This is a genomic window from Enteractinococcus helveticum (genome assembly GCF_001657475.1).
Lineage (GTDB): Bacteria > Actinomycetota > Actinomycetes > Actinomycetales > Micrococcaceae > Yaniella > Yaniella helvetica.
Map to the genome: position 1 here is coordinate 1 of NZ_LXEY01000116.1, position 56,997 is coordinate 56,997.

The following is a 56,997-nucleotide window of genomic DNA, read 5'->3' on the forward strand; positions in this document are numbered from 1 at the left end:
CGGCGAGTCCTACCGCGTCAAAAACGCCCTAATGAAATAACCCCTTATCGCCACTTTGGCAGGAAACCCTGCCAAAGTGGCCGGATTCTTATCGCTTTAATGGCCGACTTCTAATTGACAAAACACACCAGCGGTAATACGGTTGACGAGCAAGCTTGAGCACCCGACACGAGACCACCACGGGGGTTCCTTCGGTGGCCAGCTGTCTTACGAGCGGTAGAGCCTTTTCCCGGCAGATTGGCCTGCGATAAATACGCTGCGGCACGTCGCAGGACTTCGTTTTCTTGTTCCAGTAAGCGGTTGCGTTTCCGCAATTCCTTCAGCTCGTCGTGCTCTGACTTGGCCACGTCTGGTTGTTCCCCAGATGCGGTGCGGGCTTGGCGCATCCATTTGTCCAGGGTGCCGACATGGATGCCAAAGTCTTGAGCGATTTGAGCCAGTGTGACACCGGCATCACGATTCAGCGCAACTTCGACAACGTCGTCGCGGAACTCTTTGGGAAACGGGGTGGGCATAGGTTCATCCTTCCAGACCAGCAGTCAGCTCGCCAGATCGAATGTCACCTATTCGTGCAGCAGGCCTTTGTCTTCACCGCGCCCACATAGGATTTCGAGGCCGAGGCAAGGCAGGAATCCACTCGGATAGTCGGAATAATGCGCTTGTTACCGAATCTCGCTCAGTATTCAGCGACGATTAGGGTCCGAAAAACCAAGTTACCGTCACACTTCCGGAGTTTAGGCCCGATGGCCTGGTGTCTAATGCATCTCAAGCCGCCTAAGGTCAGCAGGATCGTACCTGCGGTCCCGCTACCACCTGCTATGAATAAATATAACGGAACAAATAAAACCTCGATCTCATCTAAGCACTTTTAAAAATCCATTGTGCATGTTTTCTCAGGTAATTCTCTTTGAAAAGTAATAACTCACGTTTTTTATCATCAGTGGCGGTCTGTGTCTTGGAATTCGTCTTAGTGTCATCTAAAGCATGTACCAGAACCTTACAGATCCTTTTTAGACCCGTTGAACCGTAATAATGTTCCATGCGGCTTTCAAATTCTTTGTCGCCTCGGGTACGCACCTCGGCGAATGCACCGATCTCTTCTACGGCGCTACTTCTGACCAGTAACGATACTGGTCCGTGCCCTAGAATAGAGCCGTCATTTTCAAGTTGAATAGCTCCATCGTGAGAAACCCGGATGTGCTGTCCAATCACAGCTTGCGTACGAGTATCCAAACTATCCACCTGAACCCTAAGACGATCCGGCAATGAGACATCATCAGCGTCCTGAATGGCGATAAAAGCACCACTAGCGCTCTGAAGCGCGATGTTACGCGACCTGTAGGGACCCATGTTCTCCGAATTACGAATGACTTTTAGTCTTGTGTGTTTTCGGGCCCAGGTTTCTGCAATGAGAGCGGTGCCGTCAGTGCTGTAATCATCCACAACGATAAGTTCAAAGTTTCGATAAGACTGATTAAGAATGGACTGCATTGCCATACTGATCGTATCTTCGGAATTGTAAGCCGTTAGAATGACGCTAACCAAGGGATCATCATTTCGCGGTTCATGTTCGCCGACAGTCGACAAAACACGGTGATGCCCTTCATAATCCCGAGGCTCAGACTTGGCTCTAAGCCAATTTGTCTTGAAATAACTCACTATCTCGGGATGATCAGCTAGATAACTCTTGTGCGAGTTATTGATGGCGTCCCAAATTAATTGAGCTCCACTCTCGTCGTTCACGACGGTCACGATTTTGAGAAGAGAAACGAGAAGTTCAACCTGGATAAGGCTCAATTGAAGGTCAGCAGTCTCTACAAGAGGCGTCACACGCGAAGTATAAAGTGGTGCAGTCTCTGCCAAGGCTCTCACTAGTCTATTGACAGCCGCGCTACGGTTTACGGTGTCTTCATTGCTGAACAACGCTGTAAGCCACTTGCCGGCCCCTAGATTTTCTTTCTGGTCTGTGTCGTTTAAGCAAATGAGTACCATGCAAGCTTGAAAAAATGCATCTTCCGAATGACTTATTTTCAAAGAAGATCCAATGACGGCTGCCCGTTCGTATTTATGATTCCGTGTGAGAAAAAGAAAATATTCGAACAAGATATCAGTCGTTTTCCCGTCACCCAGCGCTCCACTAACTCGTATCGCATGTAAGTAGTATTTATCAGCTTCGACAGAATAATAAAGACCTGCACAGAAATTGGCGTGCAGACGGATTGCTTCCGAAGTATCTACTTTCTCTTGAATAAAAACACGCGAAAAGCTGATTGCAGCCGCTTTGTTCAACTTCCATAATCTGGTCAATAGCTGTCGACCCAACATGGGAGTCACATTGCTACGAAGTAATTCAAGAATGATGCCCTCGCGGGTGGCGGGATCAGCGTAGATATCCAACCAACGGAGGATACTTGCGAGGCGTTTTTCATCGTATTGATGCAGGGCTTCAGCTCTAGAACCTTCAGCCTGTCGAAGGACGCCTAAGGCTTGAACTAGAGATGCGTCCAATATCTCATGGTTTGGAAATGATTCCAGTCGCCGTAGTGCATCTTCTTCTCCCCAGGGGGCTGCTTCTCGGATTTCGCGTGTTTCAGGGCCAAGGTCTGAATAATGCTTGGAGTGTTCCTCATCAGCCAGCAAAGATGTGAGCCAATGACTTCCATGAGGTACCACAAAACAAACAATATTATTGCTCTTAAGAAATGAAGCAAAAGTAGCGTCGGAGACAATTGCATGTGATTGCGAAAAGCTTTTCGGCAGAATGGAAACATCGAATGCCATCGTGGCTGAATGTAGCATTGAAGCGAAAGTAAGGAACTTTACCTTACTTGTGAGAGAGAATGAATGCCCATCTATGGCGTCTTTGGGATACCTCGGTAAGAATAAACCTTCAGCACCAACTACACTTTTGAACTCGGTACTTTTTAGCTGGGTTAGCATCTTCGATACATAATCCGGCGGATAACAAATCCACCCGTTGATTGGAAAGACGATCCCTTCATCTACCCGAGGCAATAGGAAAGAACAGCCCTCAGATAAGAGAGCGGAATCTACTTCTGATCTGATGATCTGTATGTGGGGTCGCTTGAGGATGTTTGGGACTGAAGTAAAGCCAATTAGATAAACATATATAGTTTCAACTTGCCAGTAGATCGAATCTAACGCATCTTTCAAATGAGGCATATGAGCAGGCGTTACCACGAGCGTCGCTAGCACGGGCACTTCGATGTCCTGGATCGTAGTCGGAACAGGAAATACAGGATGTGTCGTAGTCTCTGCAGATCCCACCCCGGCTTTTAGTGCCGCCTGTTTGTTCCGATACCCTTTTAGATTTCCCTTACGCAAATGCCAGAGTTTGATCCTTTGACGGCGCAACCAACCATATTCTTGACTCATTTATTACCTCAATTGACAGAGTTATCGAAAGCCTCGGGACACCGAAGCTCTGCTCACCGCTGGAACACCCAATATCGCTATCCTGCAAGTCAAAACCGCTCTTTATCAAAAAAACAACGATACTTTGATGCATCGAGGAGTGCAAGTGAATGTACTTAGAATAGAACTGATGCCTGTACCAGTAGGAAAGGCAAGAGCATAGAAGATTACATTAATTCATGTATTCTATTCAGAAAAACGCCACGCGTGAAACATTGCTTCACGAAGGTCTGCCCTGCTTGAGCTTGCTTCCTATACATTTCTGTGTTGTTCGACATGCGACTGATTGTTCCACTAAGGTCCTCCACGTCCGCGTAAACCGCGGCTCCGCCATAAAGCCGCTCTAACCTCTTAGGAAGAATTACAACCTTACCTGCCTGCATAGCAGTAAGGACCGGCTCCCATACTTGATCTTCTAAGCGATAGTGCGGAAAGTAGACCCAAAAATCAATGCTTTTAAGGAACTCAGCTTCACTAAGGTCGTCCGGGGTTACAACCTCGATTTCTGCAAAACTTTCATTCCCGAATTTCTTGAATGCTGGTTCTAGCTGCCCGAAGAGTTTAGTCGAGAAACTTTCAGATGAATAAATGCTCCTAAAAGACTTGGCATTGTTCGGCCAACGATACTGATTCCCATATGAGTGAAAGCCTACTATTGGCTTTCTTTCAGGTAATATTATTTCTTCTGGCTCACCAGCTATGTGAGTATGCCAGATTAGGTTATCTGAGAGTAGTCGGAAGTGTTGTACACGATTCTGAAGTTCAAGATACTTTTCTTTGCTCCCACCCGTTAGTTCGAAGCGCGTATTGAAAAACCTGTCAAGGTTCTTGAGAGCCATTGCGTAAATTACAGGAGTCCTTAGCTCGCTTCCGGATAAAATAGGCTGCATGTGATCGACAACCACACTGCGCTTGGGTTCGACTTTAGAATTAAGTTGATCAAGAAACATCCCAATTGCAAGATCGTGTAGTACTAGTAATTCAGTGTTTGCCTGATCTTCGTTACCAACCTGTGTCACCTTACCTTCGACCTGTAATTCAAAAAGTCTCGGGGGGATCCCAGCTGGTGTGCTCGTTTCAGGAGAATATAGGTGCATATATCCGACGCGCAGACCGACTTCACTAAGTGTCGCGATTTCTTCGAGCGCTCGGTCAACATACTTCGCTTGTCTAAAGAAATCAGTCACATAGATAACGTCGAATTGACCCAACGACCGATTGCGTTGACCAGCCTCGAAAGTTGTCGGCACAGCATAAGGACGTTCATCTCCGGCCGTCCTGATGGCCTTCTGGCCGGACTTCCCAGCGCTCCAATGCCACTGACGAAATGACCATCGGTACAGCAGGCGAGAATAGGAAAAATAACCACGAGACATTTCGCCTGATGTGAGCGACCCCTCCCATATGCGGCTAAATGAAAGAGGCTGATCATTCAGATTAGTGACACGATCATTTCCGTAGTACTCAATAAGCCGCGTGTAGAATTCTGAATCTCCCCCGCGATTGACCGTATCCCACGGGCCGATCTCCTCCACAACCGATCTGCGAAACATCAGTGATGAATAGTTCATCTGCATGAACTGAGCCCGCATATTTATCCGACGAAAGTCAGCTTCTGCAGTTGTACGTATATGCGCAGAGGTAGTGGCAACAACCTCATTATCCTCGAGCATCACTTGGATTTGCATAGCGAGTTTGTCTGGGTGAGACCAATCATCATCGTCGTGCGTCGTGATGAAATCTCCGGTAGCCATCGCCAAGCCAGCGTTACGAGCCACATACGCGCCAGTATTCTCATTCTGGTGCACTATACGAATACGAGTATCGATTCTCTCTAGTTCATCAAAAATTGATCGATATTCTGCTGGCGATGAATCGTTAACGACGATGACTTCAAAATTCATCCATGATTGATCTAAAAGACTACGTATTGCTGTCCGTATGCCCGGTCCTGGGGAGAACGTTGGCATGATCACGGAGATCTTGGGCCCTGTGATTTGTCTGGAGCCCGCAGCCGTCAAGCGGTCCAATAGAGAGAGGGATTCATTATCAAGAAGGCTGACTTGCGACATACCCAGTTGAGAATAAAACTCATTGAGTTTTTCAAGCCATGTGAGTGGACTCTTTGCTGTACGTCGAATTCGGTGGAGCTCTAATAGATCTTGTTGAAATGGAGCCAGATCATTTAAGTCGAAACCTTTTGCTAGCTCCCTCGCTTGATCATAGAACTCCAGTTCATTGAGCGCTTCGACATACTGAAGCTTATTTTGATCACTAAATTCGTCGCCATCATGAAGCGCAAAAACAAAGTCATAAATCTTGACAGCCGAAAAAGTGTCCAGCTCGTCCCGTGCTGTGTTAGCAATCAGATCCGCGAGTGTAAGTAGTATAGCGCTATCGAATGTTTTTGCGAGAAACTCACGCCGAGCGTCAAACCCCTGATCAACAACCTCGTTCTCAATTACTGCGAGTAAATCTGACAGATCCAACGCGTGGTCCGATGCGCTCTTCGCGAAGAAATCTCTGATCTCAATTGAACGTGTCTGCAGAGCGAAACGATAAAACACAGAGAGATTGGTCTGGCACAGGTACCTATAGTAATTCTCTGCAGGATTCTCTAGCTCTATGAACGGCGCTGGGAGTCTTTCTGTCGCGGTTGCCCCCTGCGCTATCTCACGCCTGCGCCATCTATTAATCCACGACTTTAAGCGTTGGCTACGACTCGAGGTCACTCCCGGCACTCCATTACTATAATCAGTTTTCTGGTTCGACTGTCAGCCGTCTGGCATAAAAAATAGGCCATCTAACCAATATACTTCAGGTTAGATGGCCTATCTCAGTGATTTACTAGCGGCGTCGGTCTGTATCTACGACATCGACGCGTACAGAGTATCCAGCTAATCCCTCTATGACAGCACGAAGCGCGTTTGCAGTGCGCCCTTTACGACCAATCACTCGGCCGAGGTCATCAGGGTGGACATGAACACTCAGCATTTCTCCGCGTCTGTTGTTGCGAAGATCGACCTGTACGTCCTCGGGATAGTCAACGATCCCGCGTACTAGGTGTTCCAACGCTTCTTGCAACATGGACACTATTCAGCTGCCTCTTCAGTCTTATCTTCTTCTGCAGCTGGTTCTTCTGCCGCTGCCTCCTCAGCCTTAGGCTTGGTGACTTCTGGAAGAACTACGGAACCTTTATCTGGGGCAACGAAAGCTTCTTTTTCAGCTTGTTGCTTCAGAGTCGAGTCGTCGTATTCTTCGCCTTTAAATTTCTGCCAGTCGCCAGTCAGTTTGAGCAGAGCGGTTACCTGCTTGGATGGCTGAGCGCCTACGCCAAGCCAGTATTGTGCGCGATCAGTATCGATCTCAATGACCGATGGATCTTTCGTAGGGTGGTAGATACCGATCTCTTCGATGACAGCACCATCGCGCTTGGCGCGCTGGTCTGCAACGACAACACGGTAGTGTGGGGAACGGATTTTACCAAAACGCTTTAAACGGATTCTTACGGCCACTTTTGTGGTTGCTCCTGTTTCATAATATTTTGTGATCTTTTCGAAAGACCTGGGGGCAGGTTCTACGAATACATCACGAACGGACACACCGAGCAGAGAATAGAGGGTAATCTGACCGGCGGATCAGTACCGGACTATTATTGCAGATTACGGCTACTATTATCCAATTGACACGTCGGTTATTTACAGAACGTGTGCTTCTTCGCTGTCAGCCACACCACGAGTATCGAAAAGCAGCTTCGCTTTTGAAGCGATATCGGTCAGGTCGTATTCTTTGTGCGCTTGGAGCAGGATGACAATATCTGCTTCCTGTACTGCTTGGTCAAGGTTCTCAGCTGATTCGAATGTCGAACCGTTGAGCGACCAGCTTGGGACGTTTGCATCGTGATATGAAAGCACTGCGCCCTTGTCAGCAAGGCCGTGTCCAACTGGGATAGCGGGTGAGTGTCGTTGATCTGCAATATTCGCTTTGTAGCTCACTCCCAGCAGCAGGACTTTCGACCCATTAAGAGATTTCTGATGTTGGTTCAGTAAGTCTTGAACACGTTGAACTACATAGTTCGGCATTGAGTTGTTAATGTCTTCAGCCAAATCGACGAAGCGGAACGGGTGTCCGAGAGCTTTTCGCACCGAGTAATTCAAGTAGCTGGGGTCGATTGGAATACAGTGTCCGCCAACACCCGGCCCAGGGTAGAAAGCCTGGAAGCCAAATGGCTTAGTTTTGGCAGCCTTAATGACTTCCCAGATATCAATACCGAGCTCATGACTAAACTTGGCCATCTCATTTACGAGACCGATGTTGATGTGACGGTAGGTATTTTCAAGCAGCTTGGCGGTTTCTGCTTCTTTCGCGCCCTTAACTTTGACAACTTCTTCGATGAATTTGCTATAAAACTCGACAGCTAGATCACCGGATTCCGATGATACGCCACCGACGACTTTAGGAGTGTTTTCTAACCGGTAAGTCTGGTTGCCCGGGTCAATACGTTCTGGAGAAAATGCAAGATAGAAGTCTTGATCCAATTTCCTGTTGTTGGCTTCCAGAGCTGGAAGCAACAGTTCTTCGGTAGTGCCCGGATAGGTGGTGGATTCGAGAACCACTAAGGTTTGGCGGCGAAGATTTTCAGCAGTAGCTTTGGTTGCAGATTCTACGGCTTGCAGATCAGGCCGGCCAGCATCACCGAGTGGCGTGGGTACACAGATAACGACGACGTCTGCATTTTGGATCACAGTGTTATCCGTTGTGGCTTGATAACCGTTATCGAGCATCTGGCGAAGATCGGCGGCTGGAATATCTTCTACGTGTGATTTTCCTGCATTGAGATCATCTACGATTCGCTGGCTGACGTCCAAACCTGTGACATTGAACCCTGCGTTACTCGCTGCACGAGATAAGGGCAGTCCAACATATCCTTGACCAATGACTACGAGATCTTTCACGTGGTTTACTCCAAACCAATACTTTTCACACGCAACAAATTTTGCAACGTGATTGCATAACTAACGTTGTGCTCACTTAGTCGATTCAGACGCTATTGGCGGACAGGCTATGTGAGCTTAGCAGAGCTAATTCTAAACGCTCTACTTGAGATATTTTTCGAAACCCTTCGGCAGATTAAGATCTGATGGATCGAAATTCTGGGCATCAGCACCAGCACCGAAGGCAGATCCAATTTCTTGACTGGCCTTCTGAGCTAACCGTTCCTGCTCTTTACGAGCTTCTTGTTCTGCGCGAGCTGGGTTTCCGAAGCGCTGTTGCTTACGGTTCTTGCCCTTGCCCTTACCTTTGCGAGCGGGTCGGCGTCCTCCGGCTCCTCCAGGCATTCCTGGCATGCCGGGCATTCCCCCACCAGCTGCCATACGCTTCATCATCTTTTGAGCTTCGCGGAAGCGTTCAAGGAGCGTGTTGACTTCTGAAACGTGAACACCGGAACCAGCAGCAATGCGGGCACGGCGGGACCCGTTGATAATTTTAGGTACATTGCGCTCATATGGCGTCATGGAGCGAATGATGGCCTCAATGCGATTCACCTGTGAATCGTCAAACTGGTCTAGCTGCTGGCGCATCCCCTGTGCACCGGGCATCATCATGAGCATCTTCTTCATAGAGCCCATTTTCTTGAGCTGCTGCATCTGCTCCAGGAAGTCTTCAAGTGTGAAGTCTTCCTGATCGGCAAATTTCTGAGCCATTTTCTCGGCCTGAGATTTGTCGATTGTCCGCTCGGCCTGTTCGATGAGCGATAGCACATCGCCCATGTCGAGGATGCGAGAGGCCATCCGGTCGGGGTGGAAGACCTCAAAGTCGTCGAGGCCTTCACCTGTCGAGGCAAACATGATGGGTTTGCCCGTGATGTATTTGACCGACAGCGCGGCACCACCGCGAGCGTCACCGTCCATCTTGGATAGGACTACACCGGTAAAGCCGACACCTTCGTTGAATGCCTGCGCCGTAGCTACAGCGTCTTGCCCAATCATCGCATCGATAACGAACAAGACTTCATCAGGATTGGTTGCAGCTCTGATGTCAGAGGCCTGCTGCATGAGTTCTTGATCGACACCCAACCGGCCCGCGGTGTCGATAAGGACGATGTCGTGCTGGCGAACTTTGGCTTCCTCAACACCAGCTTTTGCTACCTCTACTGGGTTGCCGGTGGGATCTTCATGTTCGGAAGAAACACCTGGGTGTGGTGCAAATACGGGTACTCCGGCACGCTCACCGTTGACCTCCAACTGTTTGACAGCATTTGGTCGCTGTAAGTCAGCTGCAACTAGCAGAGGCGTATGGCCTTGTTGTTTGAGGTGTTTGGAAAGTTTTCCAGCCAGGGTGGTCTTACCTGCCCCCTGGAGACCGACAAGCATAATGACAGTTGGTGGAGTTTTTGCAAGGTGAATGTTGCGAGTCTCGCCACCAAGAATCTCTTCAAGCTCACTCTGGACGATCTTAACGACCTGCTGTCCCGGATTAAGAGCTTCAGAGACTTCTTCACCGAGTGCACGCTCTTTTACGTGTGCAATGAATTCACGTACCGCTGGTACCGCGACGTCAGCATCCAGCAAAGCGCGACGAATCTCGCGTGCAGTTGCATCAATATCTGCTTGTGTCAGTCGCCCTTTACCACGAAGATTCTTAAAGGTAGAGGACAGACGTTCCGTCAAAGTATTGAACACGTGCGATTATCCTTGTTGTCGACTCAGCTCGAATCAGATGTGTCGAGCATTAAAAATGGTACCTGGCGACTCACTTTATCAAGTCAAAGCGCCAGGTACACACCTGCTGCAACTGTTTTATCTTGCAGCAAAGCATCTTTAGCTAGCAATTAGGGCATCGACAAAGGTCTCCGCTTCAAACGGGGCCAGATCATCGGCACCTTCTCCAAGACCAATCAGCTTGACCGGTACGCCGAGCTGTCGTTGGATTGCTACGACAATACCGCCCTTGGCTGTACCGTCCATTTTCGTCAAGACGATACCCGTGACATTCACTGCTTCAGTAAAGACTTTGGCCTGCGCCAGACCATTCTGCCCTGTAGTGGCATCGATAACCAGCAGGACTTCATCAACCGGCGCCTGTTTCTCAGCCACACGTTTGACCTTGCCGAGTTCCTCCATGAGGTTCGCCTTGGAGTGCAAACGACCTGCGGTATCGACGAGTACAACGTCTACTTCTTGTGCAACGCCTGTTTCGACTGCAGAAAAAGCTACGGATGCCGGATCAGCACCTTCTTGTTCAGAACGCACAGTTTCAACACCTACGCGTTCGCCCCAGGTGGTCAACTGTTCTGCGGCTGCGGCACGGAAAGTATCTGCTGCACCGAGAATAACCTCGCGGTCTTCAGCCACCAGTACGCGGGCAAGCTTACCCACAGTGGTTGTCTTGCCGACACCATTGACTCCGACAACCATGATGACAGCTGGTTTATCGTCCTTGCGAGTTGCGGTGAGTCGGCGATCCATCGAGGGGTCAACCATGGCAACAAGCTCTTCGCGAAGCATGGCCCGAACAGTTTCAGAGTCACGAGTACCTTCGACAGTGACGCGTTCCTTGAGGCGGTCCACCAGCTCCATAGCTGGGTCCGCACCCAAGTCCGACATCAGCAGAGTTTCTTCAATCTCGTCCCAAACATCTTCGTCAATGTCATCCTGGGCAAGTAATGCGAGCAACCCTTTGGAAAAGACGTTATTCGACTTTGCCAGACGAGCGCGTAGCCGGGCTAAGCGTCCTGCTGCAGGTGCGGGCTTTTCAAGCTCGACCTCAGGTTCGGCAATGACCTCAGGCTCTGGTTCTGGTTCCGGTTCGGCTTCAACCTCCGGTTCAACAACAGCTTCTTCTTCAACTGTTGGTTCTTCAACCGGTGCTGGAGCCGTTACTGGGGTAGGTGTTGGCGGTTCGAGTACTTTGACTTGGGGTTCATCGACGGGCCGGTCGAGTGCGACAACTGCGCCGGCGCCGACCAGGACAGGTACAAGAAAGGCAATAAGAAGAAGTTCCACAAGTTATAGTTTGGCACACTTTTCACACAGTGCCACGTTCGTGTTATGCCACGGGCACACCAAACCGCCGCAAATCGCCAATTGTTGCGTGTCATAATGAACTATATGTCTGCGTCGATGGAAAAGATTAAAGTCCCCGGTGAGATCCGCATTCTTATTGCTGCGGCTTTCATCATCGCTATCGGCTTCGGCATTATCACTCCAGTCCTCCCCCAGTACGCCGAGTCATTCGGCGTCGGCGCCTTTGGAGTATCAGCCGTGGTGTCAATCTTCGGTCTCGCGCGGTTGATTCTCGCACCAGTCTCAGGCCGAGCAACCATCAAGTTTGGCGAATCAAGTGTCTACATCACCGGTGTAACCATTGTCGGCATTTCCATGTTTCTTGTTGCCTTCGCTCAGACATATACGCAGCTTTTGATCTTCCGAGGCCTGGGTGGTTTTGGCTCTACTCTATTTACTGTGTCCGCAATGTCGTTCCTGGCAGCAAAGTCACCGCCGACAATCCGCGGTCGAGTATCCGGTGCCTACGCTTCTGCATTTCTCATCGGAAACATTACTGGACCTCTCGTCGGCGGGCTTCTTGTAGCTTTGGGGCCTCGTGCGCCATTCCTTATTTACGGTGGTTCGCTGCTCATCGCGTCACTCGTTGTGTATCTAGGACTACATCGTCGCAAAAATGGTGAGCGCCATAAGATAGTCGATGAACGCGTGGCATGGTCTTTCACGGACGCTGTCAAAGAACACCCGTATCGCGCCGCGCTCGGATCATTCTTTGCTAACGGTTGGGCCACCTTTGGTGTTAGAAACGCCATTATGCCGCTCTTTGCGGCATCAGCATTTACTGGGACAGGCTTTGTTCTGGATGGTGCTCAGACCGCTGCCGTAGCCCTATCCATCTTTGCTGTGGGCAATGTTGTGGCAGTAACATTTTCATCCAGATTGTCGGATACGTATGGACGCAAACCACTTATTGTCTTAGGACTGGCTGTGGCGGCGCTGGGCACCGGGGTACTTGGGTTCATGACGAGTCCATTCCTGTTCTTCTTCGCCTCGCTGATTGCAGGGGCTGGGACAGGTATGCTCAACGCACCGCAGCAGGCAGCCATTGCTGATCTTGTTGGGCAAGAACGAAAAGCCGGTTCTGTGATGTCAGCAGCCCAGATGGCCTCTGATGTTGGTGCAATCATCGGACCGTTGTTCATCGGAGGGGTCGTAGACGTCTATGGCTTTGAACTAGGGTTCGGCATAACAGGCGTCATTCTTGCTCTTGCTTGCATCCTGTGGGTGTTCGCGCCAGAAACCAACACTCGAGCAATCGGGCGCGATCTAGAATCCGGAGCAAGGCAGAAAGTCTCCCAGGCGGAGAGACGATCTGATTCTGGTGCCGATTAAACCTGATCTAACTTTTGACTGATCACCTGGGAGACGCCGTCCCCGCGCATAGAAACGCCATACAGCGCATCAGAAATCTCCATGGTGCGTTTCTGGTGAGTAATAATGATCAGTTGCGAATCGACTTGCAATTCTTTAAAGATCGTTAGTAACCGCGTCAGGTTGGTGTCATCTAGGGCCGCTTCGACCTCATCCATGACGTAGAACGGGGATGGTCGCGCCTTAAAAATTGAGACAAGCATCGCGATAGCCGCCAGTGATCGTTCTCCACCCGAGAGCAGGGAGAGTCGTTTCACTTTCTTGCCGGCGGGCCTGGCTTCGACTTCAATTCCTGTTTCCAGCATATTGTCCGGCTCAGTCAAGGAAAGCCGACCTTCACCACCCGGAAAGAGTGTGGCGAAGACATGTTCAAATTGAGCAGCTGTATCCTCATAGGCCGAGGTGAAGACCTTCAGGACTGTGTCATTCACGTCTTCGATAATTTTCAATAGATCTCTACGCGATGCTTCCAGATCTTCCAGCTGTTGTGTGAGGTACTCATGGCGCTCTTTAACCGCAGTATATTCTTCTAACGCAAGTGGATTGATTTTTCCTAATGCGCTGAGATTTCGTTTGGCGGTGCGTAAGCGCTTCTGCTGCTCATGCCGATCATAAAGAACAATCTCTGTGGACTCGTCGTCTCCAGTATCGACTGGCTGGTCAGGGCCGAAGTTCTTTATCAAATACTCATGGGAATAGCCGAGCTCGGTGAGTGCACGTTCACGAAGCTGCTCCAACTTGATCTCATGTTCCTGACGAACTAATCGTCGCTCATGCAGCTTCTCTTGTAACTGAGTGAGCTCTTTTCGCAAGCTTGCAATGGCTTTTTCACTCTCTTCAAGCTGAGCAGCCATCTCAACCCGTTGAGCTTCGAGTGTTTCGTGATCAGATTCGGCGCGGAGAACACTTTGTTCAATATGTTCAATAGCACGGTCAATGCCAGTCAATAGAACGCCGAGCCGATGTTGCATACGACGTTGCCGTACTAACGCACGTTGATACTCTTGGTGTGCGATTTTCGCAGACGACAATCGTCGACGAGACTGCTCCACCCGTTGTTCAGCTTGCTGAGTCAGGTTCTCAGCCGTTCGCAAAGCTAAGCGGGCTTCAGTCTCATCTGCGCGAGTCTTGGTAGCGTGCCGTTCCGCTTGTTGCTGGGCTTCGGCCGCGTCTTCTGTTCCACCAGATGTTGTTTCGGCCAGAGTCGCTGCCGCCTGAAGTGCATCGAACTGTTCGGCTGCTTGCTCGTAGGATTTTCGAGCTCCTTCAAGCTCCTTCTCCAATTTTTCTTGCTGTTGAGCACTACGCTTCTGAGCCATGCGTTGTTGATCGATGGCACGTGATTGTAATTTGATACGCTCCCGCAGCGTTGTCACTTGTGTTTGCAGCTGTTGGATGGCGGGGGCATGCTGTTGGCGAGCCTGTTTTAGCTCTTCATGATTCTGTGTTGCCCCTTGTACCTCGAGTTGTGCCAGTTCGAGGTTCTTCACGATCTGATCAGCGTCTTTAATTGCACGATCATATGCAGCTCGCTGTTCGAGCGAAGTGGTATTTCCATCACCGCGAACCTCTAGCCAGTGCCTCGTGATGAGGTGTCCTTGTTTGGTGGCAATACGGAAATTGGGATGAGTCTCAAACAGCTCATGTTCTTGCAAGAGGTGTTGGACATCCTCAAGGCTCTCAACAGCAACTGACGAGGTGAAATAAGACATGAGATATTGAAAGCTCGTCTGCTTTCCCTCACGCGGTTTCACAATGTCTGAAATTGGTAGAACGCTCTCGACCTCAAGATCGATGACGGGTTGTTGTGAGATATCAGCAAAGAAAATTCGGACATCGGAAATTTCTTCGTTTTGAAGCCTTTCAGCAGCCTCGTATCCGGCGGCCCATGTATCGAGCCAGACAGACTCAGTGGAACCTGCTAGGAGCGCTGCGATAGCTTTTTCCCATCCTGGTTCGATGTCAAGAATTTCGGAGAAATCCAGCCCACCGATGTTCGCGATAGAAGCTTTAGCGGAACCTGGAGCAGGCTGCAAAGATTGAGCTAGCACTTCAACACGAGCACGGGCAGCACTTTCCGTATTTCGGAGTTCGTTGACCACACCTTCAACCGTTTTGACCTGCTGGCGTGCTTCTTGTTCCCGTTCGCGAGCTGCTGTCTCTTGCTCGCGTTGCTGATTTAACTCGGCCTCGACCTCAGCCAAGTTCTCCTTATGTGATGCAATTTCCTGTTCAGCGTCAGCAAATGACTCAGCGTTTAGACTTTCGTCTTGGTTGATCCGTGCAAGTTGTGCTTCAAGCGACTGCAGTTTTGTTTCAGCTGAGGTTTTTCGGCTTTCGGCCAAGGTGAATGATTTCTGCTGGTCTGCTTCTTCACGAACCAATTGCGTGTAGGTTTCGCGAGCCACGCGAACCTGTTTCTCCGCTTGTTCTCGTGCTATCACAGCTTCATTCAGCGAATAGTTGAGTGCTTGTTGCTTCTGGCGACTCGCCTCAAGCGCGTCTTGGTTTTCATTGAGCTGCGTTTCGGCTTCTTCAGGAGACAGCCCTGACGAAGCAACAGCTGGCCGAGAACTTGTTTTTAAGCGTTCGTTTGCCAATGCTTGCAGAGAACGAAACCGTTCGGCTAGCGCGGTGAGTTGATACCGATGATCACGAGCACTAGCAGCTGCCTGAGTCGTCTGTTGCGTTCGTTCCGCGAGTTCCTGGCTATGCTTCTCGCGCTCTACAAGCTGCTGAGCGAGTTCCTTATGCCGATGTTCCAGTGAATTATCGGAGTCGATAAGGTCTTGAAGCCGAGCCGATGCGGTGACAACGTCATCAGCTAAGAGTCTGGCTGAAGCATCGCGGACATCATGTTGAATACGCTGAGCTTTGCGGGCGGTGTTTGCCTGCCGAGATAGGGGCCCCAGTTGGCGGTGGACTTCCTCCGTGAGATCTCGAATCCGGTCCAAGTTGGCACGCATTGATTCGAGCTTGCGCTCCGAACGCTCTTTTCTTCGCCGATGTTTGAGGATGCCGGCGGCTTCCTCAATGAAACCACGGCGTTCTTCAGGTGTCGCTTGCAAAATGCGATCGAGCTGTCCCTGCCCGACGATGACATGCATTTCGCGGCCAAGGCCAGAATCCGATAGCAGTTCCTGGATATCGAGAAGGCGAGCGGGTTCTCCACTGATGTGGTACTCGGATCCACCGGATCGAAAGAGCGTTCGGCTAATGGTGACTTCGGAGAAATCGATCGGCAGAGTTCCGTCGGAATTGTCAATGGTCAGTTCAACCTGGGCGCGGCCTAACGGTGCCCTTCCGGTGGTTCCTGCGAAGATGACATCTTCCATCTTTCCACCACGCAGGTTTTTTGCCCCCTGCTCCCCCATGACCCATGCCAATGCATCGACCACGTTTGATTTTCCCGAACCGTTTGGTCCGATGACGGATGTAACGCCAGGTTCAAATTCAAACGTGGTCTTTGATGCAAAGGATTTGAAGCCACGAATTGTCAGAGTTTTAAGGTACATGGGAGGATCGCGAGTGCAGAGGGGTCTAGTTGTTTAGACCATCATCAAATTCAGGCATACGCTCGCCTACACCTAGCAATTGCTCAATGGCAGAAACGGTACGGGCACCTGCTTTACCGTCACCATATGGGTTAACTGCTTCAGCCATCGCATCATAGGCTGCTGGATCAGTCAACAGGGTATGGACTTCATCAAAAACGCGGTCTTCGTCGGTACCGATAAGCCGAACAGTTCCGGCAGTAACAGCCTCAGGGCGTTCAGTATTTTCGCGCATGACCAACACAGGTTTACCTAGACCCGGAGCTTCTTCTTGAACGCCTCCGGAGTCTGTGAGTACTACATTCGACAAGCTAATGAGATGCGTGAACTGACCGTAAGCCAATGGCTCAGTGACGACTACGTTAGATTTGCCGTCAATATATGGGAGCACTGCTTCACGAACCACGGGGTTCTTATGGGCAGGCAAGACAAATACAACGTCAGAGTGCGTATCTGCCAAGCGGGCCAAGGCACGGCCTACACCGCGCATGGCGTCTCCTTGGTTTTCACGACGGTGAGTCGTGACCAGCACGAGTTTTTTGCCCGCTTCAACTTCTGCGGCGACCTCACGTAGTCGCTCATCGTCGAAGGGGACTTTCTTATCAACAACGTCGTAGAGCGCATCGATGACTGTATTGCCTGTGACATAAACATCATCAGCAGAAACAGTCTCGCGCAGCAGGTTGTCTCGAGAAACCGACGTAGGCGCAAGATGCAGGGAAGCCAGCTGTGTTGTGAGCTTCCGGTTAGCTTCCTCAGGGAATGGAGAGAAAATATTGAACGATCGAAGACCAGCTTCGGCGTGCACGACCGGAATGCCACGGTTGAAAGCAGCGATCGCACCAGCCGTGGAGGTTGTTGTGTCGCCCTGCACAATAACTGCGTCTGGGGCGACTTCGTCCAGGATAGTATCCAGTCCCATCAGGGTCTTGGCCATGACAGCATTCAGTGTTTGTCGTGGTTGGAGAATATTCAAGTCATGAGCAGGTGTGATGCCGAAGAGTTCATTGACCTGATCCAACATCTCGCGATGCTGACCTGTCACTGTAACTACTGGGTCTAAAACATCAGATGCTTCCAGTGCTTTAATAATGGGCGCCATCTTGATGGCCTCAGGACGCGTGCCGTATACGGGCATTATCTTTTTCAACGTGCTCCTCTATTCAGGTATGGGCACTCACGTATGTGCTTCTGGGCTGGTGTTCTGAAACCGGACGCTCTCTACCTTATCCTTGCATTAGTGTAGTCTCTCAAACAGTGACGGCACTGGGTAGATAAGAGATAATGAACACTCTTCGAGCTGCCGCGATTCCAGTCGCATGTTCTTAAGCGATGGACACAGCGATTACCGCCGTACCTAAAATTGTGAAAGTATTATAGGTCGATAGCGTAGCGTGAGCTTTTGGTTACGAACTTATTGTTCGTAGTCACTGAAAGGAAACTACATGGCGACTGAGGATGCACCAAACCCGTCTAGTGAGGGTGGTACCGGACTAGTGCGCGTCGACGGTACTGGATTCACTCGGGTAGGACGTCGCGAGGGCCTGTGGACATATCTCAAACGAGTTTGGGAATTCCGGCATTTCATTGTTTTTGATTCGAAGTCGCGAATTGCTGGCGAGTCTTCTGACGATAGCCTTGGCCGCGTGTGGATGGTACTCAACCCCATCCTCAATGGCGCCGCCTATTTCTTAGTCTTCGGCGTGTTGCTCGGCACCAGTCGAGGTATTGAAAACTTCGTTGCCTACTTGATCATCGGTGTCTTCATGTACCGGTTCACCTCTTCGACGATCGTCGCCGGATCGAAAGCCATCTCTGGGAATCGTTCGCTGGTCACGGCCTTTAATTTCCCGCGAATGACGCTTCCTCTTGCCATTAACGTACGCGAAATGATGCGAAACGTAACAACGTACGTCACAATGTTCGCACTCATTCTGGTCATTCCGCCGCTTGAGCCCATTACTTGGAAATGGCTCGTATTCATCCCCATTGTCGCGCTGCAGTTCTTTTTCAATTTGGGCTTGAGTTTGGTACTCGCGCGGATTGTTGCAGACTGGAACGATTTCACACATATCATCACATTCGGTGTGCGAATTTGGATGTACCTCTCAGCAGTGTTTTACAGCGTAGAGCGTTTCGCCGATATGCCGCTTATTCTTGGTCTCATGAATGCTAATCCATTATTCAATGTTCTCGACATGTCTCGCGATGTTCTCCTCTATGACACTTGGCCTGAGCCCATGCGCTGGCTCATTCTCGGAGGTTGGACAGTCGGCCTGTTGATCATTGGTACTTTGATGTTCTGGCAAGGCGAAGAAAAATACGGAAGGGAGCGCTAATGAGTACAACACAGACCATTAAAACTGCCATTACTGATGCAACCGTTGTAGCGGATCAGGCTTCCCTCACTTACACGATTCGTAGCATTAGCCAAGGTAGCGGTCCACGAGGTCTGTTACAACGGGTCAAGGGAATAGCAGGAGTTTCCGAACAGCATGTGGAAGCACTAAAACCTCTCTCGCTTGTAGTGCGAACGGGTGAGTCAGTTGGGGTCATTGGAACAAATGGTTCCGGCAAATCCACCCTCATGAAGCTACTCACAGGCCATTTACCCCCGACTCAAGGGGCAATATATGCAACGTCGACGCCAATCATGCTTGGTGTCAATGCGGCTCTCGTTCGCCAGATCTCTGGTTACGACAACATCACGCTGGGTTGCCTCGCTATGGGCATGACGCGTCAACAAGTCGACGAAAAACGTGAGGCCGTTATTGAATTATCAGGCTTGGACGACCGTGCTCTCAGATTGCCGATGAAAGCATACTCCTCCGGTATGGCGTCTAGACTTCAGTTCGCGATAGCTACGAGTATGGACCCTGAGGTTCTTATTATTGACGAAGCGCTGAATACCGGTGATGCGCAGTTTCGGGAGCGCACCGCGGCACGGATCACCGAACTTCGCGAACAAGCCGGGTCAGTATTTTTGGTTAGCCACTCGTTGCCAACTATCCGTGAGATGACGAATCGATGCATCTGGATTCAAAAAGGCGAACTGGTCATGGACGGGGAGCCTGCCGAGGTTACCAAGGCATACCATGGCTACACCAAACGTATGGCTAAGAGACAGTACGAGGATGGCGCGGCATATTTAGAAGAGATTCGGAGCTCTTACGTGCCTCAGGAAGTGTCGTGGGTCTAATCGCGAATAATTGCATCAGCCCTGTAGAGGACCTCAAGGCCATAAGCGGAGACTAGTTTCTTCAAGGCGATATCATAAGTCCTGATCAGTTACAGAAAGGCTGTTTGTATAATGCGCGCTTGGTTGAAGCGTCTCTATAGGTTCGCTCGTAAAAATACAATCACTCCATCGCGTGATCATGTTCAAGCGCCAACCGGCAAGGACTATCAACAGCACGACTTTAGGATCAGAGATCTCAACCGTGCAGCTGCAAAGCGCCAAGCTACGATTGGCAAGAACTACAGTCGCAACGAGCAAACCCCTCAACTGTTAGCCGAACTCAAAGAAAATACAGTCACTCTTCCGCCTCATAACTCCTGGACTGGAGATTACACGGACTGGACCGCCGACCCATTTACTGACCTGAATTGGCGCTTTCAATTTCATACGCTTCGTTGGATTAATCCGTATCTGTGGGAAGCACTCGACGGCGATGAAGATTCCAAGACGGAATGGAAACGGATCGTTCGCTCGTGGGCTGAAACTAATATCCCTCCGAAACGCGCTGAGGACAAGTACGCATGGATGGACATGACGGATGGCAACCGGGCTATCCAAACAAGCCTCGGTGCGCCACTGATGGACCAGGATGATCAATGGTATGTCGATTTTCTGGCCATGCACAGAAATTGGTTGTTCGATAATTCAAATATCGTGCCAGGCAACCACGGACTGCACCAAAACCTCGGTCTCTTCGTTGTCTCGTCTGTACTCAGCGACGAGGCAGGCGTGCAGCGTTCCATTGAGCGTCTAGGTGCTCAAATACTCGATGCTTTCGATAGCGAAGGTCTCAACGAAGAGGGCTCGGTCGCTTACCATCAATACAACCTCGTATGGTGGTTGCAGGCTCGTGAAAGACTGCAGCTCGAAGGCTACGACTTTCCTACCGAAGCTCTCGAACGTTTAGACAAGGCTGGGGAAACAATGGCCTACCTCATCTTGCCAGACAAAACCATGCCTCAAATTGGCGATGGAGGGCGAGGCAAAGGCCGCTCAGGTATCCATCCCCTAATTGATCAGGTCATGCAAGGCGAAGTTGAGGACACTAACCTCGCGCTTTTTCGACACTTCCCTAATGGCTTGACAGTCTCTCGCAGCGGCTGGGGCGAGCAACGCCCCCTCAAAGACGAATCCCACACCATTGTTAGACATGGCCCCGATCTAGAAAGACATTCACATAATGACCGGGGTAGCGTCCATATTTACACCCAAGGTCGCAGGTGGATTACAGACGGCGGATTCCACAGTTATCAGCACCGCAGTCGTGACCGCGACTACACCAAATCAAGGTCTGCTCATAGCCTCGTCAATCTTTCAGAGCAAAGATATGACAAATCAGGCGACGTTCCTGCCCGGCTCGTCCAGCACGATGACACTCTCCATGCCATTGAAATTCATGATGAAAATTTTGAATCGGCACGATGGCTTCGCCGTGTCATATATCTTCCCGATATGGACTGCTGGGTCATCTGGGATCGGGTGCAAACCGACAAACAACAAAAGATCCGTCAGCAATGGCTCATCGACATCGGTGTTGAAGTATCTCAAAATGATCCCACCTCACTCCAACTGACGGATGATACCCGCCAGGTTGTGATGCGGTGGTTTGGAGATCATCCCACATTCGACATCGTCAAAGGAAACCGAAAGACCAAGTCTAAGCGCGGACTCATTGGTATTCGATGGAAAAGAATGAAAGATGGCACCTCGGTGCACGCGAATTTTACCGCTGACCAGGCAGAATCTATTGTGGTTATTTCAACGTCGGCGGTTCAGAGCTTGGATATCTCACTCAAAAGACGTTCTAAGATGAAATCCTTCAAGTTAGATATCAGATCACCACAAGGTGTCTACCGTTTGAATGTCGGTCTAAGCCGAACACGTCTACAAAAGCGGAAAATCAGAAAATCATAACTCTCAGGGAGTACCCTGAGTACTCCCGTCAAAGACGCTGAAGACCAGTGATCTGGTTTGCCTCGTGAGTCCATGATCACTATTGTCAAAGCATGCTGAGCAAGACAATCCAACCAACGCAGTCGGCGGCTCCTATCAGAAGCTCGTTTCGTTCCGAACTTCAGGGATTACGTGCCGTAGCTGTCGGACTTGTTTTGCTGTATCACCTTTGGCCGAACAGCTTCAGTGGCGGCTTCGTCGGCGTTGACGTTTTCTTTGTGGTGTCGGGGTTCTTAATCACAGGCCATCTCTATCGGGAATTGGCCCAAACTGGTCGAATATCCCTACCCAAGTTTTGGGCCCGCCGTGTGATGCGCTTGCTGCCATTGGCTTTTACGGTCTTAGTGTTCTCGCTCGTAGCTATGCTGTTGTTCCTCCCCCAAACGGTCTGGTCGATGAATGTCCGACAGTTGCTGGGATCGTTATTCTATGTGGAAAACTGGGTATTAGCTTCTGATTCGGTGGACTACATGGCAGCAGATAATGAGCCCTCGTTGGTCCAGCACTACTGGTCGTTATCGATTGAAGAACAGTTCTATATCTTGCTACCGCTCATCTTCGTCGGCATGTATGTTCTGTCGAAGAATAGGGGGACACAGTTAGAACAAGAGCAGCGTGCTCGCCGGGTGATCATCTGGTCTCTCGCTGCCATCATCATCTTGTCGTTTGTATTCTCGGTTGGGTTCACCAACTACAATCCTGCGCAAGCGTATTTTGTCACACCGACTCGTTTTTGGGAATTTGCAATCGGTGGGCTGCTGGCTATGCTGCCGGCTACGTCTAGGATACCCGTTGCATGGCAAAATGCGCTGGGTTGGTCCGGCATCGTCGCGATTGTGATCGCGGGGCTGCTCTATAGCGGCGAGACGCCGTTTCCGGGCTATACGGCACTTCTCCCGGTCATTGGTGCAGCGCTTTTTATCCGCTATGGCTCGCACCACACCGGCACTGGCGTCTACTGGTGGGCTTCGCTAAGACCTTCTGTTCGTATGGGTGACTGGTCTTACGCCATCTACCTATGGCATTGGCCGCTCATCATTGTGGCAACTTATCAGTTGGATCCCTTCGTGTGGTACCACAAACTTGTGATCATCGTCGTCACGTTTGTCCTTTCGGCGGCTTCTCAGAAACTCATTGAGGATCCCTTGCGACGAGCTAAACCGTTCAAGGTGCCACGGCGAGCCTTCACCCTTATGGCCTCAAACATGGCGCTTATTGGAGCCGTTACGTTCATTACACCGCAACTGCTGGCCCCGGAAACACACGAAGAAATCGCCATTTCCGATTGTGTCGGTGCTGATGCATTCTTAGCAAATTGTGAGGATCCGGGTACCAGCGGTGAGCCGAAGATCCCGGCGACACAAGTGCAACAAGAAGCTGAAGAACCGACCTATCCCGAATGCAATATCCCCGATGGATACACTGATTTCGATCGTTCAGACTGTAGTTTAGGCGCTCCTGAAGATTCGGCAGACCTCAAAGTTGCGGTCATAGGCGACTCTCATGCACGAGCATGGCTGCCACTATTTGATGAGCTTGGCAAGGAAAACAACTGGAATATTCAGGGCTACACGAAGAGCGGCTGTACCCCAGTACCGCTGTCAAGCGCTGCCCCTGAAACAAGTGGCTCAGGACGCGACGCTGCAGACGCTTGTGCTGAATTCGTGGCCGACTCTTCAGAAGAATTCCAACAAGATGCCGACCTCGATGTCATCGTCACCGCAGCCTCTCCCACCGATAGGACCTTTTACGACGAGGACGGCAGGAGCTCAGAGGCAACTACGTCGCAAGCGGTGGCTGATATGTGGGCGACATGGGCGGATGCCGACAAAGAGGTCGTCGTCATGGGTGAAGTCCCACATTTCAACGATATCAATGTGCCTACCTGCATCGCCTCAAATCCAGGTCAACTGGTCGAAGAATGTTCTCAAAGTGCCGATGACCTGATTGGTGACCGGGGAACCATCCTCACGGATACCGCTCAACACCAAGAATCATCTGTGAATTTCTATGACCCTACCGCTGGTTTATGCGATGAGGAACGCTGCTACAGCATGGTCGGTGGACTGATCACACGCTACGACCATCATCATCTATCAAGTGATTTCGCAAGATCCTACAGTGCCGACTTCATGAGATTCCTCAAAGAACATGAGGTCTCGAATGCATAGTTGCCTCGTTTTGCGATCCAGCTAGTTGCTACGTCGCTGTAATACCGCCAGACGGCTAGTCCCATGCTCAATCCGATGAAAATCCGGGTAGGCTTCCAGCCAAGCGTCAACTATGTCAGCTTCGTCTTTCCGATGGGCATCATCAAGAATAACGAGGGCATCTGGAGCCAGACGGTCAACAAGCTTCGGCAAAGATGGGTAACGTGCCTGGGGTCCTGTTGCTTGTGGTGGCCCGTCAGCGAGGAGCAGTTCAATGTCATGCTGGTCTGCTAAGGCATCGGTAGAATACCAGTTAAATGTACGTCCGTCGCATTCGGTATTCTCCAGAGGTGCGAAACGACAATCTACCTGTTCTTCGAGCTGATGACGTGCAATTGCTTGCTTCGTAAGCGCTAAATATTTTTCTAAGTGGTCTAGAGAAACCAGTTGGCCACCGTATGCTCGACACAAATAGCCCAACCAGATGGTTGAGGTACCGCTGCCCAACTCAAGAATACGCTTCGGTTTATGCTCTTCAACCAGCGTTACGAGATGTCCTAGCGCTTGCGCGTCGATGGCAAAGCCCCCGGTGTTCGGCATTGGCAGTTTGAGATCGTCATACCGTCCGTATAATTGCAGCATCGCTTCGATTTCATGTGTGCTGTCCCGCACAGTGGCTCGGACGTTCCGGGCGTTATCACGCAGGATGTTTCGAAGAGTTTGTTCCAGGTCCTCTATTCTTGATTTGACTTGGTTGTGGGCCCGTTGTGAATAATCCTTTGAATCACGAACCAACTCGTCTGTCCTTCGGACCTGTCGTTGCAGCTGCGCATGAGACTTTTCAAAACCCTGCGTCGCTACGTTGATTCTTGCAGCTAGTTTTTGCGTTGTAGTTTTCGCGTTACGTTCACTGGTGCGAACGTTGTGTGTCATGAACTGAATACCAAAGAAGATAAATATGACTGTCAGCAGAAGGGCGATGTAACCCGTAACCGCGACAAGTACCCACTGCTCGTATGCCACTGCTAAGGTCCCGATCACAGCCAGCACCAGGAGGGTAACAATACCTACGAGGCTGATTTTACGCAATCGCGTCATGTGTGTTCTCCAGTCCTGATGTGACGGTGAAACTTCCCAGTTAATACTATGCTCAGATCTTGCCCTAATTCAGAGGACAAACCCGAAGGACATAGAGATTCTTCACCAATTGAGCTGTGTATGACTGTAGTCTATGATGCTGTCAGATGCTGGTAGCTTTCGACAAAAGTCTTGACTACGATACCCCAGTTCCGGTTCTCAACGACCCATTCACGGCCATGTTGTCCCAGTGTACTTCGCAATCCTGGCTCATCTATGAGCCGCTGAATAGCACGCGCAAAATCTTCTACATCGCCACTTCGGAATACGAGGCCACGTTCATTATTTCCAGTAATTTCTAAAAGTGGTTCCACGTCGCTGACGATAATGGGTTTGGCCAGAGCCAGCGCTTCAAACGGCTTCAGGGGCGTGATCGTTTCGGTAGCTCCGGTCGATCGTCGTGGATAGACCAAGACGTCCATTTGCATATACTGGTCTATCACTGCTTCGTGAGGGACTCTCCCCGTGAGTTCAAATACTTCCTCAAGACCCGATGTTTTGATAAGGGAACGAACGGCATTGTATTGTAGCCCGTCTCCCACCATACGGACACGGACCCGAGTTCCATCGGCAATGAGGATCTTGACTGCTTCGACAATGTCCTCAAGTCCCTCGTAGTCTTGGAAACTGCCGAGATATCCGATGGTGAATACTTCGTTATCGGGTAGGGGTAACGGTGTAAAACTATCTACGTTGACCGCGTTGGGAGCAACCTGGATTTTATCTACGTCTACTCCGCGATCGATAGCGATCTGTCGCACTGCCTCGTTCATGACCACCAGTTGATCGACCTTCGTCATGATAAGCGTTTCAGCAAGTTCTGCAAATGCTGACCTCTTGAGCAAGTGCGACGCATACTCACGATCTTGATATACCAACTCCCAAAGGCCGCTGACTTCATAAAGGACTTTTAGACCGAGTTCACGTGCTGCGATCAGCGCGGGTAATGCGATCAAAAACGTCGATCTGACATGGATAATTCCAATCCCACGTTGCTTGAACAGAGCTTTAAACGGTTCGACGAATGACATCATGTAGCGGATTTCGCCGTGGTTTCGGGTGACGTCAGTAGCAGGAAGGCGTTGGTACACGACTTCGTCAACAGTCACTGTAGACGGCTCTGTTAAGGCACCCGCTGGAAAACCTGGGCGGGTCACGGCCGTGATCTGTATGCCAGCATTCCGCAAGGATTTCAGGATTCCATGGGCACGGATGGCGTAGCCACCGGTCTGATCCGGTACAGAAGCGTGGGTCACGCAGAGTATCTCATCCGGGTTCGCAACCTGAGCAACGTCTACGGTGGATGGAAGGTGCACTACACGGTCGACCAGTGCCAGAGCCGCCTGAGCTTCACCTAAAAAGAAGCGAAAAGCAGGTTCGGATCCATAAGGAGTTTGGTTGATGTAATCGGTAACCTCTGAGAAGCGATTTTCGCCAAAAAGTTGTGCGGTTCGAACGAGGTGCTGATAGTAACTGCCACTTTCGGAAAGCTCTGAGGCACTATTTCGATGGATCCAAGCTTCTCCCACCAACCGCATTGCCAGTCTAGAACGAAACATGCTGACACGTTGAGTAGCTGGTAGCTTCCCCAAGAAGGCTAAAGCAAGAGCTCTTACGTCATCAGCTTGATACGTCGTGCGAGATGCAGAAAATTCCCGGCGGCGAAATCCCCAGATAGGTTGAGATGGGGTCATGGCTCGAACCAGCCCATCGTCTATAGGACAGAGATTGATACCTTCACGAAGGAGACCTGATACCGCGAGTAGTACGCTAATCTGATCATATATTCCGGCCGACCCAAGCCCATGGAGCTTTTGACCGGTATGAACTTCAGTGACATCCCATCTATTGATGGCTTCTGGTTCTGTCGCAATCCGCCAGTATGGGGTCCACAGCGCTGCAGGGGTTGATAAAACAAAATTATCCGGAGTGTGGGGTTCTACACTGATCTCTAGACAGGGAGCAGCAAGCACTTGGTGAAGAACTCGCGCCCACTCGTTTTCTTCGGCCGCAAAGGTAATGATGGCAAGCTGGAAGACCCGAATGCCTGCTTCAAAATAATGTTGCAGAACAGCACCAATATCTTCTATGCCGAATTTTTGAATCTTGGTCCGTTCCACCAACTTCTGGATGGAGGTAGTTCGACCGCTCCAAACCGGAGCATCAGGACGGCGAAGATTAGTGCCGTCACCGATGAGTCGCCAGTCTTTGATCGAATACGTGGTGTAACCGGTGCGTTCCCGGAGTATTTGGAAGTGCTCTGCCAGATCTGGGCGGAGTTTCAAGACAGCTTCCGTATCCCCGATGCGCGCTAGGACCCGAGGTCCGTACTTCTTCCAGCTCGTGTGACGAATGGTATCCAAAAGCTTGATTGCGTCGGACACACTCTCTAAACCCGCTATAAGCCGATGTAAGAGGAGCTCTTGTATCCCGTCAGCTGGTTCGTCGATAATTGAAGAGAAGAATTCGAGGGACTCAAATTGTGCAATTCGATGTATTCTGGACCGCAGTAACGCGTCCAGATACTGTCGTTGCCAGCCTTGCAGTGCCATATCTAATTGTCCCCGCTCGTCTGCTGCTCGGTCACTTCGCTCACGGTTACGGCCCAAAACTCTTGGGCTTCTTGAGACTGCCAGTCGTGTTCTTCATACATTTGACCCAGTTTCGCAATCGTCTCAATAGCTCCGGAGCGTTGGTCTGCAGGTACATCTGCCAACTTCCGCAGATACCATCCTGTGAAGAATGTTTCCATACGGGTTTCGCGGTATTTGGCAAGCAAACCGACTTCGCTCAGCCATTCGCTTCTTGCTTGTTCTAATGGCAAGTATTTGTCGAAGAATCTAGCGTTGACCGTGTTGACTACTGAATTCTCAACTTGCGCATAGTAAGTATGTGCAGCCAGTTTCAAGATTGCAAAGGTATCGGCGTAGTACAACATCTGTTGGAAAAAATATGAATCCTGTCCTACAGCCCCTACAGGTTGTGAAATACCGGTAGCCCGCAACCAATCGGTACGAGCCACCAACGCCTGAATACTGATGGGCATAAATTGCATATCCACGAGAGCTTGGGCTCCCCCACGACCGACATGACCTTCAATACCAAGACGATCTTGGAGGAACTTGGTGTAGCGAACAGCGGCATTACTTCCCCGCCATCTCGTCATATCTCCCACCGCAAAATCAACGTCTGCTTCGATCACGGTATGCAGGAGTTTCACGTATGCGTCGTTGAGCGCTTCATTATCAGGGTCAAGATACGTCACGTAGTCGCAGCTTGCCAATTCGAGCCCTTTATTGCGTGGCCGCGATGCGCTGCCAGATCCGCCTGGCTCAAAACGATAGACCTGAACCCAGTTCAGCTCACGCTCAAGTTGATCAATCGCTTGCGTGGTAGCAATATCGGTAGAGCCATCGTCCACAAGTACAATTTCCAGCTGCTCGAAGATGCTGGATCTACGAAGGGAAGCGATGCACTTATGTAATAAATGCGGACCGTTGTTGTAAATCGGGACAACCACGGAAAGAATAGCCTGTTTCTTCGAACGTTCTGGCTCGTCTGTCAGCTCAAGAGATGAGTCTCGAGCTGTAATTCCGATTTCATCAATCCGATAGCCATTTCTCGGATTGATGTTGGCAGGGGCATCGGCAATAAACTCTGCCCCCATAGTCGATACGTTTGTGGGTTCTGCGTAGGTATGCCGGATCGAGTGTCCAATACCTGATGGGATCTTCTCGACAGTGCGTGCGTCGGTGTAGCGAAACGCATTCACAAGATCTTCTACGTGAGTCGGGGCGTATTCGTAATCCGTGCCGACGTGAACAATGACGTCCGCTTGCGTCTGTAACTGGTGTACGTCTGATATGGATTCTGTCCCGACAACATCAACGATGTTGCCATAGGTCTGGCGTTTGAGTTCGGTGCTCAGGTATTCATCGTCATCATGTTTGAGGATGACAACCCGTGGGTCTGCGATTCGTGCGGTGCTACCGACTGTTTCGATGATCTTTGCAATGCGCATCAGTGCTAGATCATTGGAGAACACCGTGCGAATACCGTCCGCCTGAATCGCTCTGATGTGCTTGTCGCTGAGGTTATTGAGGGCGGCGAGTGTGTCGGTAAAACCGTTGCTGATATGCACGTGAGGATAGCGTGAATTCAACCCAACGTTGTAGTTACTCAGCACGAATGTGCCCTGGGCTTGAAGTTCTATAGCGCGATTCGCAAACATCGACGATGAACTCGAAACCGAATTGAAGTTAATGCTCACATCTGCCAGCCGTTGAATATCCAGCAATGACTGATGATCTATTGCTGGAGTGGTGATATGAGCAAAACGATTCGGAAATTTATAGCGCTCATCTTCAAGACCGGAGTTGCGGTCAAAAATAACGAGATCGTAACGGTCTGACGCAACGACTGCATCCAGAATCTCATTACCCCAGCGGCTACGGTCTTCATATTTATGGTTAAACCATGAACCGGCAAACGGAACGATCCGTTGGATGTCTCCTTGTTGGCTTCCAATGGGAGAATGATGCTTCGGGTTAATCCCAAACGGCAAGACATCAATGCTCTTGGCACCGGGGCAATCACGCTGGTATTTCGGAATCATTTCTTCGGCTGATGTGAAAATATGATCAGCCTGCTGAGCAAATGGCAGGAAATGATTGTAGTTTGGCGGATCTTCTTTTGAATAGAAGACAATCGGTACATTTAGGGCACGATAATAGGGCAGAATCTCTTCGAAGAGCTTCTCTCGTTTCTCGCTGGTCTTGGTCGTGACACCTTTCCAGGACACCCCATCAATACCCCGCCAAGTTGAGACCATCAACAAGATATCTAGATCAGGAAACTGCGTGTAGTTATCCGGATAGATCGGTTGGAAGTCCGCGAGGCCTTCAAAGCTTTTATAGAGAAACAGATCGGCGATAATACCAATCTTGGTGGTGAAGGGTTTATTCGCAATACCTGCACTTGCTGGTGGCAAGCCTGCGATCTGTTCTAGAAGAGCTGCTCGAAGTTCTTGTCCCGTAGGCGCCGACAAAGCATACTGAAGTCGTTCATTGATCGGCTGCGCCTTGATCGCTGTGATCTGTTCCAAGGGACTTCTTGAAACGAGATCTTGATAGACCACTGCACGTTTAGCGACTGCTCGCTTTTGCAACGACAATTCATCGAGGCGCTTCTGGAGGACATCGAATCGGCGTGGTGAAGACTCTGGTGCCAGACCCATAATTGAAACACCTTCTTTATGCTATGTAAGGGAGCGTAGAAACGGACTACTTTCCGCGATTTTTGAGACCGTGGTAGGCGCGATGCACCCCGGGGAGTTTGCCGAGTGCGCCTCGAACGCGTTTGCGCAAGGATCGATTCTTTGGCGCATTCGCTTCTTCCGGTTTTTGAAGTTCAACGGCAAGATCGCTGCCTTCCGTTATGCGTTTCAGCAACCCTTTGGCATCATTCACGCGATTAGGGTGCTTACGTTGTAGATAGGCCCACAGTAAGTCGTTTTCCAGACGAAGATTCCGCTCACTTTCGAGTGCAACAGTGAGTTCCGTTTGCAGACGTTGTTGGGCCTCAAGCTCTTCAAGAAGACGTTGTTGAAGAGTCTCAAGACTAGCTTCGTCTAAGTTTTTGCTCATATTTGGACAGTCTACTTGCTGTCGCGCCATTGGCCGCGGGTGTCGATGACGCGTTTCTCGTAGGCTTTGGGTCCCAGGTCGGCGAAGGCAGCGTGGTCGACGAGCAGTACGACAATGTCGGCCGCGTCGATGGCCTCGTGGACGCCGGCCAGGGTTAGGTTGTCGAAGCCTTGCAGGCGAGCCGGCAGCGCATCAATATGAGGCTCCACCGCGAGGATCTTGGAACCGGTGAATTCGGTGGCCAGGGCTTCGGTAATGTTCAGGGCCGGCGATTCACGGAGGTCATCAATATTCGGTTTGAATGCCAGCCCCAGGGTGGCAATCACCGGGGTGCGCCCGGTGGCCTGGTGGACGTCAAAGGCTTCGGCCTTGATTTGACGGATCACCCAGTCGGGTTTGGCGTCATTGATTTCCCGGGCGTTGCGGATAATGGTGGCCGTATCGGGGGCGGCGGCAACAATAAACCACGGGTCTACGGCGATACAGTGCCCGCCGACGCCGGGGCCGGGCTGCAGAATATTGACCCGTGGGTGCCGGTTGGCCAGCTCGATGACTTCCCACACATCCACACCGATCTCATCGGCAATCATCGACAACTCATTGGCAAAGGCGATATTGACATCGCGGAAGGAGTTTTCCACCAGTTTCGACATCTCCGCAGTCCGCGGATCCGTGGTCACCAGCTCAGCCTCACAGAACGTGCGATACACCGCCACGGCCCGCTCGGCAGCTTCGGGGGTAGACCCGCCAATGATCCGGTCATTGGTGACCAATTCCTGCATCACCTTGCCCGGCAACACGCGTTCCGGGGCGTGGGCAAACTGCAGGCTGCCCGCCGCGGCCAGATCCGGGCGTTGCTCGTGAATGACCTCGGCCAGCCGTTCCGTCGCTCCGGGAGGCGACGTCGACTCCAAAATAATGAGCTCATCACCGGATAACTGGGCGGCCAGGGTACGCCCGGCGGCCTCAATATACGACAGATCCGGGGTCTTATTGGCCAAAAACGGAGTCGGCACCGCCACGATGTAGGCATCAGCGGCCGGGGGCTCGGTGGTCGCAGTCAGCCGGCCGGCGGCCACATTACGGGCCACATAATCGCCCAGTTCGGGTTCCACAAACGGCACCGATCCGGCATTGACCGCCTCGACCGTTGCCGGGTTGACGTCTACACCGTAGACGCGCAGCCCATTGTCGGCCAAGATCGCCGCCGTGGGCAACCCGATGTAGCCCAGCCCGATCACGGCAACACTGGAAATATTCGACATTCACTATCCTTCTCACGGCACGGATTGGTACCAAACGTTGCTGGAGTCAATAAAGATTCCAAGCTATCCAGCTGACTATTATAAGTCAAAACCAACGTCAGCCCATCGAAGTCGGTCACCTAACTGGATTTCTTCTGTTATCTCGCCAAAATCTGACGATAAAGTTCATCGTATTTTTTGGCATTTGCCTGCCATGTGCGTTCCTCTAAAACCCACTGTCTTCCAGCCTGACCCATCTGTCGTGCAAGATCAGGGTTATCCAGCAAACTCGCTATGGCTGCTGCCCAGGCCGCCGGATCTTCCGCAGGCACCAGAAGTCCGGTCTTTTCATGATGGACTAATTCGGATAATGCAGGCAAATCGGAAGCGATGACTGGCTTAGCGCTGGCCGAAGCTTCGACGGACTTCATAGGGGTCACCATTCGGGTGACTTTGGTAGAGATCCTTGGCACCACGAAAATATCGAGTGCCTGATGATAAAGGTGAGACTCGTCTCGATCGACGCGGCCTGGCGCAATCACTCGGTCTTCAATACCAAGCTTTCTTGCGGTTTCTACAATATTTGGTAATGCTGTGCCATCTCCTACGATTAATAACCGCAGTTTCGGACGTTCTGGCATGATTTTTGCGGCTGCTTGAACGACAGTCTCGATACCCTCATACGGAACTAATGAGCTGACAGTGCCCACATATTCGAGTTCTGGGTCGAGGCCAAGATCGATGCGTGCTTGCGTCGTGTCGCCTGGTTCCTGAAGAAATTGGCCACCCACAGCATTGGGAGACAATACGATGCTTTCGCTGTCAGCACCGAAATCGACCAGGTTCGCCTTCATCTGCTCCCCCAAAGTCACTAAGCCGTCAGCAGCTAAGGTCGCATCTTTTTCACGCGCTTGGAATAAACGGTAATAGTCCGAGTGGATTGCATCTTCATCCCGGGTGGAGGCCCATGTGTCAGCTAATTGGCCTCGTACCTCATACACCCACGGGATACCAACAGCGTTGGCAACAGCCTGGACTACGACTGCGTTGGTCCAGTGTGTGGTGGTATGCAGGAGTGCGGGACGTTTCCACAGAACGTGTTGGAGGAGCATTTCGGCGTTTTGCTGCAATCGCTCACTGAAGTGTGTCTCTAATTGTTGAGGCAATAACCGCTGATACGCAATACCGTCGACGAAATCCTGAGACTCAGCAAGCAGCGCCCCGGTGGTGATGGGCCAGCCAATTCTCGTCACTGCCGACAGATCCCATCCGAGGTCTTGCAGCGCCAGCATGATGGAATGTGAACGCTGAGCATAGCCAGAAGGCGTATGCGGCAGCGAGTTCGTCAGGACATGTAAGACGCGCTCGTTTCTCGGCTGATAATCGTCTACCGAGCGCAGATGCGGCATGGCACCTTGGAAACTGTGGAGCTCAGAGGACCAGCGTTCCACCGTTTTTCGTTCTCGCTCAGCGGTCTTCATGAGTTCCACGGCCTGCTCCATATCCCCACGGGTCCATGACACCCAAGCGCGTGCCGCAACAAGGCCCCGGGTGTTCGGCCGCACTCGATCAAGCAACCACTCAGCAGTCTCCAGGTCGCCAAGAGCAATAAAGACCCGAGCGTAGTCGATGATTTTCCGGTCGCTGCCACGTTTGCCAAGTAGGGAGCTCGCCTGTGATTTGAGTTCATCGGTTCGGCCGAGCACTGCCTTACCAACGGCGGAAACCGTGTCGAGCGGTCCACCGTTGAAGTTCGAGGCGGCTGTAGCTATTGGTTCGCGCAGTCGCTGCGGCAAACGGCGCAGGACGAGTAAGCCAAATAACGCTCGGTTATTTTTTAGGTGCTCTAATGCAGCCGTAGCTGAGATTGACGCCGCTGTTGAGGAACGTTTGAGCAAATTCGTCGTGGTTTTTTGTGGAAGTTTTCGTTTCAAGACTGAATCCAGTTTCATTATTTGCGCCGTATCCGAGGCATGTTCAGCGACCCAGGCGGGGCCCGCTTCCTGCACAGGAGTCGAATACGGATCTTGTGCCAAACCTAGCCAGGTATTAGCCAGCGACTGTGGGTTATCTTGCACCACCGCGTGCTTGCCAGACTCCCTCAATATTTCCGCTGCCTCGCCACAGATAACGCCTGTGATGTGCTTGCCATAAGACAGTAGTTCGTAGGTCTTTGAAGGTACCGTATGAGCAAAGCTTGCCCAATCGGAACGCAAACTCACCATGCACGTATCTGCCCATTGATACTGCTCAATTGTTTCGTGTCCGAATGTGGGTTCCAACATTTCTACAGGGTTATCCAGTGAATCGTTAAGATCCTGCAGGGCGGGTTTCTGTGTACCATCACCCACGAATCGGATACGAATATCTGGATTCTGCGCTCGAGCTATACTCGCGGCTTCAATAAGTAGTTCTAATTGCTGGGACTCACCATGATTACCTAGATACAACACATTAAGTTCACCAGCGTTACGATCACGTGCTGGCAGAAGCTGGATGTTGTCTGTTTGTCGACTATTAAAGATGACTTCAACCGGTGGCATATTGCGTTGCTCTAAGGTCTCGGCAAAGCCCCGAGTTACTGCAATGAGCTGATCGGAAGAACGCTGAATGCGAGTGATGGTCTCGGCAACTAGGGTGCCAAAGGCTTTGCCGCCCGTTTCAGATTCAAAGATCAGATCTGGCCAGGCGTCACGCATCTCGACCACGAACGGGACACGCTTCATCCAGGCAATCACTCTGCCCGCTACAAGATTGGGTAGTGCAGGCACCGTAGCAACAACAATGTCCGCATCTGAGAGCACAGACAGGGGCACTGACGTCACAGCATGGACTACTGCTTTGGCTAATCTACCGCCTCGGCTATCCGGCAGAAACCCAACGTCGGGCGTACGGCGTATCCGCAGATGCGGTTCCCCATCCTGTGTGGGATCGACATACCGCGGATCAGCCGGAGGTGTTAAGACTTCAACATCCCAACCAGCAGAGGCCAGTCCTGCTAAGAACTTCTTCCACCGACGTTGTGGTGCAGTCGATTCAGGAGTATATGAATGGGTAACGAGCAGTAAACGGCGATTCACTACAGAACTGTATCTTCCGGTGTGACGGGTGCTTCTTCCAGCGGGGCTTCCTCAGTAGGTGCTCCAGTGCCTTCAGTGCGTTCTTGTTCGAGACGCGCTTCAAGCTCTTCAACGAACTCTGCCATTGTGCCTTCATCCATAGCTGTGCGCATTTCGATCAGGCTTTCTTCGTCAGGCCATACCACCGACGCTCCCCCAGGGGTTGTCCCAGTTCCGGTGTTCGGGATGGTGAAGCTTGTGATAGCGGATGGTCGCAGCTTGTTCATGGACAGGCCGTAATTGACGAGCGTTTCTGCATCTAGCGACTCATCCACGGTGAGATACGGTGTGAATGCACTGACCATGCCAGAGATCTTCGTAGGGTTCGTTAGCGTGGCGGAGTCTAGAACGCCAGTGGCGATACCTGTTAGGAACTTCTGTTGGTTCTTCACCCGTTGGTAGTCCCCATCGATGAAGGCTTTTCGCTCTCGAACAAAGCGAAGGGCGTCTGTGCCCTCTAACCGGATTTTGCCTTCTGGGTAGTAGCTGGGGTTGACCTGACCAGCAGAGAACGCCATATCGTTGTCAATTTCTACCCCACCAAGTGCAGTTGTGAGGTCTCGGAAGCCATCAAAATCGATGACCACCATGTGGTCGATCTCGGCTCCGGTGAGACCTTCGATGGTTTTAATCGTCAGCGGGTAACCACCATAGGTCTGGGCCGAGTTAATTTTGGACATCCCAACGTCTGGGATCTCAACCCACAGGTCACGCATAATCGACATCACGTACATTTCTTCACGTGATTCTGGAACGTGCACGAGCATCATGGTGTCAGAACGTTGCTCTTCGGATTCCTCGTCCTCGCGCGCGTCTGAGCCCAAGACCAGGATGTTCATCTCCCCGTCGTCGAATGCGGCGGTTTCCTGATTGATGCCAGTTTCGACAACTTCGCGGTTGGTATCAAAATCATCTGCCAGTTGGGTAGTGAACTGCGAGGCCGCAAAAACGGTGGAACCCAACACGAGGGCGGCTGAGCAAACAATTGACAGGGCTGCACCGCGCCGAGGTAAGCGAACGCGGCCGACACGCTTAGGTGCTGGCGGTTGGCGCATATGCAGGCAGCTTCTTTCTGATCGGATGCGTGGTTATAAAACTGTTATGGACGAGTATAGACGCTTTTACCACCGCGCACGGCGCGGTACGGGTTGACATTTCGGACAATAATACGATGACCGGTTCATGAACTTCTGACGCACAATGAGCGTGTAAGTTCCGTCATCTCGACAGACCAGGCACGGTTTGCCCTCTCGCCCATAGACATTCAATGAACGATCAAAGTAACCAGATTCTCCGTTGACATTCACATATAGAGTGTCGAAAGAGGTGCCGCCCTGCGCTAAGGCTAAACGCATCACCTGTTCAGCAGCTGTATAAACCCTGGAGACTTCATTACGGGTCAAGGTCTCAGTTGGCCTGGCATAATGTAGTCGAGCGCGAAATAGTGCCTCGTCTGCGTAAATGTTGCCGATTCCAGAAGAAACTGATTGATCCAGCAACGCACGCTTGAGGCTGGATTTTTTCTTGCGAAGCCGGCGGAACATGGCCTCGGCGCTAAAGAGGGGGTCCAACGGATCTCGCCCAATATGTGCCACAGTCTGTGGAATGAGTTCTTCCGGATGATCCTGTGCCGGTACCAGCGTGTCAAGATATAGTCCGCCGAAAATTCGTTGATCGACAAACCGTAGTTCTTGTACGCGATCATCGCGACAGATCGTGATGCGAATTTTCAGATGCTTCGGATCAGCGATGTCAGGGTCAGACACGAGAACTTGGCCAGACATGCCAAGATGAATGACTATCGCCCGATAGCCCTCATCGAATGCAATCCACAGATACTTGCCGCGTCGGTAACTTGCTTCGAGCCGTTGGCCGACGAGACGAAAAATAAAATCCTCAGGACCATCGACGTGGCGACGCAGGCTGCGTTGATCCAATATTTCAACGGCGGTAACGTGAGCATTATTGGCCCACTGCTGTACACCGCGTCGGACGACTTCAACTTCAGGTAATTCAGGCATTACGGTTTTTCGATGTCACTCAAACTGTGCCAGGCGGCCAGGCGTTCTGCATCTTTTTTCGTTTTCGCTTGTGCTGTTGCGTAGCTCTTACCGCCGACAACCAAGGTTGCGCTAAAGGTGCGATCGTGGTCTGGTCCGGTCCCCTCAATCCGATATTCGATGGGCCCGAGGCCGTTTTTGTCCACGGCGATTTGCACCTGGGTTTTCCAGTCTTTCCCGGCTCCCATGATGTGCTCGTTGTCCAGCAACGGAATGACGTGCTGTTTGACGATAGTCCATGCGGCATCAAATCCGGCGTGCAGATATGTCGCGCCGATCAGCGCCTCGAATGTGTCTGCCAGGATCGAATCTTTATTACCACCGTGTGTACGGATCTCCCCTTCACCTAAGAAGATGTGGGACCCAAGATCTATTCCACGTGCGACGTAGGCTAGTGCGAACGTGGAGACGATCGAAGCGCGTTTTTTGGCCAGTTCGTTTTCTGCTTCATCGGTAAACGTCTTGTACAGGTAATCCGTTACAAGAACCCCAAGCACTGCATCGCCGAGAAACTCAAGCCGCTCATTGGTGGGCAACCCATCGTGCTCAAACGCGTAAGACCGGTGAGTTAAAGCAAGACGAAGCATCTCGGGGTCAAAACTGACGCCGAGATGCTTCGATAAGTGTTCTATTGTGTTCTCAGCGGCCCACGAAATATTGGGCTTGGAATGTGCTGAGCTGGTCACTTTAGATGTCTGCGACTTTGCGGCCCTTGTATTCCATGAATAGTGGGGTGCCGGCTGAGTCGGATACGACGTGTGCCTGGTGTGGCAGACGGTATTCTACTTTGCCGTTTTCAACGACCTTGACAAGTTTAGGTGCGGTCGCTTTCCATTGTGCACGGCGTGAGCGCGTGTTGGAACGGGACATTTTCCGCTTTGGTACAGCCACAGTTATCTCTTTTCTTGTTGCTCTGAATTTTCAGATGAAGTTTCTTCGTTTACATTACCCGAAGCAAAATCAGCCAATGCAGCCCAACGCGGGTCTAGCTGTTCGTGGTGGTGATCGGGGCCGGCACCTTCGAGCCGGACTCCGCACTGATCACAGAGACCTTCACAGTCTGGTGAACACCGAGGTTGGAACGGTAATGAGGTTACCAGGGCATCACGCATAATTGGCTCAATATTGATCAAGCCGTGTTCCACGAGATGTTGTTCGTCTGATTCAAGCATCGGATCATGCTCGAATTGGAACAGTTCTTGGATGTCAATGGTGACGGTTTCGGTAATGGGGTCTAGACACCGGGAGCACTGACCTGTGAGTGTGCCCTCCACGGTCCCAGAGACCAAGACGCCTTCATGGACTGAATCGAGGCGAATATCCACTTGCATTGCTGAATCTCGTTCAATTCCTAGAAGAGGAACTGAAAGTTCAGCTGGGGCCGGCCAGGATACTTCAACCTGTTCGGAAGCACCTGGTGCATCGATTAGATCAGTAATCGACAGGACCCATGGTTTCGTTTTATCAGGAAGTGTAACTCCTGATTGAATACTAATTTCTGACATGAGCCGCACCTCCTGGTTGCTCATATAACGAGTCTATTATGTTACCGGTTAGACCGGATGAATGAATACTTAGCATCGCTAAAATTCAGTCAAGGCCAGCCAGTAACTCTAGTCCATAATTTAGTCAGGACAAAATTGGCAACCAAGGAATGTAACGCCGAGGCTTTTCTGATTATTCCAAGATACGCAGAAACCCGCTGAAGGGGTCTATTTCAGACCGAAGCGCTGGGCGACAGCGTATGGGATGAATTCCGAGATGTCCCCTTTGAACCCAACGATTTCTTTGACCAGCGTTGAGGAGACGTGTTGGTAACGAGCGTCGGCTGGCAGGAAGACTGTCTCAACCCCCGAGAGGTGGCGGTTGAAAGTAGCCATGGGCATCTCGTATTGGAGGTCTCCCGAGTTGCGCACCCCTTTGACCAAGGCTTGAGCACCATGTTCACGTGCAAAATCTGCAATCAGTCCGCTGCCCATCGGAATCACGGTGACGCCTTGGATAGCCCGAACGGTCTCGGTAATCATGTCCATACGTTCCTGCAGACTGAACCGGTAAGTCTTTGCCGGATTATTCGATACGGCAACCACTACTTCATCAAAAAGCGAGGCAGCTCTAATGATGATTTCGATGTGGCCGTTGTGGACAGGGTCAAATGAACCGGGGCATACTGCGCGTTGCATACGTGTCAATGTAGTCCATAAAAATAGCGCCTGCTATGTTCGACCAGCGACGTTACGCAAATAGTTAATACCCAGTTCGGCGCACGAAGTAGACCATGGCTTCACCATACCGTCGGGCATCAACCACGTAGGTGTCACGGGGCCATTCTGGTGCGTCAGATTTCGCGGCACGCTCGAGTACAAACAGACCATCATCCATCAAGGCATAGAAAGCCTGGGTGATGGTCACCAGGAGTTGCTCTTCGTCGATGTCATACGGTGGATCTGCCAGAATGACATCCCAACTGGATTCCGGTGTGACCCGTAAGAAGCGTTGAACCGGCATGTGGTTGATGTCAACGATCTGTTGGCCTAATGCCTTATTGACTATGGCAGCGTTTGCTTCAGCGACCTGAGCGGCCGTCCGGGCGTTCTCGACACCGGTCACCTTGGTGGCTCCCCGGGAGGCCGCTTCAACAGCCAAACCACCGGAGCCTGTGTAGAGGTCCAGCACCGCGTTGCCGGCAACCCAGTCCCGAGAATCCAGCCAGGAGAAGATGGCTTCTTTGGTGCGTTCGGTGGTTGGTCTGGTATTTGATCCGGGCACGGATTTTAGGGGCAGTCCCCCGGCGTGTCCGGCGACAATCTTTGACATCGTTTAGTTCTTCTCGAGGTAGTCGGATGATTCTTCGTGGGCAGCTTCCCATTCTTCCACGGCGGCCACCAGTTGCGGATAGGCCGTCAGCTTCTCATCGGTGCTGAGCGCCTGGTTGACCCAGTTTGCGGCGTCGTTGATGAGTTCGGCGTGCTGGATGACCCGCAGGACTTTGAGCTGGCTGGCATAGCCGTGCTGGGCTGCGCCAAGCACGTCGCCTTCACCGCGCTGTTGCACATCGGCTTTGGCGATCTCGAAGCCATCTTCGGTGGACTCAATAATGGCCAGGCGATCCAGCGAGGGATGGTGGTCTGGTAGCCGGGTGGCCAAGAAGCATCGGGCAGCAGCTTCGCCACGGCCTACGCGCCCGCGGAGCTGGTGCAGGGTGGACAGTCCGAAGTATTCGGGATCCAAAATCGCCATGACGGTGGCATTGGGAACGTCCACACCGACTTCGATAATGGTGGTGGCCACGAGGATATCGATCTGGCGAGCCACGAACTCCCCCATGATCTCGTCTTGGGTTTGCTGGTCTTGGCGGCCGTGCAGGCTGTCTACGGTGGCGCTGGCAAAGACGGGGATGTTGCGCAGGGTTTCGGTAATCTCGGCCACGTTGGCGGCGTGCGCGTCTGAGGAGAGGTCGTCGGCGTCGTCATGACCTGCGGTATCCGATGGATCGATCTTGGGACAGACCACAAAGGCTTGTCGTCCGGCGGCGATTTCTTCGGCGATGATTTCCCAGACGCGTTGGATGATCCGGGGGCCGTGGGCCATGCGGGCAAGGTACGTGGTGACCGGTTTGCGCCCGGAGGGCAGCCCATAGAGCACGGTGACATCTAGGTCGCCGAAGACGGTCATGGCCACGGAGCGTGGGATCGGCGTGGCGGTCATGACCAGCATGTGCACCCCGGGGTTGGCTTGGCGTAGGGCTTCGCGCTGATCGACGCCAAAGCGGTGCTGTTCATCAATGACCACGAGTCCGAGGTCGGCGAAATGAACGTTATCGGAGAAGATGGCGTGGGTTGCGATCACGATGCCGGCCTGGCCGGTGGTGATTTTCAGGAGGGCCTCTTGTTTTTGTCCGGTGGTCATCGATCCGGTCAGTAAGACCACTTCAGTGGAGGGCCCTTGCCAGGAGGTCAGTTGCCCGGCGGTGGCCAGTGGGCCCAGCGTGTTGGTGATGGATCGGTAGTGTTGTCCGGCAAGGACTTCGGTTGGGGCGACCAGCACGGCCTGTGCTCCGGCATCTACCACCTGTGCCATGGCACGCAGTGCGACCAGGGTTTTGCCCGAGCCGACTTCACCCTGCAGCAGGCGTGACATTGGGTGTTCGGAGTTGAGTTCGGCTGCGATCTCGGCGCCGGCGTCTTGCTGGCCGCCAGTGAGTTCGAATGGCAGTTGGGCATCGAGATGGGCCAGAATGCCGTGGTCAACGGGCGCATAGGCGGTGGCCGGAATGATTGTGCGGTTGCGCAGGCGGCGGCGTGCCAGCAACGTTTGGAGGATGAGGGCTTCCTGGGCTGCAAAGCGTCGTCGGGCAGCAGCTGCCTGGCTGAGGTTCTCCGGGCGGTGGATGTGTTGATAGGCCACAGATAGGGCTGGCAGGTCCTGATTGAGTTCTGTCAGGAAGTCTTGGGGCACCGGATCGCTAATGGCAGCCCAGTTGATGGCGTCGAGAACGAGCTCGATGGCGGAGCGGATGGTCCATGAGGGAACTTTGGATTTTGCCGGGTAGACGGGGATGGGGGCCAGATCGGTGTGAGAATGTTCGTGTTCTTCGGGCAGGACGGTGAAGTCGGGGTTGGTCAGGGTGAGTTCCCCGCGGTAGGTGGAGGTCTTGCCGTGGAACATGGCCAGCGTGCCGGGGGTGAGTTGGTCTTTGGCGGCCCAGCCGTTGAAGAACGCCATGGACAGAGTGCCGGGCAGGCCGGTGTCGGAGGCTTCGTCTGTGACGGTGACATCGACCAGGAAACCTTTGCGGGCTCGCATTGGACGGTTGGTGGCCGTGAGCACCCGGGCGATGACGGTGACCTGCTCCCCCAGTGGGAGTTGGACGATGGGGGTTAGTTCGCCGCGTTCGATGTAGCGGCGCGGGAAGTAGTTTAGGGCGTGGCCGGTGGTGGTGATCCCAAGGTGCTTTGCTAAGTGCTCGGCGGTTTTGTTTCCGAGCAACGGTGCAAGCGGCTGATTGAAGGGGTCCACTACTTGGGGTCTTCTGTGGTTGCTTCTGTTACGGGGTGGCACTGCGCGTCGACGGTGGTGTTGCCGGCGTGCAGCGGGGTGATGGCCAGGTTTTCGGTGTCGCCCAGTGGGCGGATGAGTTTCATGGCGTCATCGGGTTCTGCCACGTGGACGTGGACGCGCCAGCGGATGGTGCCGTTATCGTCTTCGATGGTGTTGATGGGGCTCATGATGACCGAGTTGCCGATTTCGTTGAGCCCAATGCGCAGGGTGGCGGCATCTAGTGGCGTCAGCTGCAGGGAGCACATGACCTCGTAGGCTTCGGCGACCTGCATGTCTTGGTGGACGTGTGGGTGGGCGACGTGGAAGCCGTGGATGGACTCTAGGATTTCTGGGTCTAGGGATTCGCCTTGGACGGTGGCGCGCAGGGCGTCAAAGACTAAGAGCAGACCGGTGGCGCCGGCGTCGACGACCTGTGCTTCGGAGAGTTCGGCCAGCTGGTTTTCGGTTTCTTCAACAGCCAACCACGCGGTTTCGACGATGCGCGAGGTCATTTCGCCCAGGGTTTTGCGCGAGTTCTGTTGATCTTCGGGCTGCTGGTTAATGGAGCCCCGGAAGTTCGCGGCCGTGGCAGCGGCGGTATCCAGGATGGTCAGCATGGTCCCTTCCTGGGGATCCGACAAGGCGGCCCAGGCGGCGGCACTGGCACGCTGTAGGCCTAAGGCCAGCAGCGGTGCGGTCAGCCGGGTGGCCTTGGAGAGGGGCTCGGCTAGTGCATTGAGCATGACGGCGATCAGGGTTCCGGAGTTGCCTTGGGCGTGGTCCAGGGCGGCGGTTGCTGCGGTGGCTAGGGCTTTGCCGGCGCTGGCGTTGGCATCAACGTCCTCGAGTGCACGGGTGGCGGCTGCCACGGTGTGATAGAGGTTGGAGCCGGTATCGCCGTCGGGCACAGGGAAAATGTTGATCGCGTTGAGCCGGTCGGAGTTGTTGCCGAGGGCTGATTCGGCAAGCTTTAACCAATTGAAGATAAGCTTGGCCGACCCGTGGTCATGTTGAGCACCGGTACTTGGTGGTTGTTGCGTTACTTCAGTCATCATGGTTCATTTCGTGTAGGACCCACTGACAGGTCTACGTCACCTGCAACCATAGTATCGCGGTTGGCCGGTGTCACGTGGGCGCGCAGCGCGAGGCGCGCATTTCCTTGGTAGCCGCCAGGGGCGAAAACTGACGGGAGCGGGTGGGTGAGTGTTTTAGTGTTAGTGGTATGTCGAAAACAACTCGTGTCATCCGTGGTGCCGCACTGGCGGCCGTTGCTGGTCTGAGCCTGACGGCCTGTACGTCCCTGGTGGCCGGTATTGAGGTTGCACCGGATGCCACGGATCCATTGTGTGCTGAGGCCATGGTGGCTATGCCCGAGGAGATTGCCGGGCATGAGCGGCGTCGGACTGATTCGCAGTCTACGGCGGCCTGGGGGGATCCTGCCGTGGCGGTGTTCCGCTGTGGCGTGGAGGTTCCTGGCCCAACCACTGATGAGTGTGTTGGGGCCAATGGCGTGGATTGGGTTGTTCGCGAAGAGGGTACCAACTGGCGCATTACCACCTATGGGCGGCAACCGGCCATGGAAGTGCTCTTTGATGGTGAGCGGGTTTCGTCGTCGTCGATCATGGTGGATATTGGTAATGCTGCCGCACGAGTTCCGGCCGAGGGTGGGTGCACCGATCCGGCCGATGCCCAAGTCATTCCGGGTGTGGATGATCTGGATGATCGCATTCCTGAGGGTGTTGCCCCACAGGAAGGCCAGTGATACGCCTCACGAAACTTCGGCGTGGACTTGTACTCCACCTTTATATACTTCCACTTCGTGCAGCACCCTGACTGGGTTCTAATGCATCTAAACTATACTCTCATACTGCTGTATGTTCCTTAGTAAAATGTACGACTAGTTATCTAACCTGGCATAAGGGAGCTTCAGTGAGCGAAATTTCTATTGATCGTCCTCCGATTCAGATTTTCCTTAGTTACACCCGTCAAGACGATACGGTCTTCGGATTCGCAAAACCCCTCAAGGAGTCCCTCGAGACGATTCTGAAAGTAATGTCCGGTCGTCCAACGGCAGTCTTCTTAGATAGAGAAAGTATCGAACTTGGCGACAACTGGCATGAGAAAATCCAACAAGGCGTATACTCCTCACTCATATTTTTGGCGGTTTATTCAGCAAATTATGTTGAAAGTGATGCCTGTCGAGAAGAGTTCATGCTTTTCCAAGACCAGTCCACCCGCCTACACGTATCACGCCTGCTTATTCCGATCGCGTTACTAGGCTATGAGAGTCTTGCACCAGAAAATCAGGACGAAATTTCCGACTACGTTAGAGCTCATCAATTCGTAGATTACAAACAAGCGTGGATTCAAGGTACAGACTCAGCCGCGTTTAGACAGGTTGTCTCAGATATAGCTACAAGAGTAGTACAAGCGTTGGAGTCCGCCGAAGACACATTGGCACAGACTGAGGAGCAACTGGCGGACCAAGCCCTCCACCCAAATGAGGTTGACGAATCTGCCGGTGCCGAGGTTTCTCAGGATACAAGTAGCCCGAAGGCAACAGAAATAGACTATTCATCTCAAGAAGAATGGGGCCTTCTCGACCTCAATGTGGCACTGCACGATAATTTAAGTGCGATTACTGACGAAACCCAGGAACTTGGTGACGCTCTCTCAGAATTCCAAAATATGCCACCCCAGCCTGCGAACGGCCGGGACCCGCGTGTGGCGTCAAAATACATGTTCCAAGTTGCTCAAGCATTGAAGGACCCTTCCCTGCGTATTGGGGAGCACGGGAAGAATCTCCTCGATAAAGTACGTGACTCCGACAGGGTCCTCGCTCGAATAATTAGCTTACTTCTGGAGGGCGGCTCGGAAGAACAAATTCTGCGAGTCCATTCAGATCTTAGTGAAAATGTCGAGACCCTAGCTGAGTTGGATCAGATGGTCGGTCAAATGCAACAAATCTTGGATTCGATGAAGAGTGCTGAAATGGTAAGTGCATCTATTCGGAAAGTACTAAGACCTGCTCGTTCAGGCATCACCGCCGTCCAAGACTCGGCGAGAGTTATCACGCGGTGGCCAGAAATGGTTAACTCGCTAAAGCAAGATTCTTAAAGCTTCCCTAGTCCTGTTGGGCTAAGGCAAGTAGGGTGTCGATGAGTTCTGGGTAGTCGATGCCGGTGCGCTGCCACATTTGTGGGTACATCGAAATCGGGGTGAACCCGGGCATCGTGTTAATTTCGTTGATGATGAGTTCGTTGTCATACGTGTAGAAAAAGTCCACGCGGGATAGGCCTGCTGCATCCACGGCTTGGAATGCGGTGACGGCTTGGGCGCGGACTAACGCGGTGACGTCGTCGGCGAGTTCTGCCGGGCAGGATAGTTCAGCGCTGTTCTCGGATTGGTATTTCGAGGTGAAGTCGTAGAACTGGAAGTCTTGATCGTCGTCGGTCACCACGATTTCGCCCGGATAGGATGCCTTGGGTTTGGCACCGTTGAGGCCATCGAGCACACCGCATTCAATTTCGCGGCCCAGTATGCCTTGTTCAACGACGACCTTGGTGTCGTATTGGCGAGCGTGTTCGATGGCTTGTTCTAACTCGGAGAGCAGGGTGATGCGGGTGATGCCCAGCGAGGAGCCACCGCGTGCCGGTTTCACAAACAGTGGGAGCTCAAGTTTGGCGATCTCTTCTAAGACCGCGGTGCGGTTGGTGTGCCAGTCGGTCTCGGTCACGGTGACCCAGGGGCCCACGTGTAGTCCGGCGTGGCGGAAGGCGATCTTCATGAAGTGTTTATCCATACCCACCGCAGAGGCCAGCACTCCGGCGCCGACGTAGGGCAGGTTGAGGGTTTCAAACAGGCCTTGGACCGTGCCGTCTTCACCATTGGGTCCGTGCAGCAGCGGGAAGGCGACGTCGATATCGGCAATCACGTTGCCCTCAACGTCGATCAGCTGGGTTGAGGAGTTGACCGAGCGCAGGGCCACCGGGGTGTCGGTGGCGGGGACTTCGGGCAGCTCATCAGACAGTGCGGTGGTGTGTGTGGTTTCCACCGGGCGCTCGTTGATCAGGGTGGCCACCGACCAGTCGGCGTCGTCGGGCTGGTGAGTGCCGGCTAATACCCAGTCGCCATGGTGGTTGATGCCCACCGGGATGGGATTATAGTGGTTGCGGTCCAGCGCGTTGAGGACACCCACGGCGGTCACAATGGACACGGGGTGTTCTGGGGATTGGCCGCCGAATAGAACAAGAACGTTTTTGGTCACAGTCGTGCCTCCGGTTTCAGATCACGGCCGAGCAGCAGCTGGGCGATATCGGTGATTTCGATGGTGCCGTTGACCACGGCATTGACGGCTTCAGAGATCGGCATTTCGATACCGACCGAGTGCGCCAGGGCGACCACCGCGCTGACGGATTTGATACCTTCGGCGGTTTGGCGCATCTGGGCCACGACTTCATCGGTGCTGTGGCCTTGGCCGTAGAGTTTGCCGGCGGTACGGTTGCGCGATAGCGGGGAGGCACAGGTGGCCACCAGGTCCCCCAGCCCGGCCAGTCCGGCCAGGGTGTCGGGATGGGCGCCAAGTGCAGAAGCCAGCCGGGTGGTTTCGGTCAGCCCGCGGGTAATGATCGAGGCTTTGGAGTTGTCGCCAAAACCTTGTCCATCGGTGAGGCCAACGGCCAGGGCGATGATGTTTTTGACGACGCCGCCGATTTCTACGCCCACAACATCGGTGTTGCGATACGGGCGGAAGTAGGAAGACGCGGTCATGGCCGCGACCCATTCGGCGGTCGGATCGTATTCACAAGCCACCACGGTGGCGGTGGGTTCTTGGCGTGCGATTTCCTTGGCCAGGTTCGGGCCTGAGACGACCACGAATTGTTCGGGCGGCAGGTTGAGCTCTTCGGCAAAAACTTTGGACATCGTCGCCTGGGTTGAGCGTTCCAAGCCTTTGATCAACGAGACCAGGATGGCTTCGGAGTCGATGTGTTCGGCGACGTCGGCGATCGTCTGGCGGGCCTGTTGTGCCGGGACGGCGACGACGACCAGTTCGGCACCGGTGACCGCTTCTACGGCGTCACCGGTTGCGGTGATGGTCTCAGGGAGTTCAAGGTCGTCGAGGTATTCGCTGTTGAGGTGGTTGGTGTTGATGTCTTCAACAACCTCGTCGCGGCGTGCCCATAAGCGAATATCGATGGCTTCTTCGCGCTCGGTTGCGGCGTCGGCTAAAACTTTGGCAAATGTCGTCCCCCACGACCCAGCACCAAGGATTGCCACGGTTACGTGATCGGTGGTCATCGGGACTCCTTAGCGTTTTTGTGCCGGGTTATAGCGTTTCTCTGGTGGGGTTCCGCCGCGCAGCGGTGCCATCAGGTCGGTGATTTCTCCCATAACCTGTTCGGTTGCTGCGGCCAGATCCTTGGTTGTGACATGCTCCATGGCACGTAACCACTCAAGGTCAGATTCCGTGCCCACCCGGATGGCTGAAGTGCGCCGCGGGAAGACTTTGGGAACCTTAGCCCCTTTGGGGAGGGTCTCATGGACACCCCACTGACCGACCGGGATCACCGGTGCACCGGTGGATAGTGCCAGGCGTATCATACCGAGCCTACCAACCATGGGCCACATATCTGGGTCTTTGGTGGTCGTGCCTTCCGGATAGATAATGATCACGCCGTTTTCGCCCAGCACTTCTTCGGCCATCGTCAACGAGTCGACACTGCGTCCGGCGCGATCCACGGGGATCTGCTTCATCCAGGTCAGCGCTTTGCCGATGACTGGGGCCTCAAAGAGTTCTTTTTTGGCCAAGAAGTGCGGGATGCGTCCCGAAGAGTACACCATGTGTGCCACATAGAGTGGATCCAGGTGCGAGATGTGGTTTGCGGCGAGGATCATGCCGCTATCTGGCAGCTTTTCTTGGCCCTGCCAGTCGCGCCGCATCAGCAACATGTTCATGGGCAGCACGACAGATGCCGCGGTTGCGTACACGGCACGCTGCCCCAGAGAATAGGACACTGAGAGAGGTCTCCAGGAGTTATTTAACTTTGATGGGGATTTCGATATCTGCGCCGAGGCCTTCGAGTTTTTCGAAGAACTTTTCGTAACCGCGATTGATCACGTCAATACCGGTGGCGCGTGAGGTGCCCTTGGCAGCCAGTGCTGCCAGTACGTGGGAGAAGCCACCGCGCAAATCAGGAATGGTGAAGTCGGTACCGGTCAGTTCTGCTGGCCCGGAGATCACAGCCGAGTGCAGGAAGTTGCGCTGGCCGAAACGGCACGGCACCGAACCCAGGCATTCGCGGTGTAGCTGGATGGAGGCACCCATGCGGATCAGGGCGTCGGTGAAGCCAAAGCGGTTTTCGTACACGGTCTCGTGCACAATGGACACGCCTTCGGCCTGAGTCAACGCGACAACCAATGGTTGTTGCCAGTCGGTCATAAATCCTGGGTGTACATCGGTTTCTAATACCAGCGGGTTGAGGTCTGCTCCCCCACGCCAGAACCGGATGCCGGCGTCGGATACTTCAAAATCGCCGCCGATTTTACGGTAGACGTTCAAAAACGCGGTCAGATCACGCTGGGTTGCTCCTTCGACGTAGATATCGCCGTCGGTGACCATGGCTGCGGTGGCCCAAGAAGCGGTTTCGTTACGGTCATTGAGTGCGGTGTGGTTGTAGCCACCCAGTTCCGGGACACCTTCAATGCGGATGGTCCGGTCAGTCTGGACGGTGATGATCGCACCCATTTTTTGCAGCACGTGGATCAGATCATGGATCTCTGGTTCCACGGCGGCACCTTTGAGTTCGGTGATGCCATCGGCTTTGACTGCGGTCAGCAGCACCTGCTCAGTTGCGCCCACCGATGGGTAGGGCAGCTCGAGTTTAGCGCCGGTCAGACGGTACGGAGCGCGAATGTAGGTACCGCCGGGTTCTTTGGAAACTTCGGCACCGAATTGACGCAGGACGTCTAAGTGGTAATCGATTGGGCGGTCGCCAATTTTGCAACCCCCGAGGTCTGGAATGAAGGCGGCACCAATGGCGTGCATCAGTGGACCACAAAACAGAATCGGGATGCGCGAGTCTCCGGCAAAAGCATCGATTTCCGCGTTATTTGCGATTTTCAGTCCGGAAGGATCCATATAGATCTCGCCGGCTTCTTTGTTGTGCTCAACAACGACCCCGTGTAACCGGAGCAGACCGGTGACTACTTCAACGTCCTTGATTTCTGGAACGTTGCGGATCACCGATGGTTTGGAGCCCAGTAAGGCGGCGACCATCGCTTTGGGGACCAGGTTTTTGGCACCGCGAACGGTGACGGACCCCTTGAGAGGTTTTCCTCCGTGAATGGTCAACACGTTAGACATATTGGCTTCTACCCTCCATACCTCGTAATACGAGGTTGCTCGCAAACCACCGGTGGTGCGCTCAGATTCTTGGTAACGCTCTATATTGTAAGCGACGAAGCCTAAACCTCTGAAAGTTTGGCCGGGAGCGTTTTCGGTTTGAAGCTTGGTCGGGTCTTCTCAAACTCGGTGATATCTGCTTCGTTTCGCAGCGTCAGACCGATGTCATCCAGGCCTTCCATCAGCCGCCAGCGGGTGTAGTCATCGATCTGGAAACGAGTCGAAATTGATCCACATTCGATCAGTCGATTTTCCAGATCCACGGTGATTTCAGCACCTGGATTATTTTCCAGTTCTTTCCAGATGACTTCGACATCTGCCTGCTCGACTTGTGCAGCCACCAAACCCTGTTTGCCGGAGTTGGAACGGAAAATATCACCAAAGCGAGCCGAGATGACCGCTTTGAAGCCGTAGTCGCGCAGCGCCCAGACGGCGTGTTCACGCGAGGAACCGGTCCCAAAGTCCGGGCCTGCAACTAACACAGTGCCCTGAGAGTAGGGTTCTTTATTCAAAATGAAATCTTCATCGTTACGCCAGCGGGAGAACAACGCGTCCTCGAAACCGGTCTTGGTGATGCGCTTGAGAAAGTGTGCCGGGATGATCTGGTCGGTATCAACGTTGGATGCGCGAAGTGGAACGCCCACACCTGTGTGCGTTACGAATTTTTCCAATGACATAAAATTGTGCCTCTTTCGTATCGTGGGTGCAGGTTAGTTCGGTGCAACGATGTAGTCGGTGATGCCCAGATCCGATGGGGACGACAGCGTACCGCGCACTGCGGTGGCTGCTGCGACCACCGGGGACACCAGGTGGGTGCGGCCACCTTTGCCCTGGCGACCTTCGAAGTTGCGATTCGAGGTGGATGCAGCGCGTTCGCCTGGCTCCAGCTGGTCCGGGTTCATACCCAAGCACATCGAGCAGCCAGCAAAACGCCAGTCTGCGCCGAATTCCTTGAAGATCTTATCCAGGCCTTCTTCCTCGGCCTGCAAGCGGACCTGCATTGAACCTGGTACGACCATCATGCGCACGTTGTCGGCTTTTTCTCGGCCCTGAATGACAGCGGCCGCCATGCGTAAGTCTTCGATGCGGGCATTGGTACACGAACCCAAGAACACGGTATCGACCGTAATGTCTTTCATCGGGGTACCGGCTTCTAGGCCCATGTATTCCAGTGCACGTTCCGCAGCAGTCTTATCCGATGGATCATCGAAATCTTCTGGTCCAGGTACAGCATCTGACAGGAACACACCCTGGCCAGGGTTGGTACCCCAGGTGACGAATGGTTCCAGTTCATCGGCGTCGATGGTGATCTCCGCGTCGAATTGTGCACCATCATCGGTGCGCAGCGACTTCCAGTACTCAACAGCGTCGTCCCAGTCCTGGCCTTCTGGCGAGTGTGGGCGGCCCTTGAGGTATTCAAAGGTGGTGTCATCCGGTGCGATCATGCCAGCGCGAGCGCCTGCTTCGATCGACATGTTACAGATGGTCATGCGCGCTTCCATCGACAGCGCTTCGATAGCCTCGCCACGGTATTCCAGCACGTAACCCTGACCGCCACCGGTACCAATTTTGGCGATCACAGCCAGGATAATGTCCTTGGAGGAAACTCCTGGCTTCAGTGCGCCGGTGACGTTAATGGCCATGGTTTTGAATGGCATCATCGGCAGGGTCTGGGTGGCCAGCACGTGTTCAACTTCCGAGGTGCCAATACCAAAGGCCAGTGCACCAAAAGCACCGTGGGTGGAGGTGTGCGAGTCACCACAGACAACAGTGGTACCTGGCTGGGTTAAACCGAGCTGTGGGCCAACGACGTGCACGATGCCCTGTTCGGCGTCGCCCAGTGAGTGCAGGCGAATGCCAAATTCTTGGGCGTTGGTTCGCAATGCGTCAACCTGTTTGCGCGAGGTTGGCTCGGCGATCATCTCGTTGATGTTCATGGTTGGGACATTGTGGTCTTCAACGCCAATGGTCAGATCGGGGCGGCGCACTGGGCGGCCAGCCAAACGCAGACCTTCAAAAGCCTGCGGGGAAGTTACCTCATGCACCATGTGTAGGTCGATGTAGAGCAGGTCAGGGGTCTGGACGTCGCCCTGTTTTTCTCCTTCAACGACAATGTGGTCTGCCCACACTTTTTCTGCCAAAGTTCGTGGCGTACTCATGAGAGGTGTTCCTACTTTCTTCCGATCAAAAAGTCCTCGTGCTGTTAATCTCGCACTTGAAGGAATAATTTGCCAAGGAGACGTCAAGTGTGTCTCAATAGGTGAGACGACGATATCACAGTTTGAAATATTTGGCAGATTGGCTGAGGTGCCCGCATGGACAATCCATCAGGTGTTGGAGTGATTGACCGCTCGATAAGAATCCTAACGCGGCTCGAGGAAGGACCCGCCACACTGCTGGAATTAGTCGAGGCTACCGGTATCGCCCGCCCCACGGTTCACCGCCTGGCGGCCGCGCTGATTCATCACCGGATTGTCGCCCGGGATGAAATGTCGCGCTATGTCTTAGGCAAACGTCTCAATGAGCTAGCCACCGCCGCCGGCACAGATCGCTTGACGAGCCTGGCCGAGCCGGTGTTGAACTGGTTGCGTGAGACCACCGGTGAGTCGGCCCAGATCTTCCGGGCCTATGGCCAAAGCCGCGTCTGTGTGGCCTCGGTTGAACGGCCTATTGGCCTGCGGGACTCGATCCCGGTGGGTACCGAGTTCTCGATGAAGGCCGGCTCGGCGGCCCAGGTGCTGCTGGCCTGGCAAGACCACCTCTCGTTGGCTGGCGGACTCCAAGAGGCGGCGTTTTCTTCTGCGACCCTGGCTTCGGTGCGTCGTCGGGGCTGGGCGCAATCGGTCGGCGAGCGCGAAGCCGGTGTGGCTTCGGTGTCTGCTCCGGTGCGCAATGGGCAGGGCCCGGTAATTGCTGCGCTCTCAATTTCAGGACCGGTTGAGCGTCTGACCCGCAATCCTGGCCGCTATCACGGTTCCACCGTGGTCACTGCGGCGAATCGACTGAGCAAGATCATCGAGTACGAAGGCTAGAAATACTGACCGGTGACCTCCGGGTTACAGGACAAGGCGGTCGCTTGCTATAGCACTATCTTCACAGCCCTACGTTTTCGGTGTTGAATAAATTACTGACGGCATCCCGTCAATGCTGTATCATGCTTTTCGGCGACCGCACCGGAGGCATATATTATTACTTGTCACCCCCGGGCAAGGGCAGTTACACACAGGATTATACTGAGTCATCATTTCCGAGACTCGGCTGAGACCATCAATCGAAAGCCTCGCACAGAAGCATCCATGAGCTGGTTGTATCATCAGGTACCACCCTTTCAGACGGCTACTCCAAATATAAGGCCAGACATCAATAAAATAGTTGCTACGGCCATGAAAGAGAATCCCCACAAGAGTAATGCAGCCAGGTTCTTATTACTCTTATTTCTTTCGGAGATTTCTGCTCTTTTCATACTAATCAATTTGATATCCATCGCTACGGGTTCCACTGCCAGTGGCGAGTCCGAAAAATTTGCGAACTCATCATAGAGCTTGCCGATATTGAGAGTGAGTGGATTTTTTGGAGTCATCGCAATTAGAGATGCCAGCAGACCCAACGAAGAGCTGCACACTGCAAGAACAATCAATAAATTCTTGGTACCTCCAAGTGCTTGGATACCAGCGGCGATGACGATGCTACAAGCTACGGCGATGAAAGACGCCCTATTCTCCAAATTCCTGGATCTCGCGATGCTTTCTTGACGAGCAACATTAATCTCTTCATGTAATCTGCGCAAATACTCGTCTTGAGTATCCGAAGCATCGTCAATCTGTTTCGAGGCTTTTCTCTTCAAGAGTCTTCTTCGGAACGAGGCTACGGCGGAAGATATATGTCTCTTAGAACCACGTAGAGAAAGAATGGCGTTTCCTTCCGCTTCACCTTATTCACCAGCAGAATACGTCATAGATTGAAAAAACACTGTGTCAATACTGTCTATATATCTTTGAACTTGTCAGATTTGTAGTCAAGAGTTCAGAGCTCGCTTTTACAGCCCACAGCATTTTCTTACCCGACCAATAACTTTGGAGCTTAGAAGTGATCCCAGCCGGTGATCTTCGGGCGCTCTTGGGGTTCATGGGTCAATTGGCCAATGACCTGCCATCCTGCTGGCACGTCACGTTCGGGGTTCAGCACAGCTAAGAGTCCGTAATCCTCTCCCCCGGTGAGCACCCACTGTGTCGCATCGGCCTCATAGCGATCGGCTATCGGTTGCAGCCGTGCGGCTCTGCGTGCCACCCAGTCTGGATCAATGTGGGCATACAGGTTATTGGCTGCTGCCAGCCGGTCGGCGTCGGTATAAATACTGTCGGAGACGTCCATCATTGCCGAGACGATGCCCGCAACCTGTGGTCCTTGGTCTAGTGGCGGACGTGGGCGCAGGAAGAGCCGCAGCGCTTGCAGCTCATCGCGGCCCAGCTGGCTGTGGTCCCCCTGGGAAGCGACCATAAATCCGGCGTGAGACATCCCCACATTGCCGGTATGAATCAGCTGAAAGCCTGCGACATTTTCGGAGGCGGATCGCAGCACCGGATCGGCCACGAGATTGGCGGTTGCGGTGATCGCCGTGGCGAGCGTATTAGCCCGGGTGAGATCCCCACCGGAGATCACCGTCTGGGGTGCACCCAGCCAGTGGCACGCATTGGCAATCCCGCGACCAAAGTGAAACACCCACGCCGCAGGCGTAGTCGTCGGCATAGCCAAAGCCACGCTGACCGATGAGGTCACCGCACCCATAGCGTTCATATCTGAGAGGTTTTGTGCGGCAAGTTTCCAGCCGGTGGAATATCCATTGTCGGTAATGCCGGAGGGCCAATCGCGCAAGAAGTGGTGGCCTTCGTTCATGGCGTCGGTAGCGATGACGAAATTGCCGCCGGGTGCGGGGATGACGGCGGCGTCGTCGCCCGGTCCGATGACACCCTCGCCGCTGGTGAGGCGCTGATAGCTGGTGTGCAGCAGTTGCAGGATGCCGGCCTCGCCGAGTTCGCCGACGGTGGTGTGGTGCTCCAGTGATGAACGCATGAGTTCTAGGGTACTCAACCTTATAACCCTTGCGCGCCGATGGATGGCCGGGTGGGACATGCCGGTTTTGACCGGCGGCTAGTCGTGGCGGTCGTGGTGCGGCCAGTAAGATAATGCCATGGATGCTTCAACGACACGTCGGCTGGCGGCCTATGGATTATGTGTGCGCGATAGTGCGGTGCTGCTGGTGCAGGCCAAACACCACGATGGCTCCCGATCATGGACGCTACCCGGTGGTGGCGTGGAGCCGTTAGAAGATCCGTTCGATACGGTGATCCGAGAGTTTACTGAGGAAACCGGGTATACCGCCGCTGTTCAACGGCTGCTGGGTGTTGATTCCCGAGTGATTCCGGCCGGTGAATCCTGGCGCGGTCAACCGCACCAGAACATTGGGATTTTCTACCAGGTGCAGGTGCTTGGTGGGAGGCTGCGTCAAGAACTCAATGGTGACACGTTGGATCCCACCTGGATCAGCCTGGATGCGGTAGCCGAGCTGGAGCGCTCGTCGCTAGTGGATGTGGGACTGCGGCTGCTGCATGACCAGCCGGTGACCGGGCATGTTGCTCCGGTGCCGATCGGTGGCCCGGTCCGGCACTAATGCACCCGCTCGCCATTTCGTTGTCGATATGAGGTCGATATCTTAGAAACACACTCCAAAGTGAATGTCTCAAAAACGTCTCCATGAACTGGCATCTGCAACTCAACGGGCATGTGATTGAGCGGCCAATATTTCATGAGCCAATTCAGAGCCCGATCGACCAGGCAGGACAACATGCTGGTGAGCCATAAAACACAGTTAAGCGTCTTCCCTCATGGCAGGTCGAACAGTTCGGTCGATTGCTTTTTCAAGAGGGGCAATATGAAGTTCAAGGTTGACCCCCAGGACATAGAGAGTCCTTGCCAAATTGCGCACGGTGATATTCCGCTCGCCGGCCAGCCGTGCCGTAATTTCACTTTTAGAAACTTGGAGTCTTTCAGCCAGCTGGGTTCGCGTCATGCCGCTGCGTTCGAGGGCTTCGGCGATGAGCTCGCTGGCATCGATCATCGCGGCCTCCTCGGCGAAAACCGCTTCGAATGCTTCGCTTTCATTTCCGAAAATAGCCATTGGTCAATCAGACTCCTCGTACTTGAGTATAGAAGTTGAGTGCTTTATCAATTTCTCGCGGCACCTGATGATCCTTGGGCTTGGACCGACCATGAGATAGATACCACACTAGGTCGTAGCGGATAACATATAAGCGGTATTTATCGACTTTGATCTCGGCGATGAGAATGCCATGGTGATCATTCCGCCTCAAAATTCTATAGTTTTCAGGGCTCTTGATCGGTATACCCTCGGACAGATACTGCAGGTATCGTAAGTACCGCGTGCGATATCTTCTGTCGAGAGAGTTGAGAAACTCTTCTGCATCACACCTCCCCGAAGATCGCACCAAAGCCCGTATGTTGTCCATGTGTGGCAGCACAAATCGAAAAAATGAATGTTCAGTCAAAACTGAACTCCCGTTCTTAGCTTAGCACTTGTCTCGGAATACCTCGAGCATGTCAGTGACTTGAGAAAATCAATTCGAGACTCAGGTTAGCGAGATCAATATCGGCGACGTCGATGCTTATACGGGCCTGAGGATAACTTCGATCCTAGGAGCCGATTGTGTAAAACGAATGAAGGGGTTAAGGCCCAAAATGTGTGTACGGGATTGGAGTCTTCACGTTGTCACCGTTGGTGACTAGGGGTTAGCACTTGCTGATAAAGCATGTGTGGTGAAAAAACTTGCTAATTCCCCGCGATGTGGGGTATGTACAACCAAGCTTGTGAAAAACGGTAAGACCAGTGCGGGCAAGACCCGCTGGCGATGTAAACACTGTGGCGCGTCAACCATCCAGGCTCGGCCAGATATTACCGCCAAGGCCCAGTTCACCATGTGGTTAGACTGGCTGCTGTCGAAGAAAACGCAACGCGAGCTGCCCGTGTCCAGATCAGTGTTCAAACGCGATACCGCCTGGTGCTGGCAGGTGATCCCGCAAGCGGCATCCACCGGTGAAATCCACCGGTGGATCATGCTGGATGGCACCTACTACCAAGGCATGTGCGTGCTGATCGCAGTGACCAAAGACCATGTGATCGATTGGCAGTTTTGTGATCGTGAGAAAATCGTGGCCTGGGAAGCCCTGCTGGCCAAGATCCCGGCCCCCGATATTGCCATCGTCGATGGCCAACGCGGTCTACTATCCGCCATTAAAAACATCTGGCCTGAAACCAAGATCCAGCGCTGTTACTTTCATATCCAGCTCACCGGCACCAAGTATCTCACCCGCCGCCCCGTGCTGGAGGCCAACAAGACACTACGAGTCCTCTACACCTCACTGACCGACGTGGACAGCCTGGTGTGTTTTGTCAATTAGAAGTCGGCCATTAAAGCGATAAGAATCCGGCCACTTTGGCAGGGTTTCCTGCCAAAGTGGCGATAAGGGGTTATTTCATTAGGGCGTTTTTGACGCGGTAGGACTCGCCG

The 56,997-nt window shown here is 52.8% G+C and carries 44 protein-coding genes; 10 read left to right on the forward strand and 34 right to left on the reverse strand.

The genetic code is table 11. The features are described 5' to 3' along the window. Positions 1-110: 110 nt before the first annotated feature. From A6F49_RS18315 to ftsY, 8 genes are all read right to left on the reverse strand, one after another. Positions 111-515, reverse strand: coding sequence for a transposase (locus A6F49_RS18315; protein ID WP_150119565.1), 405 nt, complete (start codon positions 513-515; stop codon positions 111-113). A gap of 343 nt (positions 516-858) precedes the next feature. Further along, on the reverse strand, positions 859-3,396 hold the full coding sequence (locus A6F49_RS16390; RefSeq protein ID WP_043055749.1) for a glycosyltransferase family 2 protein: 2,538 nt from the start codon (positions 3,394-3,396) through the stop codon (positions 859-861). A gap of 206 nt (positions 3,397-3,602) precedes the next feature. After that, positions 3,603-6,002, reverse strand: coding sequence for a glycosyltransferase family 2 protein (locus tag A6F49_RS16395; protein WP_150119566.1), 2,400 nt, complete (start codon positions 6,000-6,002; stop codon positions 3,603-3,605). A gap of 280 nt (positions 6,003-6,282) precedes the next feature. After that, positions 6,283-6,522, reverse strand: a complete 240-nt coding sequence (locus A6F49_RS16400; protein WP_043055781.1) for an RNA-binding protein — start codon at positions 6,520-6,522, stop codon at positions 6,283-6,285. 5 nt (positions 6,523-6,527) lie between these two features. Further along, a complete protein-coding gene (gene rpsP / locus A6F49_RS16405) occupies positions 6,528-6,950 on the reverse strand; it encodes a 30S ribosomal protein S16 (RefSeq protein WP_043055751.1) in 423 nt (140 codons plus the stop codon). Positions 6,951-7,133: 183 nt separating this feature from the next. Further along, positions 7,134-8,390, reverse strand: a complete 1,257-nt coding sequence (locus A6F49_RS16410; protein ID WP_043055752.1) for a nucleotide sugar dehydrogenase — start codon at positions 8,388-8,390, stop codon at positions 7,134-7,136. Between the two features lie 141 nt (positions 8,391-8,531). Beyond that, positions 8,532-10,118 (reverse strand): signal recognition particle protein, encoded by a 1,587-nt coding sequence (gene ffh, locus A6F49_RS16415; protein ID WP_043055753.1) that lies wholly within the window; start codon positions 10,116-10,118, stop codon positions 8,532-8,534. A 138-nt stretch (positions 10,119-10,256) separates the two neighbouring features. Next, positions 10,257-11,441 (reverse strand): signal recognition particle-docking protein FtsY, encoded by a 1,185-nt coding sequence (gene ftsY, locus A6F49_RS16420; protein WP_082911876.1) that lies wholly within the window; start codon positions 11,439-11,441, stop codon positions 10,257-10,259. A gap of 105 nt (positions 11,442-11,546) precedes the next feature. Between ftsY and A6F49_RS16425 the strand changes: the two genes are divergently transcribed. Beyond that, positions 11,547-12,833: an MFS transporter gene (locus A6F49_RS16425; RefSeq protein WP_067605887.1), complete on the forward strand. Its 1,287-nt coding sequence runs from the start codon at positions 11,547-11,549 to the stop codon at positions 12,831-12,833. Here the strand turns inward: A6F49_RS16425 and smc are convergent. Beyond that, positions 12,830-16,387, reverse strand: a complete 3,558-nt coding sequence (gene smc, locus A6F49_RS16430) for a chromosome segregation protein SMC (RefSeq protein ID WP_043055754.1) — start codon at positions 16,385-16,387, stop codon at positions 12,830-12,832. The genes A6F49_RS16425 and smc overlap by 4 nt on opposite strands. A 25-nt stretch (positions 16,388-16,412) precedes the next feature. Beyond that, complete coding sequence (wecB, locus tag A6F49_RS16435; RefSeq protein ID WP_043055755.1) at positions 16,413-17,576, reverse strand: non-hydrolyzing UDP-N-acetylglucosamine 2-epimerase; 1,164 nt, start codon at positions 17,574-17,576, stop codon at positions 16,413-16,415. A gap of 295 nt (positions 17,577-17,871) precedes the next feature. On the opposite strand from wecB, the gene A6F49_RS16440 reads away from it, so the two are divergent. The 4 genes from A6F49_RS16440 to A6F49_RS16455 all read left to right on the forward strand — a co-directional run bounded on the left by A6F49_RS16440 (position 17,872) and on the right by A6F49_RS16455 (position 23,788). Next, the gene (locus A6F49_RS16440; RefSeq protein WP_043055756.1) at positions 17,872-18,765 is read left to right on the forward strand and encodes an ABC transporter permease; all 894 of its coding nucleotides are present in this window, start codon (positions 17,872-17,874) and stop codon (positions 18,763-18,765) included. After that, on the forward strand, positions 18,765-19,625 hold the full coding sequence (locus A6F49_RS16445) for an ABC transporter ATP-binding protein (protein ID WP_043055757.1): 861 nt from the start codon (positions 18,765-18,767) through the stop codon (positions 19,623-19,625). Before A6F49_RS16440 ends, A6F49_RS16445 begins: the two co-directional genes overlap by 1 nt. A gap of 111 nt (positions 19,626-19,736) precedes the next feature. Continuing rightward, positions 19,737-21,578: a heparinase II/III family protein gene (locus A6F49_RS16450; RefSeq protein ID WP_043055758.1), complete on the forward strand. Its 1,842-nt coding sequence runs from the start codon at positions 19,737-19,739 to the stop codon at positions 21,576-21,578. A gap of 92 nt (positions 21,579-21,670) precedes the next feature. Then, complete coding sequence (locus tag A6F49_RS16455) at positions 21,671-23,788, forward strand: acyltransferase family protein (RefSeq protein WP_082911877.1); 2,118 nt, start codon at positions 21,671-21,673, stop codon at positions 23,786-23,788. A 21-nt stretch (positions 23,789-23,809) separates the two neighbouring features. Here A6F49_RS16455 and A6F49_RS16460 read toward each other — a convergent pair whose 3' ends face one another. The 15 genes from A6F49_RS16460 to A6F49_RS16530 form a co-directional block, all read right to left on the reverse strand. Beyond that, the gene (locus A6F49_RS16460) at positions 23,810-24,865 is read right to left on the reverse strand and encodes an O-methyltransferase (protein WP_052499982.1); all 1,056 of its coding nucleotides are present in this window, start codon (positions 24,863-24,865) and stop codon (positions 23,810-23,812) included. A gap of 131 nt (positions 24,866-24,996) precedes the next feature. Next, complete coding sequence (locus A6F49_RS16465; protein ID WP_043055760.1) at positions 24,997-27,456, reverse strand: glycosyltransferase; 2,460 nt, start codon at positions 27,454-27,456, stop codon at positions 24,997-24,999. Between the two features lie 2 nt (positions 27,457-27,458). Next, the gene (locus A6F49_RS16470; RefSeq protein WP_052499983.1) at positions 27,459-30,140 is read right to left on the reverse strand and encodes a glycosyltransferase family A protein; all 2,682 of its coding nucleotides are present in this window, start codon (positions 30,138-30,140) and stop codon (positions 27,459-27,461) included. 46 nt (positions 30,141-30,186) lie between these two features. Next, entirely contained in the window at positions 30,187-30,549 is a 363-nt protein-coding gene (locus A6F49_RS16475; RefSeq protein WP_043056621.1) for a hypothetical protein, read from the reverse strand. 11 nt (positions 30,550-30,560) lie between these two features. After that, entirely contained in the window at positions 30,561-31,814 is a 1,254-nt protein-coding gene (gene wecC, locus A6F49_RS16480) for a UDP-N-acetyl-D-mannosamine dehydrogenase (protein ID WP_067605892.1), read from the reverse strand. Positions 31,815-31,951: 137 nt separating this feature from the next. Beyond that, positions 31,952-34,873, reverse strand: coding sequence for a glycosyltransferase (locus tag A6F49_RS17555; protein WP_082911878.1), 2,922 nt, complete (start codon positions 34,871-34,873; stop codon positions 31,952-31,954). Beyond that, the gene (locus tag A6F49_RS16490; RefSeq protein WP_052499984.1) at positions 34,873-35,967 is read right to left on the reverse strand and encodes an LCP family protein; all 1,095 of its coding nucleotides are present in this window, start codon (positions 35,965-35,967) and stop codon (positions 34,873-34,875) included. Before A6F49_RS16490 ends, A6F49_RS17555 begins: the two co-directional genes overlap by 1 nt. Before the next feature lie 66 nt (positions 35,968-36,033). Then, complete coding sequence (mutM, locus tag A6F49_RS16495; RefSeq protein ID WP_043055763.1) at positions 36,034-36,933, reverse strand: bifunctional DNA-formamidopyrimidine glycosylase/DNA-(apurinic or apyrimidinic site) lyase; 900 nt, start codon at positions 36,931-36,933, stop codon at positions 36,034-36,036. Continuing rightward, positions 36,933-37,658 (reverse strand): ribonuclease III, encoded by a 726-nt coding sequence (gene rnc / locus A6F49_RS16500; protein WP_082911879.1) that lies wholly within the window; start codon positions 37,656-37,658, stop codon positions 36,933-36,935. The genes mutM and rnc overlap by 1 nt, the downstream gene beginning before the upstream one ends. A 1-nt stretch (position 37,659) precedes the next feature. Further along, complete coding sequence (gene rpmF, locus A6F49_RS16505; protein WP_043055764.1) at positions 37,660-37,863, reverse strand: 50S ribosomal protein L32; 204 nt, start codon at positions 37,861-37,863, stop codon at positions 37,660-37,662. Positions 37,864-37,865: 2 nt separating this feature from the next. Further along, positions 37,866-38,477, reverse strand: a complete 612-nt coding sequence (locus A6F49_RS16510) for a YceD family protein (RefSeq protein WP_043055765.1) — start codon at positions 38,475-38,477, stop codon at positions 37,866-37,868. A 207-nt stretch (positions 38,478-38,684) separates the two neighbouring features. Then, a complete protein-coding gene (coaD, locus tag A6F49_RS16515) occupies positions 38,685-39,155 on the reverse strand; it encodes a pantetheine-phosphate adenylyltransferase (RefSeq protein ID WP_043055766.1) in 471 nt (156 codons plus the stop codon). A 64-nt stretch (positions 39,156-39,219) separates the two neighbouring features. Beyond that, positions 39,220-39,789 (reverse strand): RsmD family RNA methyltransferase, encoded by a 570-nt coding sequence (locus A6F49_RS16520; protein ID WP_043055767.1) that lies wholly within the window; start codon positions 39,787-39,789, stop codon positions 39,220-39,222. A 3-nt stretch (positions 39,790-39,792) separates the two neighbouring features. Further along, positions 39,793-41,961, reverse strand: coding sequence for an ATP-dependent DNA helicase RecG (locus tag A6F49_RS16525; protein ID WP_235605045.1), 2,169 nt, complete (start codon positions 41,959-41,961; stop codon positions 39,793-39,795). A gap of 29 nt (positions 41,962-41,990) precedes the next feature. Continuing rightward, positions 41,991-43,067, reverse strand: coding sequence for a DAK2 domain-containing protein (locus A6F49_RS16530; RefSeq protein WP_067605895.1), 1,077 nt, complete (start codon positions 43,065-43,067; stop codon positions 41,991-41,993). 167 nt (positions 43,068-43,234) lie between these two features. Here A6F49_RS16530 and A6F49_RS16535 point away from each other — a divergent pair, with 167 nt between their 5' ends. Both A6F49_RS16535 and A6F49_RS16540 read left to right on the forward strand, forming a co-directional pair. Beyond that, complete coding sequence (locus A6F49_RS16535) at positions 43,235-43,774, forward strand: DUF3515 family protein (RefSeq protein WP_067605898.1); 540 nt, start codon at positions 43,235-43,237, stop codon at positions 43,772-43,774. Positions 43,775-43,941: 167 nt separating this feature from the next. Beyond that, the gene (locus A6F49_RS16540; protein ID WP_043055769.1) at positions 43,942-45,129 is read left to right on the forward strand and encodes a toll/interleukin-1 receptor domain-containing protein; all 1,188 of its coding nucleotides are present in this window, start codon (positions 43,942-43,944) and stop codon (positions 45,127-45,129) included. A 7-nt stretch (positions 45,130-45,136) separates the two neighbouring features. Here A6F49_RS16540 and A6F49_RS16545 read toward each other — a convergent pair whose 3' ends face one another. The 6 genes from A6F49_RS16545 to leuC all read right to left on the reverse strand — a co-directional run bounded on the left by A6F49_RS16545 (position 45,137) and on the right by leuC (position 51,573). Then, entirely contained in the window at positions 45,137-46,279 is a 1,143-nt protein-coding gene (locus A6F49_RS16545; protein ID WP_043055770.1) for a D-alanine--D-alanine ligase family protein, read from the reverse strand. Then, positions 46,276-47,310 carry an NAD(P)H-dependent glycerol-3-phosphate dehydrogenase gene (locus tag A6F49_RS16550; protein ID WP_043055771.1) on the reverse strand — a complete coding sequence of 345 codons (1,035 nt, stop codon included), beginning with the start codon at positions 47,308-47,310 and terminating at the stop codon, positions 46,276-46,278. The genes A6F49_RS16545 and A6F49_RS16550 overlap by 4 nt, the downstream gene beginning before the upstream one ends. Positions 47,311-47,319: 9 nt before the next feature. Beyond that, entirely contained in the window at positions 47,320-48,027 is a 708-nt protein-coding gene (locus A6F49_RS16555) for a lysophospholipid acyltransferase family protein (RefSeq protein WP_235605046.1), read from the reverse strand. A gap of 19 nt (positions 48,028-48,046) precedes the next feature. Next, positions 48,047-49,375: a UDP-N-acetylglucosamine 1-carboxyvinyltransferase gene (murA, locus tag A6F49_RS16560; RefSeq protein ID WP_043055772.1), complete on the reverse strand. Its 1,329-nt coding sequence runs from the start codon at positions 49,373-49,375 to the stop codon at positions 48,047-48,049. A gap of 101 nt (positions 49,376-49,476) precedes the next feature. After that, the gene (leuD, locus tag A6F49_RS16565) at positions 49,477-50,085 is read right to left on the reverse strand and encodes a 3-isopropylmalate dehydratase small subunit (protein ID WP_043055793.1); all 609 of its coding nucleotides are present in this window, start codon (positions 50,083-50,085) and stop codon (positions 49,477-49,479) included. Between the two features lie 39 nt (positions 50,086-50,124). After that, on the reverse strand, positions 50,125-51,573 hold the full coding sequence (gene leuC / locus A6F49_RS16570) for a 3-isopropylmalate dehydratase large subunit (RefSeq protein ID WP_043055773.1): 1,449 nt from the start codon (positions 51,571-51,573) through the stop codon (positions 50,125-50,127). Positions 51,574-51,729: 156 nt separating this feature from the next. Here leuC and A6F49_RS16575 point away from each other — a divergent pair, with 156 nt between their 5' ends. Beyond that, positions 51,730-52,446: an IclR family transcriptional regulator gene (locus A6F49_RS16575; RefSeq protein WP_043055774.1), complete on the forward strand. Its 717-nt coding sequence runs from the start codon at positions 51,730-51,732 to the stop codon at positions 52,444-52,446. 296 nt (positions 52,447-52,742) lie between these two features. On the opposite strand, the gene A6F49_RS16580 is transcribed toward A6F49_RS16575, so the two are convergent. Continuing rightward, a complete protein-coding gene (locus A6F49_RS16580; RefSeq protein ID WP_043055775.1) occupies positions 52,743-53,258 on the reverse strand; it encodes a hypothetical protein in 516 nt (171 codons plus the stop codon). 236 nt (positions 53,259-53,494) lie between these two features. Beyond that, on the reverse strand, positions 53,495-54,484 hold the full coding sequence (locus A6F49_RS16585) for a thiamine-phosphate kinase (RefSeq protein WP_043055776.1): 990 nt from the start codon (positions 54,482-54,484) through the stop codon (positions 53,495-53,497). 118 nt (positions 54,485-54,602) lie between these two features. On the opposite strand from A6F49_RS16585, the gene A6F49_RS16590 reads away from it, so the two are divergent. Further along, positions 54,603-55,082 (forward strand): NUDIX hydrolase, encoded by a 480-nt coding sequence (locus tag A6F49_RS16590; protein WP_043055777.1) that lies wholly within the window; start codon positions 54,603-54,605, stop codon positions 55,080-55,082. Positions 55,083-55,280: 198 nt separating this feature from the next. Here the strand turns inward: A6F49_RS16590 and A6F49_RS16595 are convergent, their stop codons facing one another. Beyond that, positions 55,281-55,589, reverse strand: a complete 309-nt coding sequence (locus A6F49_RS16595; RefSeq protein ID WP_043055778.1) for a helix-turn-helix domain-containing protein — start codon at positions 55,587-55,589, stop codon at positions 55,281-55,283. A 656-nt stretch (positions 55,590-56,245) separates the two neighbouring features. Between A6F49_RS16595 and A6F49_RS16600 the strand changes: the two genes are divergently transcribed. After that, the gene (locus A6F49_RS16600; RefSeq protein ID WP_456072994.1) at positions 56,246-56,887 is read left to right on the forward strand and encodes a transposase-like zinc-binding domain-containing protein; all 642 of its coding nucleotides are present in this window, start codon (positions 56,246-56,248) and stop codon (positions 56,885-56,887) included. Positions 56,888-56,997 lie beyond the last annotated feature (110 nt).

Coding starts and splice junctions, on each gene's coding strand:
- A6F49_RS18315 (WP_150119565.1), bottom strand. CDS start 515: ATGCCCACCCCGTTTCCCAAAGAGTTCCGCGACGACGTTGTCGAAGTT.
- A6F49_RS16390 (WP_043055749.1), bottom strand. CDS start 3,396: ATGAGTCAAGAATATGGTTGGTTGCGCCGTCAAAGGATCAAACTCTGG.
- A6F49_RS16400 (WP_043055781.1), bottom strand. CDS start 6,522: ATGTTGCAAGAAGCGTTGGAACACCTAGTACGCGGGATCGTTGACTAT.
- A6F49_RS16425 (WP_067605887.1), top strand. CDS start 11,547: ATGTCTGCGTCGATGGAAAAGATTAAAGTCCCCGGTGAGATCCGCATT.
- smc (WP_043055754.1), bottom strand. CDS start 16,387: ATGTACCTTAAAACTCTGACAATTCGTGGCTTCAAATCCTTTGCATCA.
- A6F49_RS16440 (WP_043055756.1), top strand. CDS start 17,872: ATGGCGACTGAGGATGCACCAAACCCGTCTAGTGAGGGTGGTACCGGA.
- A6F49_RS16445 (WP_043055757.1), top strand. CDS start 18,765: ATGAGTACAACACAGACCATTAAAACTGCCATTACTGATGCAACCGTT.
- A6F49_RS16450 (WP_043055758.1), top strand. CDS start 19,737: ATGCGCGCTTGGTTGAAGCGTCTCTATAGGTTCGCTCGTAAAAATACA.
- A6F49_RS16455 (WP_082911877.1), top strand. CDS start 21,671: ATGCTGAGCAAGACAATCCAACCAACGCAGTCGGCGGCTCCTATCAGA.
- A6F49_RS16460 (WP_052499982.1), bottom strand. CDS start 24,865: ATGACGCGATTGCGTAAAATCAGCCTCGTAGGTATTGTTACCCTCCTG.
- A6F49_RS16465 (WP_043055760.1), bottom strand. CDS start 27,456: ATGGCACTGCAAGGCTGGCAACGACAGTATCTGGACGCGTTACTGCGG.
- A6F49_RS16470 (WP_052499983.1), bottom strand. CDS start 30,140: ATGGGTCTGGCACCAGAGTCTTCACCACGCCGATTCGATGTCCTCCAG.
- A6F49_RS16475 (WP_043056621.1), bottom strand. CDS start 30,549: ATGAGCAAAAACTTAGACGAAGCTAGTCTTGAGACTCTTCAACAACGT.
- wecC (WP_067605892.1), bottom strand. CDS start 31,814: ATGTCGAATATTTCCAGTGTTGCCGTGATCGGGCTGGGCTACATCGGG.
- A6F49_RS16490 (WP_052499984.1), bottom strand. CDS start 35,967: ATGCGCCAACCGCCAGCACCTAAGCGTGTCGGCCGCGTTCGCTTACCT.
- mutM (WP_043055763.1), bottom strand. CDS start 36,933: ATGCCTGAATTACCTGAAGTTGAAGTCGTCCGACGCGGTGTACAGCAG.
- A6F49_RS16510 (WP_043055765.1), bottom strand. CDS start 38,477: ATGTCAGAAATTAGTATTCAATCAGGAGTTACACTTCCTGATAAAACG.
- coaD (WP_043055766.1), bottom strand. CDS start 39,155: ATGCAACGCGCAGTATGCCCCGGTTCATTTGACCCTGTCCACAACGGC.
- A6F49_RS16520 (WP_043055767.1), bottom strand. CDS start 39,789: ATGTCAAAGATTGTCGCCGGACACGCCGGGGGACTGCCCCTAAAATCC.
- A6F49_RS16530 (WP_067605895.1), bottom strand. CDS start 43,067: ATGATGACTGAAGTAACGCAACAACCACCAAGTACCGGTGCTCAACAT.
- A6F49_RS16535 (WP_067605898.1), top strand. CDS start 43,235: ATGTCGAAAACAACTCGTGTCATCCGTGGTGCCGCACTGGCGGCCGTT.
- A6F49_RS16550 (WP_043055771.1), bottom strand. CDS start 47,310: ATGACCACCGATCACGTAACCGTGGCAATCCTTGGTGCTGGGTCGTGG.
- murA (WP_043055772.1), bottom strand. CDS start 49,375: ATGTCTAACGTGTTGACCATTCACGGAGGAAAACCTCTCAAGGGGTCC.
- leuC (WP_043055773.1), bottom strand. CDS start 51,573: ATGAGTACGCCACGAACTTTGGCAGAAAAAGTGTGGGCAGACCACATT.
- A6F49_RS16575 (WP_043055774.1), top strand. CDS start 51,730: ATGGACAATCCATCAGGTGTTGGAGTGATTGACCGCTCGATAAGAATC.
- A6F49_RS16585 (WP_043055776.1), bottom strand. CDS start 54,484: ATGCGTTCATCACTGGAGCACCACACCACCGTCGGCGAACTCGGCGAG.
- A6F49_RS16590 (WP_043055777.1), top strand. CDS start 54,603: ATGGATGCTTCAACGACACGTCGGCTGGCGGCCTATGGATTATGTGTG.
- A6F49_RS16595 (WP_043055778.1), bottom strand. CDS start 55,589: ATGGCTATTTTCGGAAATGAAAGCGAAGCATTCGAAGCGGTTTTCGCC.